This window comes from Pseudomonas sp. GP01-A4, from assembly GCF_058780865.1.
The window spans coordinates 133,025-190,695 of record NZ_JBYSWF010000003.1; the positions used below are offsets into that span (position 1 = coordinate 133,025).

Here is a 57,671-nt window from a genome sequence, read left to right on the forward strand (position 1 = left end):
GGTCCACACACCGAGCAGCACGCTGGGCACCGCTTCGATCAGGAACAGCCACTGCCAGCCGCGCAGGCCGGCCATGTTGTCGAAGTGGCCCATGATCCAGCCGGACAACGGGCCGCCGATCACGCTGGACAGCGGCAGGCCTATCATGAACAGGGCGATGATCCGCCCCCGGCGATGGGTGGGAAACCAGGTGGTCAGGTAATACAGCACGCCCGGCAGAAACCCGGCTTCGGCCGCACCCAGCAGGAACCGCAGGATGTAGAACTGGGTGGTGGAGGTGACCAGCATGGTGCAGGCCGAAAGCAGGCCCCAGGTGATCATGATGCGGGCGATCCAGATCTTCGCCCCGACCTTTTCCAGGATCAGGTTGCTGGGGACTTCGAAGATGATATAGCCGACAAAAAACAGCCCGGCACCGAGGCCGAACGCGGTTTCGCTGAAGTGCAGCTGGTCGAGCATCTGCAGTTTGGCGAAGCCGATATTGATGCGGTCCAGGTAGGCCGCGAGGTAGCAGAAACACAGGAACGGAATCAGCTTCCAGGTGATCTTGTGGTAGAGCGTGTGGACCGGATCGGCGACCGTAGTCGCGGGCGCTGCATTCGCAATGGGCATTGGGGTGTCTCCTGGCGGTGACTTATGGTTTTTATACGGCCGCTTTTTCAGCACTTCGGAGTGCTGTGAAAGCGACTTCCAAAGGCAGTGACAGAAGACTGAGGTGCCCTGTTGGAGGTGATCAAGTGTGGGAGCGGGCTTGCTCCCACATTCGACTGCATTCCAGCGTGGGCGCTCAGTTTTTTCCGGACCACGCTCTTTGTCGTGGTTCCTGTTGACGCGTTATTGCTCCTTGAACTTGCTCATCGCCTCCTGCTTGCTCACCACGTCGCCGTACTTGCTGTCGATATCAAACAAGTTGGCTTCATGGGGCGCCGGGTGGCGGTCGCCGACGCATTCGCGCACGACGATGGTACGAAACCCGTGTTGCACCGCATCCACTGCGGTGGCCCGGATGCAGCCGCTGGTGGAACAGCCGGCGAGCACCACGGTGTCGATGCCCTGGGCGTGCAGCATCGGGGCCAGGCTGCTGCCGAAAAACGCGCTGGCGTATTGTTTGGTGATGACTACTTCATTGGCCAGGGGCAGCACTTCGGTGCAGAAGGCGGCGAGGGGGTTGCCCTCGACCATGTCTTTCATCACCGGGGCCTTTTTTACCCAGATACCGCCGTCGGCGAAATGGCCCGGATGGTAGCGGATATTGGTGTGCACCACGCTGATTCCGTGACGCCTGGCGCAGGCCAGCAGCTCGACGCTTTCGGCCACGGCGATGCGCACTTCGGGGGCAAACAGTGGCGCGCCTTCGGTGGTATAGCCTTGCATGAAGTCGATCATCAGCAGGGCGGATTTTTTGCCGAAGCCGATTCGGTTACCCCAGACGCCCTGGTAGTTGGCGTCGGCGGATTGTTCGCTCATCTTTCAGTCCTCGGTAATGGACAGTGCACATAACCTTGTGGCGAGGGAGCTTGCTCCCGTTGGGCTGCGTAGCAGGCCTGTTTTTTTGGGGGCGCTTCGCACCCCAGCGGGAGCAAGCTCCCTCGCCACAAAAGCGTTTTTAGTAGGCTCCCGACAGGAGGGCGCCGGCGCCGGGGACGATGGGTTCCAGGTCCAGGGCCTTGAGCATGGCGTAGGTGGTGGCGATGGCGGCGGTGAGTACCGGCAGGCCGGTCTGGGCTTCGACCTTCGCGACCACGGGCAGGGACTGCATTTGTACGCAGGCCGACAGCACGATTACGTCGACACCTTCCAGGTTCATCCCGGCAACAATCGCCGGCAGGTTGGCCGGGTCGTGGCGGGCCACTGCAAGGTTGTCGGGGATTTCCAGGGCGCGCCAGTCCACCACTTCAAAGCCTTCTTCGCGGATGTAGTTCACCACCAGTTCGGTCAGCGGTTTCATGTACGGCGCAACAATGGCGATGCGTTTGGCGCCCATGACTTTCAAGCCTTCGATCAGGGCGCCGGCGCTGGTGATCACCGGGGCGTTGGCGTCGTTGTCGGCGGTGGCCTTGCGCAGGCGTTGCTCGGACTTGCGGTGGTAACCCAGCCCCATGGCCATGATCGCTACCAGGCAGGCGTAGCCCAGTACGTCGACCTTGGCATCGGACAGCTCGATGGCACAACGGTCGGACTCACCGTCCATGGCCGCCAGTTCTTCCTTGCGCACTTGCTTCATGCGCATGCGGCTGGAGTGAAAGGTGAAACGTTCCGGGCGGATCGCCTGGCGCGCGTTAAGCATCGCCGGGATCTCGGTTTCCATGGTGGTGTTGGAGCTCGGCACAATCTGGCCGATGCGATAAGGCTTGAGCATGATGGTCTCCGTTATGCAATCAGGGGCTGGCCGAGGAACTCGCCGAAGGCAGCGAAAAAGCCTTCAAGGTCGTCCCAGGGGATCATGTGTCCTGCATTTGGCACATGGGCGACCTGTAGGGTCGGCTGTAACTGTCGGACTTCCGCGACATCTTCGGCCTGAATTACACCGCCGCGTCCGGCAACAATCAGCAGGGCAGGAGCCTCCAGGTGGGGCAGGTCCTGATGAAAGTCGACGGTATGGAAGTCATTGAACGCACGCACGATCGCCGGCTCGTAGCAGGTGTGCAGCCATTCGGCGCGCAGTTGCAGTTGTTCCTCGGTCCAGGTGGCGCAGAAGGCGCGCATCGCCTCCGCATCCATGCCGACCTGGGATTGACGAATCGAATCGACGTACCACGGCAGTTTGCTTGGGTATTCGCGGCGACCCGGGCCGGACATCGGCGGGTCGATCAACACCACGCGGTTGACACCTTGTGGATGGCGCACCGCACTGCGTACGGCAAACCGCGCGCCCATGGAATGGCCGACCAGGTGATAGCTGTCGAGCTTCAGGGCGTCGGCAAGCGCGCCAATGTCATCGGCGCAGGTGTCGGCGCTGTAGTCCAGCTCCGGTCCGGTGGACGACAGGCCGCGACCGCGCACGTCCAGCACGTAGGTGTCGAAGTGCAAACCCAGGCGTTCGGCGACAAAACCCCAGGTAATCGCCGGGCTGGTGATACCGGGAATCAGGATCAGTGCCGGGCCCTTGCCGCCGTAACGCAGGTAATGCTGGCGGATACCATTGGCCTGGACGTTGCCGCCATAGAGAAAGCTGCTCACGCCGCCACCCCCGATTTCAGTTGCTGGGCGTAGAGGTCATAGCCGTAGACCCAGTCCGGATCTTCCTGGGTGCGCAGCCAGGTGTTGGCGTTGGACACGGCCTGCACCCGGGACGCGCGTTCCTTGCGGTTGGCTTCATACAGCTCGAACGCGGTGCGGTAGTCGCCGATCCCTGTTTCCTGCAGGCAGCGCGTCAGCATCGCGGCGTCTTCGATGGCCATGCCGGCGCCCTGAGCCATATGGGGTTTCATCGGGTGGCAGGCATCGCCCAGCAATACCAGGCGACCACGGCTCCACAACGGCAGCGGGTTGCGGTTGCGCAACGGCCATTTGGTCACGCTTTCGGTGGATTCGATCAGGGCCTGGACGGTCGGGTGGTAGCCCTTGAAGGCGTCGAACATCTCCTCCCGGCTGCTGTCGACGAAGGCGCCCTGGAAGTCCCATTCCGGGTGCGGCACGCCGGTGACGTAGTAGTACTCGTCGCGCTTGCCGGTGGTGTAGTAGACCATCATGTGCCGGTCCTCGGTCCACCACTTGATGCAGTCTTCGAACTTCAGGTCGTACTTGGCCAACTGGTCGCCACGGATCAGCGCACGGTGCGCGACCCAGCCGCTGTACAACGGTTTTTCGGCACCCAGCAGCTCTTCACGAATGCGCGAGTTGATGCCGTCGGCACCGATCACGATGTCGGCGTAGGTTACCTCGCCGTCGGCGAAAGTCAGGCGCACCTGGGTATCGGTTTCTTCAAGGGTTTCCAGGCGCTTGTTGAAGTGCAGGGTGCCGGGCTTGAGGGTGGACATCTGCAGCGCGTGCAGATCGCCGCGATGCACGGTGATGTAGGACGCGCCGTAGCCAGTCAGGGGAATGCGTGACAGGTAGTCGCCGGTTTCACCATCGCGGCTGAACCAGTGCTCGGGGTGCGACCCCATCAGGTCCAGCTGTTTTTCGATGCCCATGCGGCGGAAGATTTTCATGATGTTGGGGCCCATGTGGATCCCGGCACCCAGGCGGGAAAACTCCGGCGCCTGCTCGTAGATGTCCACGTCGAACCCTGCCTGTTGCAGCAGGGTGGCAGCGGCGGCACCGCCAAGGCCGGCGCCGACGATTGCGATTTTTTGTGTGCTTCCCATGGGGCGTGGTCCTCTTTTTCGAATAATGGCCGGCGGCGTCTGTCCGCAAGGTTTTTAAAGTGTATACGCTCATTTTTTCAAATGAAAAGCCCACGCCTGAAAAATTGTTTTTTTGGCCATATCGATCCCCTGTAACCGGTTATCTCCCTATATCACTGGGTTTGTGTGGATTCGTAACGTTTTGGCGTGGTGCTTGCAGTCCATGATGAAATCAGTTCTTATCGTGATTAATTGGTGTATACGCTATAAAAACGCACTAGAGTGAAGCGCCCTGCAAGATCTTGGTGCAGCAGCTGAGGAGACAGGAAATGCCGGTAAGTGATTGCGAACTGACCCAGATGTTTGAGCACGTGTTGAAGCTCTCGAAGGTCGACCCGACCCAGAGCGTCGCCGTGCTCAAGAGCCATTACTCCGACCCGCGCACCGTGCGCGCCGCGATGGACGCTGCGCAGCGCCTGGGGGCCAAGGTGTATGCGGTGGAGTTGCCGTCGTTCAACCATCCCCGGGCGATGGGCAATGACATGACCGCCTACTGTGGCGACACTGCCCTGACCGGCAATATCGCGGCGCAGCGGGCGCTGGAAGCGGCAGACCTGATCGTCGACACCATGATGCTGTTGCACTCGCCGGAGCAGGAACAGATCCTCAAGACCGGCACGCGCATCCTGCTGGCGGTTGAACCCCCGGAAGTGCTGGCGCGCATGCTGCCGACCGAAGAGGACAAAGTGCGCGTGCTGGCCGCTGAAGAACTGCTGAAAAAAGCCCGCTCGATCCACGTCAAATCCCGCGCCGGCAGTGATTTCCGGGCGGCGCTGGGGCAATACCCGTCCGTCACCGAATACGGCTTTGCCGACGAACCGGGACGCTGGGACCACTGGCCGAGCGGCTTCCTGTTCTCCTGGCCCAATGAGGAAACTGCAGAGGGCGTGCTGGTGCTGGATATCGGCGACATCCTGCTGCCGTTCAAGACCTACACCCGGGAGAAAATCACCCTGGAGATCGAGAAGGGCTTCATCACCAGAATCCACGGTGGTTTCGAGGCCGAATACCTGCGCGACTACATGAAATACTTCGACGACCCCGAGGTATATGGCATCTCCCACATCGGCTGGGGCCTGCAGCCACGGGCGCAATGGACGGCCATGGGCCTGCACGACAAGAACGACGGCATGTGCATGGACGCCCGCGCGTTCTACGGCAACTTCCTGTTCTCCACCGGCCCCAACACCGAAGTCGGCGGCACCCGCAAGACCCCGTGCCACATGGACATCCCGCTGCGCAATTGCGACGTCTACCTCGATGATGAGGCCGTAGTCATCGCCGGCGACGTTGTAGCCCCTCAAGCCTCCCTGGCCCACTAAAAATCCAATGTGGGAGCGGGCTTGCTCGCGAATGCGGTACGTCAGTCACACATGCGCCACCTGACACACCGCATTCGCGAGCAAGCCCGCTCCCACATTTCAACCGCGTTCCGGCAATGAGATCCTTGAGTCATTTCCACAACCCCGCCATCATGCCACCCCATCGACCACCGCCTTCCCGAGCCCGCCGTGCCTGATTCCTACGTTTTCTCCGAACAAGTCGGCCACCTGCTGCGCAAGGCCTACCAGCGACACCTGGCAATCTTCCAGCAGAACGTCGGCGACTCCCAGCTCACCGCCGTGCAGTTCGTCACTCTGTGCGCCCTGCGCGATCACGGTGCAAGTTCGCTCACCGAACTGGTCAAGGCCACCGCCGTCGACCAGGCGACCATCCGTGGCATCGTCGAACGCCTCAAGGCCCGCGAACTGATCACCCTCGAACCCGACCCGCAGGACAAACGCAAAGTCGTGGTCAACCTATCCGACTCCGGCGCCGCCCTGGTGCAGCAAACCGTGCCCTGCGCCGCCACCATCACCGAACTGACCCTGAGCAACCTCAACCCCGCCGAACGCGTCGCCGTACTCTTCCTGCTACGCAAAATGATCGAAGACCCCCAGGCCTGACCCCAATCCCCTGTGGTGAGGAAGCTTGCTCCCGCTGGACTGCGCAGCAGGCCCATCTTTTGAGGTCGCTTCGCAACCCAGCGGGAGCAAGCTCCCTCGCCACAGCTATTCATCCATCTTCTGGCACCGTTTTTGCTCTACGTTGATGTAGTAACCACTTCACCCGTCAAGTGTGTCGCGAGACCCCAGGTACGCGACGCTTTTTTTTGACTGTTTGATGTAGTGGACACTTCACCAAATCCAACGGGCGAAGCGAATGACCAGCCAGAACATCACGGTAACGCTTGAGGTCAACGGCCACACCAGCGAAGTCAGCGCAATGGCCGACACCCCGCTGTTGTTGATTCTGCGCAATGACCTGCAACTCAACGGCCCCAAATACGGCTGCGGCCTGGGGGAGTGCGGCGCCTGCACGGTGATCATCGACGGCGTGGCTGCACGCTCCTGCGTCTTCCCCCTGTCGGGTGCCGTGGGCCGCAACATCGTCACCCTCGAAGGCCTCGGCACCCGCCAGACCCCGCACCCGGTGCAGCAGGCCTTCATCGATGAACAGGCCGCCCAGTGCGGCTACTGCCTCAACGGCATGATCATGACCGCCAAGGCCTTGCTCGACCGCAATCCCAACCCCAGCGAAGCCGAGGTGCGCAGCGAACTGTCTGGCAACCTCTGCCGCTGTGGCACCCATATCGAAATCCTCCGCGCGGTGCTGCGTGCCGCCCGCCAAACGCCTTGAACGTGGATCGATGACCATGACTGACGCAATCCCTTCCCGCGACCAATGGCTGGCCAAGGCCGGCGTCCTGCTGATCGTCGACGATGTGCTGCCACCTTCGGGGCCGGTGGCCAAAGGCGGCACACCGACGGTCAAGCCCAAGGAACTGGGGCTGTTTATCGCAGTGAACGATGACGGGCTGGTGTACGCCTTCAACGGGCATGTGGACCTGGGCACCGGCATTCGCACCTCCCTGGCGCAGATCGTCGCTGAAGAACTGGACCTGACCATGGACCAGGTGCGCATGGTGCTGGGCGACACCGAGCGTGCGCCGAACCAGGGCGCGACCATTGCCAGCGCAACCTTGCAGATCTCCGCGATTCCGCTGCGCAATGCCGCCGCCGAAGCCCGGCGTTTCCTGCTGGCGCGGGCGGCGCAACGCTGGTCCGTAAATGCTCAAAGTCTCAAGGTCGACGCAGGCGTTATCCGCGGCGAAGACGGGCGCACCATCACTTATGGCGAACTGGTGACGGGCGAGCATGACCAACTGCGCATCAGCGGCGATGCACCGCTCAAGGCCACCGCTGATTACCGCCTGGTGGGCAAGGGCGCAGCCCGGGTGGATATCCCGGGCAAGGCCACCGGCGAACTGACGTACGTGCACGACATGCGCGTGCCGGACATGCTCCACGGTCGGGTGATCCGCCCACCGTATGCGGGCCTGGATTGCGGTGACTTTGTCGGCAACAGCCTGCTGAAGGTCGACGAGTCTTCCATCGCCCATATCCCGGGCATTGTTGCGGTGGTGGTGATCCGTGATTTTGTCGGCGTGGTGGCCTTGCGCGAAGAGCAGGCAATCAAGGCCGCCCAGGAACTGCAGGTGCACTGGAAACCCTGGAACCACCCACTGCCGGACATGAGCGATGTGGAGCAGGCAATCCGCGACAACCCGCGGGTACGCCGCACCGTGCTCGACCAGGGCAACGTCGACGCAGCCCTGGCCGCCGCCAGCCAGCGCATGCCGCGCACCTACCTGTGGCCATACCAGATGCACGGCTCCATCGGCCCGTCCTGTGGCGTGGCGGATTATCAGCCCGGTGGCAGCCGCATCTGGTCGGGCAGCCAGAACCCGCACCTGCTGCGGGCCGACCTGGCCTGGTTGCTGGAATGCCCGGAAGCGTCCATCGACGTGATTCGCATGGAGGCCGCCGGCTGCTACGGCCGCAACTGCGCCGATGATGTATGCGCCGACGCCTTGCTGCTGTCGCGTGCGGTGGGCAAGCCGGTGCGGGTGCAACTGACCCGCGAACAGGAGCACCTGTGGGAGCCCAAGGGCACCGCGCAATTGATGGATGTCGACGGCGGCCTGAACGCCGACGGCAGCATCGCCGCCTATGACTTTGAAACCAGCTACCCGTCCAACGGCGCGCCCACCCTGGCGCTGCTGTTGACCGGCCGGGTCGAGCCGGTGGCGGCGATGTTCGAGATGGGCGACCGCACCTCGATCCCGCCCTACGACATCGCGAACATGCGCGTCACCATCAACGACATGGCGCCGATCGTTCGCGCCTCGTGGATGCGCGGTGTGTCGGCGTTGCCCAACACCTTCGCCCATGAATCCTATATCGACGAACTGGCGTTTGCCGCCGGGGTCGACCCGGTGGAGTACCGCCTGCGTTACCTGAAGGACGAGCGCGCCATCGACCTGGTGAAATCCACCGCCGAACGCGCCAACTGGGCACCGCGTACCGCGCCGATGCAAACCGCGAATGAGGACCACCTGCTGCGTGGTCGGGGCTTTGCCTACGCGCGCTACATCCACAGCAAGTTTCCCGGCTTCGGCGCGGCGTGGGCGGCGTGGGTCGCGGACGTGGCCATCGACAAGCAGACCGGCGATGTCTCGGTGACGCGCGTGGTGATCGGGCATGACTCGGGGATGATGATCAACCCCGCAGGGGTGCAGCATCAGATCCACGGCAATGTGATCCAGTCCACCAGCCGTGTGCTCAAGGAACGCGTGACCTTTGAAGAGTCGACCGTGGCGAGCAAGGAGTGGGGCGGTTATCCGATCCTGACCTTCCCGGAAGTGCCGCAGATCGACGTACTGATGATGCCGCGCCAGGACCAGCCCCCGATGGGCGCCGGTGAGTCGGCCTCGGTGCCCAGCGCGGCGGCGATTGCCAACGCGATCTATGACGCCACCGGCATCCGTTTTCGCGAGCTGCCGATTACCCCCGAGCGGGTATTGGCGGCGCTGAATGCAGGCACCCTGGGCGAGCCGGCGAAGTCCCCGGAAAAGCGCCGCAAATGGTTGTTCGGCTCATTGTTCGCCGCCTTTGGCGCGGTGCTGGGCATGGCTGCTACCGCGTGGCCGTTTCACAGCGAAATTGCCCCGATTGCACCGCCCAGTGCAGGCACCTGGTCCAAGGCCACCCTGGAGCGCGGGCGCTTGCTGGCCGCCGTGGGGGATTGCGCGGTGTGCCACACGGCACCGGGCGGTGCCACCAATGCCGGCGGGCTGGCGATGCATACGCCGTTCGGCACCCTTTACAGCAGCAACATCACCCCGGATGAGAAAACCGGGATTGGCAACTGGTCCTACCCGGCGTTCGAGCGGGCGATGCGCGACGGCATTGGCCGCGACGGGCGCAACCTGTACCCGGCGTTTCCCTATACGGCGTTTCGCAATATCAACGATGCCGACATGCAGGCGCTGTATGCCTACCTGATGTCCCAGGCGCCGGTGAGCCAGGCACCGGTGCCGAATGCGATGAAGTTTCCGTTCAATATCCGGCCGTTGATGGCCGGCTGGAATGCGCTGTTCCTGCGCCGCGGAGAAATCAGCGTGCAGCCACAGCGCAGCGAGCAATGGAATCGTGGCGCTTACCTGGTCAACGGTTTGGGGCACTGCGCGGCGTGCCATTCGCCGCGCAACCTGATGGGGGCGGAGAAGGGCGGCAAGGCGTTCCTCGCGGGCGGCAGGGTGGACGGTTGGGAAGCGCCGGCCTTGAATGGCTTGTCCAAGGCGCCGACGCCGTGGACCGAAGACCAATTGTTCAGCTACCTGAGCACTGGTTATTCCGATGCCCATGGCGTGGCAACGGGGCCGATGGGACCGGTCGTGACTGAACTGGCGAAACTGCCCAAGACCGACATCCGCGCGATGGCGGTGTACCTGGCTTCGCTGAACGACAGCGGCGCCGCCGAAGCGCAGGTGGTGGCAGCTGCGACGGTGCCCAATGCCAATGGGCGACGGGTATTCGAAGGTTCATGCAAGGCCTGCCATGCCGACGGACAGGGCCCGAAGCTGTTCGGCGTCAGCCCATCACTGGCGACCAATACCAATGTGCACAGCGATCAACCGGACAACCTGATCAAGGTGATTTTGCAAGGGATCAGCACTCCGGCGACCAAGGATCTGGGTTACATGCCGGCGTTCAAGGACAGTTTGTCGAACACCCAAGTGGCGGAGTTGGCCGCCTACCTGCGCGGGCGCTTCGCACCCCATGCACCGCAGTGGGAAGGCCTGGAGCAAACCGTGGCACACCTGCGAGCCAATCCCGGTACCCATTGATTCACACGGTCAAAAAATGTGGGAGCGGGCTTGCTCGCGAAAGCGGTTCGTCAGTCGCCAAATATATTGACTGATACACCGCATTCGCGAGCAAGCCCGCTCCCACATTTAGATCCAGGTTCTACCGTTGGATGGGCGGTGTCACGCATACCCCGCGCAACACCAGATCACTGATAAACCCCAGCCAATCCCGCTGCTGGGTCTTATCCGCCAAATCCTCCCCCAAAAACGAACTCAGCGTGTGCTGGTTGGAGTTATAGAAGTAGCACAACGAAGCAATCATCAAGTACACATGCTTGATGTCCACATCTTCACGAAACAGCCCCTGGGCCTGGCCCGCCTCAATGATCGGCCGCAACACCCCAACCGCCTCCCCGGACAACCGCCGCAGTTCACCCGACTGCTTCGCATGCTTGCCCTGGTGCAGGTTCTCGATGCTCAGGATCGCCACAAACTCGGGATGCTTGACGTAGTAATTCCAGATAAACCCCACCAGCGCCTGCAACGCTTGCACCGGTGCAGTCAGGTCGAGCTTGAGCTTGCTTTCGGCCTTGTTGAACTGTTCATAGGTGTGCTCCAGCACACACACAAACAGGTGTTCCTTGCTGCCGAAGTAGTAATACAACATGCGGTCGTTGGAGTCGGCCTCGCGGGAAATGCTTTCCACACGCCCGCCGGAATAGCCGTCGCGGGTGAAGACCTTGACTGCCGCCTGGAGAATCCGCGCGCGGGTCTGGTCGGCTTGCTGGGCGCGGATACCGGTCTTCTTGATCACCATCGAAAAGCCTCTGCTGCGCGGCGTAAAGGCCCGGAATATAGCATGGGCATTATTCCGTTACCGACAGGCTCTGTCACAAACGCGGCATAACGCTGGGGCTTGGATCGGAAAAGTATTACTTTCGAGTTCTTCTAATAAACAGAGTAGCCAGGGATGAAATACCAACCGTTTACCCGAACTTTGATTGCCACCGCGCTGGTGCTGACTGTCAGCGGCGTGCAGGCGGCCTCCCAGGCCCCGGTGGCTGGCGAAAATGGCATGGTGGTCACCGCCCAGCATCTGGCGACCCATGTGGGCGTGGATGTGCTCAAGGCCGGCGGCAATGCGGTGGATGCGGCGGTGGCGGTGGGCTACGCCCTGGCCGTGGTGTACCCGGCAGCCGGCAACCTCGGCGGCGGTGGGTTCATGACCGTGCAACTGGCCGACGGCCGCAAGACCTTCCTCGATTTCCGCGAAAAAGCTCCGCTGGCCGCGACTGCCGACATGTACCTGGACAAGGACGGCAACGTGGTCCCGGACCTCAGCTCCAAGGGCCACCTGGCGGTCGGCGTTCCCGGCACTGTGTCGGGCATGGAACTGGCGCTGAGCAAATACGGCACCCTCAAGCGCGCCCAGGTCATCGCCCCGGCGATCAAGCTGGCCGAAGACGGTTTTGCCCTGGAGCAGGGCGATATTGACCTGCTGCACACCGCCACCGACGAATTCAAGAAAGACAAAGACCTGCGCGGCATCTTCCTGCACGGTGGCGAGCCGATGCTGGTGGGCCAGAAGCTGGTGCAGAAAGACCTGGCGAAAACCCTGCGGGAAATCTCCGCCAAGGGCACCGATGGCTTCTACAAAGGCTGGGTAGCCAAGGCGATTGTGGATTCCAGCCAATCGGGCAAAGGCATCATCACCCAAGCCGACCTGGACAAATACAAGACCCGCGAACTGGCGCCCATCGAGTGTGACTACCGTGGCTACCACGTGGTGTCCGCGCCACCACCGAGCTCGGGCGGGGTGGTCATCTGCGAAATCATGAACATCCTCGAAGGCTACCCGATGGCCGACCTCGGCTATCACTCGGCCCAGGGCCTGCACTACCAGATCGAAGCGATGCGCCACGCGTACGTCGACCGCAACAGCTACCTCGGCGACCCGGACTTCGTGCAGAACCCGGTCGAGCACCTGCTGGACAAGGATTACGCCGCCAAACTGCGCGCTGCCATCGACCCGCAGAAAGCCGGGATCTCCCAGGACATCAAGCCGGGCGTTTCGCCCCACGAAGGCAATAACACCACCCACTACTCCATCGTCGACAAGTGGGGCAACGCGGTCTCGGTGACCTACACCCTCAACGACTGGTTCGGCGCGGGCGTGATGGCGAGCAAGACCGGGGTGATCCTCAACGACGAAATGGACGACTTCACCTCCAAGATCGGCGTGCCGAACATGTACGGCCTGGTGCAGGGCGAAGCCAACGCCATTGCTCCGGGCAAGACGCCGCTGTCGTCCATGAGCCCGACCATCGTCACCAAGGATGGCAAGGCGGTGATGGTGGTGGGTACGCCGGGTGGCAGCCGTATCATCACGGCCACGTTGCTGACCATCCTCAATGTGATCGACTACAAGATGAACATCCAGGAAGCCGTGGACGCCCCGCGTTTCCACCAGCAATGGCTGCCTGAGGCGACCAATATCGAACGCTTTGCCCTGAGCCCCGACACCCAGAAAATCCTCGAAGGCTGGGGCCACAAGTTTGCCGGCCCGCAGGACGCCAACCACCTGGCGGCGATCCTGGTAGGCGCGCCGTCCCTGGACGGCAAGCCGGTCGGCAATAACCGTTTCTATGGGGCCAACGACCCTCGGCGCAATACCGGGTTGTCCCTGGGCTACTAAAGCCCGCGGATCAGCTCCAGCACCTCGGCCTTCTTCAGCGGGTGCTTCAGGCGTTGCGAGAGCAGCGCCATGGCCCGCTGATGTTCACAGGCAACTACCGCTTCCACTTCGTCGCCCTGGCAGAGCAGGGCGATGAAGTCGTGGCGCTGCAGGTCGCCTTCCACGTGGAGCTGATTCCAGTGGCGGGGGTGGCCCAGCAGTTCAAAGGTCTTGCCGAAGTGATACGTCCAGAAGAACGGCACATCGGCAAACACCTGTTGTGCGCCCAGCATATTGCGCGCCGCCAGCACCCCGAGTTGCTGCGCCACACGCCAGTGTTCGATGCGCACGGGTTGGCCGTTCCATGGAAAGGTCACCATATCGCCCGCCGCCCATAGTCCGGGCGCGAGGGACAAACCGGCATCGGCTTTCAGCGACTGGTCCTCGGCTTTTTCCAGCCCCTCGACAAACCCCGTGGCAGGCGTGACGCCGACGCCTATCAGTACCAGGTCTGCGGCCAATCTGTGGCCGTTTTTCAGCACCACCGTCGTCACGTCCATGTGGCCTTCCAGGCGTGCAGGCTCGCTGGCGGTGTGGAATATCACGCCGTTGGCTTCATGCAATTGGCGCAGTGAGGCACCGATGCGCTTGCCCAGTTGGGCCGCCAGCGGAATCTCGTGACGGCCCACCACCTGCACCGTCAACCCGCGCTTGCGTAAGGCGGACGCGGCTTCCAGGCCGATAAAACTGTCGCCGATGATCACTGCACATGTGCCCGGTTGAGCCGCCTTGACGATACGCGCCGCATCGTCCCGGGAGCGCAACACGAACACGTTGTTGAGTACGGTGCCTGGAACATCCAGCGGCCTGGCTTCGCCGCCGGTGGCCAGCAGTGCGGCGTCGTAGTCGAAGTGGCGACCGTCCGCAAGCTCGAGGCGCTTGGCTTGAGGGTCGAGGTGGCGCACTTCGCCGTGGATCCGCGACGCGTGGCAGGTGGCCTCGTCCAGCAAGGGCGGTGTTTCCTGCGGCGGCATCTCGCCGCAGATGACGAATTTGCTCAGGGCGGTGCGGTCGTAGGCGGGGTCCTGTTCCTGGTCGATCCACAACAACCGGCCGCTGAAACCCTTGCGGCGCAGCGTGGCCACGGCCGCCGAACCGGCTGCACCGGCGCCAATCACGATAAAGCAGCGCGAATCGTTGGTGTGCGGGGCAACGGGCGAGGGCAGTGCCTCGTCGCCCACACTGACCACGCCGTCGTGAATCTCCACCGGGTACTGCTTGAGCTGCACCAGCGCGGGCGGCTCGCAGACCTGGCCGTCATCCACCCGGAAGGCCGCCTTGTGCCACGGGCAAATGATCCTCCCGTCACAGACCACGCCTTGCTCCAGGGGCGCCCCGGCGTGGGGGCAATCCGCCTGATAGGCACGAACCTCGCTACCCGAACGCACCAGCAGGATGTGATGGGCGGCGGTTTCAACACGAACGCCACGGTCTTCGGGCAAGTTGATCAAGCGGGCAACGATGCGCATGTTCATAGGCCAATCTCCTTTTAAGGATTGACCGGTGCCCCGGGTAGAGGACTGCGTTGACCCGATAACCGGTCTTCAGCCCTGCGCGCCAGAGCGTTGAAAGTGGGCCATGCGTAACGAGCGGTGCATGAAAACCGTCCCCGCCGGTCAATCCAGCAGTTGTTCCACAGCTGAAAAGGCCTGGTCCTGGCGTGCTTGCCAATCCCCACGGATGACCCGTAGCGGTAGATGATGTTGCTCCAGCCAGTCACGACTGGCCTGGAAAAACGCCAGGCGATCGGCAAACTCCGGCTGGCAGCGCTGGCCATCGGCGGTCCACTCCACGTCTTTCGGCGACAGCAGCAGGTGCAGGTCGTAGTGGCGGGCGAGCAGTTCGCTGTCGAGCCACGCCGGGTAGTCGCCAAACAGGGTCTGGCTCCACAGCTTGTTGGTCAGCAGGTTGGTGTCGAGGATCAGCAATGCCGGCTGCGCGGCGCGGGCGGCATCTTCCCAGGCCAACTGGCCCCGGGCGATCTCCGGGATATCCGCCAGGGTGGTATCGCGCTGGTGGTGGTCGATGAAATCGCGCACGTATTCGCCCACCATCACCCCGCCAAAATGTGCCTGCAACTGGGCGGCCAGCCAGCTTTTACCGCTGGATTCCGGGCCGGCCAGTACCACCACCTTCATGCGTGCAGCGCCGGGTCGGCGCGCCATTCACGCCAGCCCTGCACGGCGATCACGGTGAACAAGGCGTAGAGCGCGGCGGTGAGGTACAGGCCTTTGTAGAGGAACAGCCCGACGAAGATCACATCCACTGTGATCCACAACGGCCAGCACTGCACGCGTTTTTGCGCCATCCACATCTGCGCCACCAGGCTGAAGCCGGTCAGGGCCGCGTCCAGCCAGGGTTGGGCGGCGTCGGTCCAGTGGGCCATGGCTGCGCCCAGCAACAGGCTGCCCAGGGCACCCAAGGCCAGGCCTTGCAGGATCGGTTGCAGGCCCAGGCTGGTGACTTGCCGGCCCTGCTTGACCTCACCGGCGCGGGTCCACTGCCACCAGCCGTAGAGTTGCAGGGCGGCGTAGATCACTTGCAGGAGCATGTCGGAGTAGAGCTTCACATCGAAGAAGATCCAGGTGTACAGCAGCACCATCACCAGGCCGATGGGCCAGCACCACGGGTTCTGTTTAACCGTCAACCAGACAGCGATCACCCCCAGGGCGGCGGCAAACAGTTCAAGCCCGGACATGGCGGTTCCTTGGGGGAGTCGAAGAGGGCGCTGATTGTAACCAATGTGGGAGCGGCGGTGCGACGATAGATCGTTCCCACGCTCTGCGTGGGAATGCAGTTCCGGACGCTCCGCGTCCCGGCTCTGCGCAACGGTGACGCAGAGCGTCACAGAATGCGTTCCCACGCAGAGCGTGGGAACGATCATCGGCGTCAGACCTTGAATTGGCGCAGAAGGCTGTCGAGTTGTTCGCTCAGGCCTTTCAAGTGCGCACTCGCGACGCTGGACTGCTGCGCCGCCAGCGCGGTGCTGTGGGACAAGCCGGCTGCCTGGGTGACATTCTGGTTGATGTCTTCCACCACATGCGCCTGCTGCAACGTGGCACTGGCAATCGAGGCGTTCAGCCCGTTGAGATTACGCAGCGCCTGGCCGATGGCAGTCAGGCTCGCGCCCGCCTGGCCTGCTTGTTCGATGGTCAGTTGCGAGGCCTGGTGGCTGTCACTGATGACCTTGACCGCTGCCTCCGAATGGCCTTGCAGGCGCTCGATCATCGCCTGGATCTCTGCCGTGGATTTTTGCGTGCGCTGGGCCAGCAGCCGTACTTCGTCGGCCACCACCGCAAAACCACGGCCTTGCTCCCCGGCGCGGGCCGCTTCGATGGCGGCGTTGAGGGCCAGCAAGTTGGTCTGGTCGGCAATCGAGCGGATCACTTCCAGCACGCCGCCAATCTGCGTGCTTTCAGTCGACAGCGTCCGGATCACCTCCACGGCCTGGCTGATGGTGCCGGAGAGCTGGTCGATCCGTTGCAGGCTGCCATCGATATTGAGCTGGCCCTGTTCGGCCTGCACCTGGGCATCGCGCATTTCGCTGGCGGCATGCTCGGCATTTTTGGCCACGTCCTGTACGCCATAGGTGACTTCATTGATCGCCGTCGCCACCAGTTCCATCTGCTGCGATTGCTGCTGGCTGCGGTCATGGGCATCGCTGGCGTTGCTGCCCAGCTCGGTGGACGACTGGCCCAAGGCGTTGGCGCAGGTCTGCAACTGGCCCACCACCTGCCGCAGCTTGGCGGTAAAGCTGTTGAAGTGCCGCGACAATTGAGTGACTTCATCCTGGCCATGGGTGTCGAGGGTGCGGGTCAGGTCGCTTTCGCCACTGGCGATATTGGCCATCGCATTCACTGCCTGCTGCAACGGGCGCACGATGCTGCGGGCGATCAGCACCACCAGCAGGCCCATGATCAGCGCGATCACCAGGCCAACCACCGAGGCTTTCCACACCTGGCCGCGGAACTCGCCTTGCACGTCATCGACATACACGCCGGAACCGATGATCCAGCCCCAGGGTTCAAACAGCTGTATATAGGAGGTCTTGGCCACCGGCGCATCGGCGCCGGGCTTGGGCCAGCGGTAATTCACCATCCCCGCGCCCTTGGCCTTGGCCAGGATCACGAACTCGTTGAACACCGCAAAGCCGTCCGGATCACGGATGGCCGACAGGTTCTGGCCGTCGAGCTTGGGGTTGGCCGCGTGCATGATCATCACGGGGGTGAGGTCGTTGATCCAGAAGTAGTCGTCCTTTCCGTAACGCAGGCCACGTACCGCGCTCAAGGCTTGCTTCTGCGCCGCTTCACGGCTCAGGACGCCGCTGGTTTCGAGGCTGTGATAATAAGTCAGGATCCCGCTGGCGGTTTGCACCACGCGCTGGGTCTGCTCACTCTTGGCCTGGTACAGGTCGCCATGAATCTGCTTGAGCATAAGCAGGCCGAGGGTTAGCAGCATCAGCACGGCGACGATCAGGATCAGCCAGAGGCGCCGGCTGATAGACATATTGCGCAAACTGTTCATGGTCCTGTCACTCCGTGTTCTTATAATTTTGGGTGCTGCATCGACATTTCCGGCTTGTCTGATAGGCTTTCGGCCCAGAATCAAAAAACCTGAGTCCTGCCTGATTTTTCACGGAATTTTCGCAGTTCGGCCTTGATTATTTGCGCTGTGCTTGCAGCGCACTCTTCGTTAGTGAACGTCTAAAAAATATCAACGAGGCATGCCGTGGGCATGACCTTTGGGGGAATCGATGGATCTTTGGACCGCCGTACAGGCACTGATACTCGGCGTTGTAGAGGGGCTGACGGAGTTTTTGCCGATCTCCAGTACCGGGCACCAGATTATCGTGGCCGACTTGATCAACTTCGGTGGCGAACGCTTTGAAGCGTTCAATATCATCATCCAGCTGGGCGCGATCCTGGCGGTGGTGTGGGAGTTTCGACGCAAGATCCTCGACGTGGTCATTGGCTTGCCGACCCAGCGCAATGCCCAGCGTTTCACCGTCAACCTGATCATTGCCGTATTGCCGGCGGTGGTGCTGGGGGTGATTTTCGCCGACCTGATCAAACACTACCTGTTCAACCCGATCACCGTTGCGGCGGCGTTGGTGGTGGGCGGCGTCATCATGTTGTGGGCCGAGCGCCGCCAGCATGAAGTGCACGCCGAAACCGTCGACGACATCACCTGGAAGGACGCGATCAAAGTCGGCTTTGCCCAGTGCCTGGCGATGATCCCGGGCACCTCGCGCTCGGGCGCTACCATCATTGGCGGCCTGTTGTTCGGCCTGTCACGCAAGACCGCCACCGAGTTTTCGTTCTTCCTGGCGATGCCGACCATGGTCGGCGCAGCGGTGTATTCGGGCTACAAGTACCGTCACCTGTTCCAGCCGGATGACCTGCCGGTGTTTGCCATCGGCTTTGTCACCTCGTTCATCTTCGCGATGATCGCGGTCAAGGCGCTGCTCAAGTTCATCGCCAGCCACAGCTACGCGGCGTTCGCCTGGTACCGGATCGCCTTCGGCCTGGTGATCCTGGCCACCTGGCAGTTCGGCTGGATCGACTGGTCGGCCGTCAAGCCATGATCATCCAGCATCCACGCTTCAAGGCGTTGGTGTTTGCACTGTTGTGCGCCGCGCCGCTGTTTGGTGCGGCGCTGCTGGGGTACCGCGGGGTTTCGCTGATCCCGCTGGTGGCCTATGGCGTGGTCAGCGTGGTGGCGTTCCTGCTGTACTGGAGCGACAAGCGCAAGGCTCGCGAAGACAGCTGGCGCACCCCGGAAAACGTCCTGCACGCGGTGGAGCTGGCAGGCGGTTGGCCGGGGGCGTTGATTGCCCAGCAGGTGTTCCGCCACAAGACGCGCAAGGTGTCTTATCAGGTGGTGTTCTGGCTGATCGTGTTGCTGCACCAGGTGTTCTGGATTGATCAGCTGTTCCTGGGTGGCACGCTACTCTCGATCTTCTAGCAACAAGCCGACCTGCGTGCGCTTGGGCAGCTTGCTCACCACCAACTGGTGGGAACGCTGCAACAGGCCACGCAGTTCCTCGGCGCCCAGCGGGTAGGGCGTTTCCATGATGATCCACTGCGCCCGCGCCAGGTACGGCGCCGGGTGGAGGCCGGGGCGATCCACATGGCCCAGGAACAGCTCCTTGTCGACCTTGAACGCCAGCGAGTCGCCCCGCAGGTTCTGCAAGGCAAACATCTTGTTGCCGGCAATCGAAAACACCCGCACGCCGCCCCATTTGTAATCTTCCCGCGCGCCGGGCAAGCCCAGGCAAAACGTGGCGACTTGTTCTTCGGTCATTCTCATAGCAAACGGTCTCCGCAACCTTTGAAGGCGTTATCCAGGTGGTCGATCCAGGCCCGCACGGCCGGCAACACGCCGCGCCGATGTGGGTACACCGCCTGCAACCAGCCGCCCGGCAATGACCATTGCGGCAAGAGCTGCACCAACTGGCCGTTGGCCAATTCCTCCTCGCAATACATCATCGGCAGCACGGTAAACCCCAGGCCGGCGAGGGCGCACGCCTTGCGTACCAGGAAATCATCGATCCCCAGCCGCGCTTCCATCACCAGGTCGTGGCTGCTGCCCTCCGGGCTGAGCATGCGGAAGTGCACCATGCGGTCTGCTTCCAGGGCGCCCAGCACCGGCAGTTGCTTGAGGTCTTCCAGGGTGTCGATCTGCCGCTCATGCACAAAGTCGGGGCTGGCGACAATCGCGGTCTGGGCCTGGCGCAGGCGCTTGGTCACCAGCAGCGGGTCTTCATCCCCAAGCTCGCGCACGCGCAAGGCCACATCAATGCCTTCGGCCACCAGGTCGACGCGGCGGTTGACCAGGTTCATCTCCAACTGCACCAGCGGGTTGGCGGTGAGAAACTCCGCCACCACGGTCTGCAGGAATTGGTGAGCCAGGCCCACGGGGCTGCTGACCCGCAGCCGACCGCGGGGTTCGCTGGACATGCTGGCCACTGCCTCATCGGCCATTTCCGCCTCCAGCAGCATTGCCTGGCAGTGGCGCAGGTAGCGTTCACCCACGGCAGTGAGGGTCAGTTGGCGGGTGGTACGTTGCAGCAAGCGGGCGCCGAGGCGTTCTTCCAGCTCGGCAATGCGCCGCGACAGCCGCGACTTGGGAATCCCCAGCAGCCGCCCGGCAGCGGCGAAACCGCCGGCTTCCACCACCTTGGCGAAGTAGTAGAGGTCATTCAGATCTTGCATGGTGGGCCTATTGTCCTGTCAGTGGGACGAATAATCGCATATTGCCTGACTAATCGCTGATTGGTTTCATCTGTAGGCTTATTTCCATTCCGTCGCCCTTGGCGATGCTTACTTGGAGATTAACCATGAAACTGTTGCATATCGATTCCAGCATCCTCGGCGACAACTCGGTTTCCCGTCAGTTGAGCGCAGGTGTCGTCAAGACCTGGCAGGCGGCCGAGCCAGGCGTTGAAGTGACCTACCGTGACCTGGCCAGCGAAGGCATCAACCACTTTTCCGGCGTGACCCTGGGTGCACTGGGCACCGCTGCCGAGCTGCGTGATGCCGTACAGAAACATGAAGCCGAGCTGGCCGCCAACACCCTCGCCGAATTCCTCGCGGCCGACGCCATCGTCCTGGCTGCGCCGATGTACAACTTCACCATCCCGACCCAACTCAAGGCCTGGATCGACCGTATCGCCGTCGCCGGCCAGACATTCCGCTACACCGAAAACGGTCCTGAAGGCCTGGCCGGTGGCAAGAAAGTCATCATCGTGTCGACCTCCGGCGGCCTGCACGTTGGCCAGCCTACCGGTGTGGCTCACGAAGACTACCTGAAAGTACTGCTGGGCTTCCTCGGCATCACCGACATCGAAATCGTCCGCGCTCACGGCCTGGGCTATGGCGATGAAGTGCGCAGCAAGGCGATCAGCGACGCCAACGCAGTGATCAACGAACAATTGTTCGCCGCAGCGTAAGACTTGTGTAAATTTTGCTGTTCCTCGATATCAATCTGATTCGAGGCGCCTAAACTCTGTATTCTGCTCGCCTGAAAAGCGATCGGAGTACGGAGTTTTTTCGTTTACCCGCTGTCACTACTTTGGCCCAGGTTATGCACGCATGGGTAAACCCTGCCAGTCCGAGCGCCTGAACCATGGATACTTCAACAGCTACGCGGGCTTACGCAACAAAGGTGGACATCCCCATGATGCGTCTTTGTGCAGTCTTGGTTCTCTCCCTGCTCGGCGGCCTGATTTCAGTGCAAGCCGCGCCCGCGCCGCACCCCCATTGGAGTGTGGGCTTTCACCGCATGACCTTTCTCGACCCGCTGGATCTGCAGCCGATGAAAGCCGTCGCGTTCTACCCGTCCACCGGCCTGGAACACACCACCCAGGTGGGCGCTTATCACATCGCCGCCACTGAAGACTCGAAAATCGCGATCGGCCGCTTTCCGATGCTGATGCTGTCCCACGGCAATACCGGCACGCCCCTGGCCCTGCACGACCTCGCCACCTCCCTGGCGCGCAAGGGGTTTGTGGTGGTGGCGGTGCTGCACCCTGGCGACAACTACAAGGATCACAGCCGGCTGGGCACCTTGAGCAACCTGTACGGGCGCCCGATCCAGATTTCCGAAGCGATCACCGCCACCCTCGGCGACCCGATGCTGTCGCCATTCGTCAACGTCGACCAGGTAGGCGTCATCGGTTATTCGGCCGGTGGCGAAACCGCGCTGATCCTCGCCGGCGCCAAGCCGGACCTCGACCGCCTGCGCCGCTACTGCCAGCAACGCCCGGAAGATCGCGACGCCTGCACCACCAAGGGCGAGTTGATCGTCGACCGCGACGACCTGCAACCGCAGGCCGACCCGCGTATCCATGCCTTGATGTTGATGGCGCCGTTGAGCCTGATGTTTGGCCGCCACACCCTGGCGGACGTGCATGTACCGGTGCTGCTCTACAGCGGCGACGGCGACAAGCTGGTGGCCGTGGACAAGAACGCCGAGGCCCTGGCGCGCAAACTGCCGGAGCCGCCGGACTTCAAGCTGCTGGCCGGGGCAGGGCACTTTGTGTTCATGGCGCCTTGCGACGAGAGCCAACTGGCCGCGATGCCCGCCATGTGCACCGATGCCGACGGAGTTGACCGTGAAAGCATCCACCGCGACCTGATTTCCGAGGCCGGGCGGTTCTTTAATCACACCCTCGGGCAATCCACCCGGGCGGGCTTGCAGACGGCTGATCAGTAAGCGCGGCGCTTGAGCAGTAACGTCAGGCCCAGGCCGCTGATGGAAAGCAGGGCGGCGCAGAAGAAGATCCACGAGTAGCCCAGGTTCAGCGCCACCGCACCCATCACCGGCCCGGCAATGGCCAGCGCCAGGTCAAAAAACACCGCATATGCACTCAACCCGGCGCCCCGGCTGCTGTTGGGCACCTGCTTGATCGCCTCCACGCCCAGCGCCGGGTACACCAGCGACAAACCAAAGCCGGTCAGCCCGGCGCCGATCAAGGCCACGCCGGTGGACGGTGCCAGCCACAGCAGCGTCAGGCCCAGGGTTTCGATGGTCATGCAGGCAATCGCCGCGGTGAAGCCGCCGAAGCGGTTGATGGCAGAGATAAACACCAGCCGTGACAGGATGAAACACACGCCAAATACCGTCAGGCACCAGGCTGCGCCCGTCCAGCCACGGCTCAAGTAGTAGAGGGTGATAAACGTGGTGAGGGTGCCGTAGCCAATCGATGCCAGGCACAGGCTGGCGCCGAACGGCGCGATACGCCCGAATACCGCCCAGAAGGGCAGCCGCTCGCCGCGCACCACGGGCACCGAAGGTTTGTTGCGAATCAGCAGCAGGCCCAGGGCGGAAAGTGCCGTGAGGGCGATTCCGAGGCTGGTGTAGCCGTAGTCGGCAACCATCACCACCCCAAGCGGTGCACCAATGGCAATCGCGCCGTAGGAGGCGATGCCGTTCCACGAGATCGATCGTGCCGTATGTTCGGCACCGACCGCGCCCATGCACCAACTGATGGTGCCGACGCCGATCAGGCCCTGCGCGACGCCGAGTAACAGCCGGCCGACAATCAATATGCCGAGGCTCAGCAACGGCAGGCTTTGCACCAGCGTGGCGATGAACGTCAGCACCCCGCTCAGCAGAATCCCGCTCAGGCCCAGCACGATAGCGCGCTTGGTGCCCACGTTGTCCGACATGCGCCCCGCCATGGGGCGGCTGAGCAGCGTGGCCAGGTATTGCGAGCCGATGGTTATCCCGGCGACCACCGCGCTGAAACCCAGCTCACCGTGGACATAGCCGGGGATGACGGCAATCGGCAGGCCGATACAGATAAACGCGATAAACGTGTAGAAAACGATGGAAACGATCTGCAGGGTGATCGACAAGGAGCTGGGGGTGGCAGGCTGTGTGGCAGGCATGGGGACTCGTTCGCGTGCGGGCGGTGAGGGCATCATGGCAAGGGCTTGGGGTAAAAGGAAGCAGGCTAACTATATTTGATGATATTGCGGCCCGTGCCTATCCGGCTTTGGATCCATGGGGCCTCCCTGGCCCGGGACAACTAAAGCGGACGCGGTAAAGTGTGGGAGCTGTCGAGCTGTAGCAAGGCTGCGAAGGCGGCGGCATGGTCAATAAAGATGTTGCCTGGCACACCGCTATCGCGGCCTCGCTAAAGCTCGACGGCTCCCACAGAAAAGCAGAGCCATATCCCAAAAAAAAGCCCCATCACACTGGACGGGGCTTTCGCATTTCAAACTACCGGCGGCTCTTAGAAAACCACACCCTGACTACGCAGGTAATCGTCATAAGTCCCGCTGAAGTCGATCACCCCACTCGGGCTCAGCTCGATGATGCGGGTGGCCAGGGACGACACAAACTCCCGGTCATGGCTGACAAAGATCAGCGTACCCGGGTAGTTCTCCAACGCCAGGTTCAGCGCCTCGATGGACTCCATGTCCAAGTGGTTGGTCGGCTCGTCCATGATCAGCACGTTCGGCTTTTGCAGGATCAGCTTGCCGAACAGCATGCGACCTTGCTCGCCACCGGAAATCACCTTCACCGACTTCAGGATCTCGTCGTTGGAGAACAGCATGCGGCCCAGGGTACCGCGAACCACTTGCTCGCCTTCCTTGGTCCAGCGGCCCATCCAGTCGAACAGGTTGGACTCGTCTTCGAAGTCCGAAGCATGGTCCTGGGCGTAATAGCCCAGTTCAGCCGCGTCGGTCCACTTGACCGTACCGGCATCCGGGGTCAGTTCGTTGACCAGGGTACGCAGCAGGGTGGTCTTGCCGATACCGTTCGGGCCGATGATCGCCACGCGCTCGCCGGCTTCAACCTGGAAGCTGAAGTCCTTGAACAGCGTCTTGCCGTCAAAGCCCTTGGCCATGCGATCGACGATGACCGCCTGGCGGTGCAGCTTCTTGGTCTGGTCGAAGCGGATGAACGGGCTGACGCGGCTCGATGGCTTGACTTCGGCCAGCTGGATCTTGTCGATCGCCTTGGCACGGGAAGTGGCCTGCTTGGCTTTCGAGGCGTTGGCCGAGAAGCGGCTGACGAAGGATTGCAGCTCGGAGATCTGCGCTTTCTTCTTGGCGTTGTCCGACAGCAACTGCTCGCGGGACTGGGTCGCCACGGTCATGTATTCGTCGTAGTTGCCCGGGAACAGGCGCAGCTCGCCGTAGTCCAGGTCGGCCATGTGGGTGCAGACGCTGTTCAGGAAGTGACGGTCGTGAGAGATGATGATCATCAGGCTGTTACGCTGGGTCAGGATGTTTTCCAGCCAGCGGATGGTGTTGATGTCCAGGTGGTTGGTCGGCTCGTCGAGCAGCAACACTTCCGGATCGGAAAACAGCGCCTGGGCCAGCAATACACGCAGCTTCCAGCCTGGTGACACTTCACTCATCGGGCCGTTGTGCTGCTCGATGCCGATACCCAGGCCCAGCAGCAACTCACCGGCGCGGGATTCGGCGGTGTAGCCGTCCATCTCGGCGAAGTCGGTTTCCAGCTCGGCCACGGCCATGCCGTCGTCTTCGGTCATCTCCGGCAGCGAGTAGATGCGGTCGCGCTCGGCCTTGACCTTCCACAGCTCTTCGTGACCCATGATCACGGTGTCGAGTACGGTGAATTCTTCGTAGGCGAACTGGTCCTGGCGCAGTTTACCCAGGCGCACGTTCGGCTCCAGCATGACCTGGCCGCCCGACGGGTCGAGGTCGCCACCGAGGATTTTCATGAAAGTCGACTTGCCGCAACCGTTGGCACCGATCAGGCCATAACGGTTGCCTGCGCCGAACTTGACCGAAACGTTCTCAAATAGCGGCTTGGCGCCGAACTGCATGGTGATGTTAGCTGTGGAGATCAATTACTTTACCTATCAATAGCTTGGAGTGCGCTAATTTGAGCCGGGCCCATTTTGTGGCCCAGGCCAACGGGCATACGTCGGCAGCGACATCAAGGCTTGGGGCCCAGTCGCTGAGCAGAAAAATGGGTGCATGTTGGAATTTGGCGCGCATTGTGGCATATGTCAGGCGGGAGTTGTATGGCGCTGCACGGATGGATTCGCCCGAGTCTCCGGCATTGCCACCCACACCAGCCCCAATGCGACGGCCGCCACGCCGGCCAGGGTCAGGAACGCGGCGTTGTAACCCGCCCACTGCACGACAAAACCTGCCAGGCTGCTGCTCAAGGCCGCGCCGAGGCCGAATGCCGTGGACAGCGCGCCCAGGCTGACATTGAAGCGTCCGGTGCCCTGGGTGAGGTCTTTGACGATCACCGGAAACAGCGCGCCGAACACCCCGGCGCCGACCCCGTCAAGCATCTGCACCGCCACCAGCCAATAAGGATCACTGGACAGCGTATACAACACGCCCCGCAGAGGCAGGATCATGAAACCGGCGAGCAGCAACGGCTTGCGCCCCCACACGTCGGCCTTCACGCCCACCAGCCAGGCCACCGGCACCATCACCAACTGGGCCGCGACGATGCAGGCCGAGGTCAGCGGCGTGGCCATCTGCAGGTTGATCTGCGACAGCTTCTGGCTGACCAGCGGCAGCATGGCCGCATTGGCCAGGTGAAACAGCGCGCAGCAGATGGCAAACAGCATCAAGGGCCTGTTCGCCAGAAGCACGGCCAATCCCGACGGTTGTTCATGGCCGGTGCCATGCGCAGGGTCGAAACCCCGTGCGACTTCGTGGTCGATTGCCTGGGCTGACACGCAGCTGACCGCGATGACACTCGCCGCAGCCATGACTGCCATCAGATAGAACACCGCCACCGGGCCGAACAGGTAGGCGAACCCACCAGCGAGCAGGGCCGCCACCGCGTTGCCGGCGTGGTTGAAGGTTTCATTGCGGCCGGTGCGCCGGGTAAAAGCGCGCGGCCCGGTGATCCCGAGGGAAATCGCCGAGATGGCCGGCGCAAACACCGAGGCCGCCGCTGCACTGGCCGCCTGGGTCAGCGCCACCAGGCTGAAGGAGCTGACGAAGGGCAGGAGCAGGCAACTGGCAGTCACCAGCAGCGCGGCGATCACGATCACTGCCCGTTTGCTGCGGGTTCGGTCAATCAATGCGCCGGCCGGGGTCTGGGTGAGCAGGGCCGCGATGCCGGCCAGGGTCATGACCACGCCGATGCTGGCGGGGTCCCAGTGGTGCACGGCCAGCAGATAAATCGCCAGGTACGGCCCCAGTCCGTCACGCACGTCCGCCAGGAAGAAGTTCAGGCTGTCCAGGGACAGGGTGTTGCGCAGGTCAGAGCGAGTGGCCATGGCACGGTCTTCAGGCAAGAGGTCGGTAGCAGTAGTGACCCATGGCATGAAGGTATAGTTTCTGAAGGCGGCGTTGCACTCGTATGGCAATACAAGCAAAAACATTTACAAAGTGGAGCCATTTGCATCGAAAAATAGCGCTGATCGAGGCTTTTTCAGGGCTTTTTATTGTTAACAGTTGAACATCCAATAAGCCTGGCTTATTTTCCGTCCGTTCGCCCTACAGTGAAGGCTCTTTACCGGTTCAAGGATGGCGAGGCTTTCGGTGTAGGGCGGACTTCTTTTGTCGCAATGACCGGAACATATTGGAGACGCAATGGACATGCTGTCAGCCCAGGTATCAAAACCAGCCCGCTCAACTGCCCCGTGCTACACCCTCACCGCCATCAAGCGCCCGTGCTGATTGGCTGCCGTGCAGGCAAAAAAAGGCCCGTGGGGTAGACGGGCCAAGGTGTTCACTGGAGTAGGTAGCCTTCACCCTATAGGTCAACACGTGAAGGCCATGTGAAAACCATGTCGCAGGAACGGATGTATCTCCGTGTCAGGGTTTGCGCACGAACGTGCGCATGGTTTGCCCTGGGCCGGTACTGAAGCGGGTAGGGCGGGGCATGCCTTCATCTGCCGCAATAAACACGAAGTGATCACCTTCCAGCCGGTAACTCGCGGGTAACTGCTTGCCGGCATCCTCTCCCATCGAGTCAACCCAGGTAATGCTTTTGGGTGCCGTGCTGGCATCGAGCGTGAAGCTGCCTGCCAGTAAAACCTCGCCGTCGACCGTCACCACCTGGAATTGATCGCCCGAGATTGTCGTGATCGCGCCTGGCGCGCTGTGTTCATCCGTGGGATTGGGCACGCCATTGTCTTCCAGTGCCGTTTGCTCCCATGCGCCCTGGAGCGCCTCAAAGTCATCAATTGAAACAGAGGTCATACAAATTCCTTTTTTTGGTTGAAAAATGATCAGTCAATGCCCTGGGGTGTAGGCGCCTGACGGATGAGCTGAATCGATTTTGTGAGAATTGTCTGTTTTCTCAAGGTTGCGTACGAATTTTCCCAATATTCACGGGTATTTAGCGCCATTTTATGCGTTGATTCGGAAACGGTTCTTTACAAGTTCGTCTACGCTCAGCACCAGGGTAGGGACTCCTGGGTATCTGAACGAAAACAATCTACGGTGATGTGGGATTTTTCCGTGACCGAGGTGGTCGGATGACCATCGGTAGATCGTGTGTGTCTTGTGTACAGGGCGTTGTCCCTGATTTTCAAGCGGTCATTCAGTATTTGATGAATATGTATGACCGCTGACTGTCGATTTTTTAAGGTGCATCAGTTTTGAATAAAACTCCTCGGCTCCACGCTCATGCGGCATCGGACGAAATTGATCTGTTTGAACTGTGTCATGGTATCTGGCGACAAAAGAAGTTAGTGCTGGGTTGTACAATTCTCGCGGGAGTCCTGGGCGCTGGCTACGCATTTCTGGCACCGCGGGAGTATGAGGTCAGCAGTGTGCTGCGCCCTGCAGCCATCAATGAACTGGATGCACTGAACCGCTCCGAAGTCTATAAGTTGCCCCCGGCGGACGCGCTGAATAAAGTCGGCGCACAACTGGACTCCTACGAAGCCCGCCTGGGGTTCTTCAAGTCGCATGAGGACCTTTTCAAGGCGTTCCAGAAAACCGGGCAAAGCCTGGAGCAGAGTTTTGAAGCATTCAATCGAAACTCGATCAACCTTATTCTGCCGGATCCAAAAAAAGCCGACTCCCTGAGCAGTTATATCCGGCTTGAGTTGCAATACCCCAAAGACATCGACGGCGTTGCCATTCTCAACGGCTTTGTGGACTACGCCATCGCGTCGGAACGCGCCCAAGTGGGTGCAGACCTGAAAGTGATCGTCAATAACCGCCTGAACGAACTCAAGGGCAAGATTGACGCAGCGCGCTCCAACTACGAAACCGATAAGGAGTCGAAAATTGCCAAGCTGCTTGAGGCCGACCGGCTCAAGCGCGCTCAATTGGAAGACGAATTGGTTGCCCTGCGCTTGCAGATGAAAATGGAGCGAACGAACCGACTGGCGGAGTTGGCCGAGGCCATCTCCATCGCCAAGTCGATGGGCATCAAGACGCCGACTACCCCGTCATCCATGGCGGATGCCTCTCGTGGCGGCTCCAATCAAATGATGCGCACCGAGGTCAATAATCAGAAAATCCCGCTGTACTTCCTCGGGACAGAAGCGCTTGAGGCGGAACGTACGGCCTTGCTGGCGCGCACCAGCGACGACTTCACTAACGGTCGCGTTGCGCAGATTGGCAAAGAGTTGCAGATGCTGGAGGTCAACCGAGAAGTCGAGGTCCTGAAAAAACGCGGGAATGAAGACATTTTCTTGCAGGATGTTGAACCGTTACGCGCGGAAGTCGCGCGGTTGCGGAGCCTCAATATCGACATGAGTGACCTCAAACTGGTCACCATTGACCGTCGTGCCCAGGAGCCACTCAGCCCGATCAAGCCTAAAAAAGGCCTTGTGATAATGCTGAGCGTGGTTGCGGGGTTGATTCTGGGTATGCTGATTGCACTGGTCCGCCATTTCATCCTGGCACGACGCGAAGCCGTACCCTACTCGGAGTTGGATGAGTATCGGCTTTCTCTGCGTACGCGCAAGGATGACGAACCGAAAAACTGACGCCTTCAGCAGCGGGCAGGCCGCCCGGCAAGCCCGCTGCTGCTCTTCCTGGCACACTCACTGGACACCTTTTCACAAATCTTGATTAACCTTTGGTTACAAAGTGTGGCTAAAATAGCTGCCAATGGCCACGACCGGATTGTCACCCAGCCGTTCGTGTTGCCGGTTTTGTGAATTGTGATTTCAGGTGCTGCATCTTCAATCCTCGGCCGTTGTGGGCACGCGGGAGCAGCCTGTTCTCTTCTGACTTGTGACGAATACCTTGAAACTCATCATTGTTGCTCTCTACGTTGCCTCTATTGCGTATGTCCACCTGCGTGGCCGGGTGCGCCACAAGCTGGGGCGCCAGCTCAGTGATCACTCGACCTTCCTGGCTCCGGTGAACTGCTTTCTCTACCTCTTTTCCAAACTGCCCAGCCGACCGTACCTGTCCCCCAGCGACTTTCCCGACCTGAGCCCGCTTCAGGAGCATTGGCAAGAGATCCGCGAGGAAGGCCAGAACCTGCTGCGCGCAGGCGAGATCAAGCGCTCCGACCAGTACAATGACGTGGGTTTCAATTCGTTCTTCAAGTCGGGCTGGAAGCGTTTCTATTTGAAGTGGTACGGCGACAGCCATCCTTCGGCGATGAAGCTGTGCCCGCGCACCACCGAGCTGGTGCAAAGCATCGGCTCGATCAAGGCCGCGATGTTTGCCGAGCTGCCACCGGGCTCAAAGCTGGTACGCCATCGTGACCCGTATGCCGGTTCCTACCGTTACCACCTGGGCCTGGACACGCCCAACTCTCCGGGCTGCTACATCAACGTGGACGGTGAAAACTACTACTGGCGCGATGGTGAGCCGGTGATGTTTGACGAGACCTTCATCCACTACGCCGAAAACACCACCGAGCAGAACCGGATCATTCTGTTCTGCGATATCGAACGCCCGATGAAGTACCGCTGGGCGGCCGCGTTCAACCGTTGGTTCAGCCGCAACGTGATGGCTGCGGCCGGTTCGCCCAACGATGCCGGTGACAAGACCGGCGGCCTGAACCGTGCGTTTACCCGCCTGTACAAGATTCGCCTGCGGGGCAAGGAGTTGAAGAAACGCAACCGCACCCGTTACTACCTGGAAAAATGGGCGATCTTTGCCGGCCTGGCCGCGATCTTCATCCTCATCTGAACCGGGCAGCGGAGCGCATCAGCCTGGCGGATGCGCCCCCAGCTTCTCCCACATCTTCTTGCTGATCTTCTGCCGATTGGCATAACCCGCCCACGGGTCCTTCTTCAAACCCTGCAAACGCTCGTGCAGGTTAGCCACCGTCCATTGTTGGGCGCTGTGCAAACTCTTCAACTCATCACGACTCACCGGTACCGATACCGGCAGGCCGGGCCGCGCCCGCACCGAGTAGGCGGCTACCGTGCTGGCGCCCCGGGCGTTGCGCAGGTAGTCGATGAAGATCTTGCCCACGCGATTCTTCGGGCCCGAAGTCGCGGTAAAGCGTTCAGGCAACTGCAGCGTCATGAACTGGGCGATGGCCTTGGCGAAGGCTTTTACCGAGTCCCAGCCGTCGCGGCGCGCCAGCGGCACCACCAGGTGCAGGCCTTTGCCGCCGCTGGTCTTGACGAACGCTTCAAGCCCCAGTTCATCGAGTACCGACAAGGTCAGTTGCGCCGCTTCAAGCATGCTTTTCCACGGCAGTGCCGGGTCCGGGTCGAGGTCGAGCACAAACAGGTCCGGGGTTTCAATCTTGTCAGCGGTAGCGCCCCAGGTATGCAACTCGACGGTACCCATCTGCACGGCACCGATGAGCGCGGCCGGGCTGTCGATTTCCATCAGCCGCGCATGGCCCGGGTCCAGGGCCTGGTCCAGTTGCTTGATATTCGGGATCGCCAGGCGCTCGGAGTGCTTCTGGAAAAACTGTTCGCCGGCAATGCCTTCCGGTGCCCTGAGCAAGGACACCGGCCGGTTGCGCAGAAAGGGCAGGAGCCATTCGCTGATGCCCTCATAGAACTGTGCCAGTTGCAGTTTCTGTGTAGCGCTCTGGGCATCGATGACTCGGTCCGGATGGGTAATCCTGACCCCAGCCACGGCGCCGGTGCCCGCCGTCTTTTTGCGGGGTTTTTCCTTCAGCGATTTGGCCGTCCGCGGCTGCTCATGCACAATCTGCTCCGCCGGCTTGTCGGTGCGCAGCCCGACAAACGCCGCCTGGCGCACCACACCTTCCCGGGTCCATTCGGCAAATTGCACTTCGCCCACCAGCTGCGGCTCGACCCAGTGCACGCCGCGTGCCTGGGCACTGGTCAGGGGCTTGGCCAGCGGTGAAGTCTGGCGTTCCAGCGCCTTCAACTGTGCACTGATCTTTTTCAGCGCGGCCTGATCGAATCCGGTACCTACGCGCCCGGCATACACCAGGTCGCTGTCATCATTGACCGCCAGCAACAGCGCGCCAAACCCGCTGCGCGAACCTTGCGGGCGGGTGAACCCTACGATCACGAATTCCTGGCGCAGCCGGCACTTGAGCTTGATCCAGTCGGGGCTGCGCCTGGAAGCGTACGGGCTGCCGGCACGTTTGCCGATCACGCCCTCCAGCGCCAGGTCGCAGGCACTCTCGAAGATATCCCGCTGGTTGGCAGCAAAGGACTCGGAGAAGCGCAGCAGCTTGCTCTTGCTGCGGCTAACCGCGTCCTTCAGCGCGGCGCGGCGCGCCTCGACAGCGGCTTCGCGCTGGTCGCGGCCGTCCAGGAACGGCGCATCGAACAGGTAATAGACAATGTCCAGGCTGCGGCCGATATCAAAGGCGTTCTGCAGCGCCTGGAAATCCGGCAGCCCGTCGGCGTTCAGGCTGACCACCTCACCGTCGAGCCAACTGTCCTTGAGCTTCAGGGCTTCCAGGGCCTTGGCCTGGCGTGGCAGGCGATCGGTCCAGTCATGGCCATTGCGGGTGAACAGCCGAACTTCGCCATCGCGAATCCGTGCGAGGATGCGATAGCCGTCGAATTTGATCTCGTACACCCAATCGCCTTCCGGTGCACGGTCCACCAGTGTCGCCAGCTGTGGCGCGAGTTGATCGGGCAGGTCGGTTGAGGGCTTGCGCCCGGCTTTCTTCGGCGCTGCGGGCTTTTTCGCAGCCCCCACCGTTGCGTCGCTCAGCACGCTTTTCGGTTCAGCCTGGACCACATCGTAGTCAGCCACCGGGCGTGCCTGCTGATCGTTCTCCTTGATCAACAACCACTGCTCCTTGTCGCCGCTGCCCTTGAGTCGGGTGCGCACCAGCGTCCAGTCGCCTGCCAGTTTTTCGCCGATCAGGCTGAACTTCAGCTTGCCGGCCGCGTAGGCCTTGTGCGGGTCATCGTGGGGCTGCCATACACCGCGATCCCACACGATCACATCGCCAGCGCCGTATTGGCCTGCCGGAATGCTGCCCTCGAAACTGCCGTAGCCCAATGGATGATCTTCCACATGCACCGCGAGGCGCTTCTGGCTCGGGTCGAGGCTTGGGCCCTTGGGCACCGCCCAGCTTTTGAGGACGCCGTCGAGCTCCAGGCGAAAATCATAATGCAGGTTGCGCGCATCGTGCTTTTGAATCACGAACGACAGGGCATGCGCCCGGTTCCTCGCGCGAGGCGCACTGCCGGCGGGTTCGGCGGTCACGTCGAAGTCGCGCTTGGCGTTGTATTCACTCAGGGGCTTGGCCATGGCGGTCTACCTCATGAAGCCTTGCTGGTCTTTTTCGCGGCAGGTTTCTTGGCTGCAGCCTTGGTCGCGGGCTTGCCGGCCAGGCTGCGCTTGAGCAACTCCGTCAGGTCTATCACGTCCGCAGATTTGCGCTCGTCGACACCTTCGCTGGATTCCACGTCTTCGATCTTGCCGGCCTTGGCCTTCTTCGCCACCAGCGCCATGATCTTTTCCTGGAAGCTGTCGCGGTATTCGTCCGGCTGCCAGTCGGCACTCATGTCTTCCACCAGACGCTTGGCCATGTCGAGTTCGCCCTTGGCCAATGTCGGTTTGGTCACGTCGCTGCCCAATTCCAACTCGTCCAGGCCACGCACTTCGGCAGGCCAGCGCAGCATCACCAGCACCAGCGCCGACTCCAGCGGCATCAGTGCCGCCAGGTGCTGCTTGGTGTGCAGCACCACGTTGGCCAGGGCGACCTTGCGGGTTTTCTTCAGGGTTTCGCGCAGCAGGGCATACACCTTGCCGCCGCGCTTGTCGGGGGCCAGGAAGTAGGGCGTGTCGATGTTCTGCAACGGGATCTGGTCGCTGGCCACAAACGCGATGATTTCGATGGTCTGGGTGGACTTGGGGTGGGCCGAGCGGATTTCGTCTTCGCTGAGGATCACGTAGCGACCTTTCTCGTAGGCCACGCCCTTGACGATATTCTCCTTGGTGACTTCCTTGCCGGTGGTCTTGTTGATGCGCTTGTAACCCACCGGGTCCATGCTGCGTTTGTCCAGCCAGTCGAAGTCGACGCCCTGGGAGGACGTGGCCGAGACCAGTGACACGGGGATGTGCACCAAGCCAAAACTGATTGCGCCTTTCCAGATAGCCCGTGGCATGTCGGTATTCCTGAAGTGTGTGGTCTTCAGGTGACAGGGCGGATTCGGCAAAAGTTTCCCTGGCCAGCCGGCTGGCACCAGGGTTTCAGACAGATCGTGTTACACCTGATGAGAAACTATTTAGTTACCAAAGCCGAACCCAAGGCGTAGCGTGTTATCGAAAGCACGTATTACTTGCGCCCAGAGAGGCTTTGTCATGAACACCCGTTTGCGTAACCTTGCCGTATTGGCGTTGGGCCTGGCCTTGAGTTCGTTGGCACAGGCGCAAAACCTGCCCGGCACCAGCAACAACCCCTACAACGGCCCCATCCACCAGGCCAATCCCAACAGCATGCAGGGCACCCAGCCCAACGCGCCGGCAGCGCGAGGCACCTATATTCCGCCGGCACAGCGGCCGCCGACCCTGCAAAACGGTGGTATCGGCAACAGCGTCCAGCGCCGTGACGGCGCGCAGACCCCGCCGGCTATCCAGCCCAAGACTCCCACCCGTGACGCCAATGGCAATCGCGGCGATTGAGTGTGTAAAGACGACAAGGAAACCCACCGTATGCTGTTACGCAAAACCCTTCTAGCGACCTTCTGCGCCGCTGCCTTGCTGCCCCTGGCGCTGCCTGTCTCGGCGGCCGCCACCCAACAGTTTCCCAGCGAGCAAGGGAGTATCACCGTCACCCCGATTGCCAAGGGCCTCGATCACCCGTGGGCGGTGGCGTTCCTGCCGGACAAGCAAGGCTTCCTGGTCACCGAACGTCCCGGCAACCTGCGGTTTGTCAGCCCGGACGGCAAACTGTCCGCGCCCCTGAGTGGCGTGCCGAAGGTGTTTGCCAAAGGGCAGGGCGGCCTGCTGGACGTGGTGCTGTCACCGGACTTCAAGGAGGACCGCCTGGTGTACCTGTCCTACGCCGAGGGCGGCGGCACGAATGGCACTGCAGGCACCGCAGTCGGGCGTGGGCGCTTGAGCGATGACCTGAGCGGCCTGCAAGACTTCAAGGTGATCCTGCGTCAGGAGCCCAAGCTGTCCACGGGCAACCACTTCGGCTCGCGGCTGGTGTTTGACCGCGATGGTTACCTGTTCGTGACCCTCGGGGAAAACAACGACCGCCCCACCGCCCAGGACCTCGACAAGCTGCAAGGCAAAGTGGTGCGGATCTTCCCGGATGGTCGTATACCGGAAGACAACCCCTTTGTCGGCCAGGAAGGCGTGAGGCCGGAAATCTGGTCCTACGGCCAGCGTAACCCCCAGGGTGCGGCACTGAACCCGTGGAGCGGCACACTCTGGGAAAACGAACATGGCCCGCGTGGCGGGGATGAGATCAATATCATTGAACGAGGGAAAAACTACGGCTGGCCCCTGGCAACCCATGGCATCAACTATTCCCTGACGCCGATTCCCGAGGCTAAGGGCAAGACCGCCGAAGGCACAGTGCCGCCGCACCATGTCTGGGAGAAATCCCCCGGCGTGAGTGGCATGGCGTTCTACGACGCCGACCGGTTCAAGGCCTGGCAGCACAACGTGTTTATCGGGGCATTAGTCAGCCAGGAGTTGATTCGCTTGCAGTTCGACGGTGACAAGGTCATCCACGAAGAGCGACTGCTGGGTGGCCTGAAAGCGCGGATCCGCGATGTGCGCCAGGGCCCGGATGGTTACCTGTATGTGCTCACGGATGAAGATAACGGCGTGTTGTATCGGGTGGGCCTTAACCAGGACTGACGGATACGGCAAATACCAATGTGGGAGCGGGCTTGCTCGCGAAAGCGGTGGGTCAGTCGCTGGAGATGTTGGCTGAGCCATTGCCTTCGCGAGCAAGCCCGCTCCCACAGTTGTGTAGCGTCGAGCCTACAACCCAAGCTCCGACAACCCCGGATGCTCATCCGGACGCCGCCCCAGCGGCCAGTGGAACTTGCGCTCGCTTTCCTTGATCGGCATGTCGTTGATGCAGGCAAACCGGTTCGCCATCAAGCCGTTCTCGTCAAACTCCCAGTTCTCGTTGCCGTAGGAGCGGAACCAGTTGCCGGAGTCGTCATGCCATTCATAGGCATAGCGCACCGCAATGCGGTTGCCGGTAAACGCCCACAACTCCTTGATCAACCGATAATCCAGCTCTCTGGCCCATTTGCGGGTCAGGAAGGCCTTGGCCTCTTCGCGGTTGTGGGCGAACTCGGCACGGTTGCGCCATTGGGTATCCAGGGTATAGGCCAGGGACACCCGTTGCGGGTCCCGGGAGTTCCAGCCGTCTTCGGCCAGGCGAACTTTCTCAATCGCCGACTCACGGGTAAACGGCGGCAACGGCGGGCGTATTTCAGCAGTGGATGACATGGGACGGCTCCTTCACAGGTTTAAAGGTCAGGTCAAAGTTGCAATAGGGTTCGCGCGATGGATTGCGCATTATCGGCAGCGGTGGTGTCGCCCATCACCAGGGCAACGGTAATGGCGCCATCAATCAGGATCAGCAGGTGCGCGGCCTGGCGTTCCGGGTCGGGGGTGCCATGTGCTTGACACAGTTCGAGGGCGTACTCGAACAGTTTCTGTTTATGGGCCTTGGCCAGTTGGCGCACCGGGTTGTGCGGGTCGCCGGTCTCGCCGCTGGTGTTGATGAAGGCGCAGCCGCGAAAGTCATCGGAGCCGAACCAGGTTTTCAACGCGCTGAACACACCCAGCAGGCGCTCGCCCGTGGTGGAGTGGTGTTCAACTTCGTTGCGCAGCCACTGCATCCAGCGCTCGTCGCGGCGTTGCAGGGCGGCAATCACCAGTTCGTCCTTGTTGGCGAAGTAGCGGTAGACGCTCTTTCTGGAGACGCCGGCGGTTTTCACCAGAAGATCCATGCCGGTGGCAGCGATGCCATTTCGGTAGATCAACTTTTCGGTGACGTCGAGGATAATGTCGCGAGTGATATCGTTCATGGAGATTACAGTAGAACGATCGTTCTCCTTGGTCAATTAATTATTTTTAACCCTGGGCGGGAAGACCTGAGCCAGCCCATGGTGTAAGCTCTGGAGTCCTTCGGATTCGACCCATTGCGAGCCCTATGCCGTCGTTATTCAAACGCTCCCTGTTGCCCAAGCTGCGCGGTTTTCCCCTCACGCCCGACGCGATCGAGGTGCTGTCCGGCGCCGCCGAGTACCGCCGTTGCCTGCTGGAGAAAATTTCCCAGGCCACCCAGCGCATCTACATCGTAGCGTTGTACCTGCAGCAGGATGAGGCGGGGCAAGAGATCTACGACGCGTTGCACGCTGCCAAGGCCGCCCGGCCCGGTCTGGATATCGTGGTGGTGGTCGACTCGCTACGGGCCCAGCGCGGTTTGATCGGTGCCGGCAAGCAACCGGGCAACAGCGCCTGGTACCAGGCCATGACCCAGTCCCACAGCACCGAAGTGCCGGTGTACGGCGTGCCGGTGCAAACCCGCGAACTGTTCGGCGTGCTGCACCTCAAGGGCTTTGTGATCGATGACAGCGTGCTGTACAGCGGCGCCAGCCTGAATAACGTGTACCTGCACAAGTTCGACAAATACCGCTACGACCGTTATCACCTGATCCACAACAAGGCGCTGGCCGACTCGATGCAGCACCTGGTGGAGCACGGCCTGGTGGCCGCCAAGGCGGTGCATCGCCTGGACCTGCCCAACCCGCCGACCACCCGCAGCCTGCGCAACGACATCGGCGACCTGCGCAGCCGCCTGAAACACGCGGTGTATGACACCTCGGCGGGGCAGTTGCCCAACGGCAACCTGACGGTCAGTCCGTTGTTGGGCGTGTGCAAGAACAACCCCCTGAGCAGGGTGATCTGCGAGCTGATTGCCAGCGCCCAGCATCAGCTGACCATCTGCACGCCGTACTTCAACCTGCCGCTGCCAGTGACCCGGGAAATCAACCGCGCCCTGGCGCGCGGGGTGAAGATCGACATCATTGTCGGCGACAAGACCGCCAACGATTTCTACATCCCGCCGAGCGAGCCGTTCAAGGTCATCGCCGCGCTGCCGTATCTCTACGAAATCAGCCTGCGTCGCTTCGCCAAGCGCCACCAGCGCATGATCGACAGCGGCCAGCTGAACCTGCACCTGTGGCGCGACGGCGACAACACCTACCACCTCAAGGGCATGTGGGTCGACCAGCGCTACACCTTGCTGACCGGCAACAACATCAACCCACGAGCGTTTCGCCTCGACCTGGAAAACGCCTTGCTGATCGATGATCCCAAGGGTGAGTGGGTAGGGCCACGGCGCACCGAGCTTGCCGAGATTTTCCAGCACACCTCGCGTATTGAACGCTACCAGCAGCTGGAAACCCTGGTGGAGTACCCGGCGGCCGTCGGCAAGTTCTTGCGCCGGGTCAGCCGGGTGCGGATCGAGCGTTTGCTGTATCGGATTTTGTAGGGCCCGTGACCTTGCAGGTTAATCCGGAATCGACCTGACAAGAATGTTGTCCAAGTCGTAGCGATGGGGTTCGCTGCCTGCACTTCTTGACCAGAGTCTGATTGAGATTGGGTGAGTGCCTCCGTCCTCTTTCACGTACGGAAGAGGGACAGTCAGGCGCGTCCAGCCGGGAGACGGTGGATGTGGCCCGTATGCTTGCTCCAAGCCTCCCGCCAACACGATGATGTCCGTTTCCGATAGGGTCCGGTATTCAAAGATCACTGTGTATTCAGTGCCCTTTATGAATGAGTAGGACTTGGAGATACCCATCTCATGAACCGCATCGGATGCATTGGTGAGGTAGAACTCGTGATCGTTCCCAGGCGTCCGTGGCTCAAGCTTTGCGGTGTCTGGGCGGTCCGGGTGCCAGCCATTCCAATTTCTGTCAGTAAATGTCGTCAAGTCATTCAGGTCGTCGCTCATGGTGCTTGTCTCCAGAAAAGGTAGGTGGCCTCAGCTAATGCTGTGGCCACGCGCTTTATCAGAGGCTTTTCAGGGATGGACGTCTACTGTCAGAAATAACAGGTAGCTCAACCTGGGGTGTTACCTGGTTGCCGTGCCGCCGGCCAGCACGCGATCAATAGCAGCAGCGCCGCCGCCACCAAGTAGGGCAGGCGAGGTTCGATCGCGTAGATCAAGGTCCCGGCCAACGGCCCGACCACCACGCCCAGGCCTTGGGCCGCACCCACCGAACCTGCCGTGGCGCCTTGCTCCGACGCATCCACCGCATTCGCCGCCAGCGCCGCGAAAGACGGGAAGATCCAGCCCATGCCGGCCGCGGACACAAAAAAGCACAGCCACAGGATCCAGGCCGTATCAGCGAACATGCTGCCGGCAAATCCCAGGGCTGACACCACCGCACCGATGCGAATCATCCGCAGCGGCGGCCACTCCAGTTTGCGCACTACCAGTTGCGAACAGATCAACGCCAGCCCGACCATGGTCAGGGCGATACCGGCAGTTTGTGCCGCATCGGCCGGGTTCATCTTCAAGCGATCCAACGCGAAAAAACCCACGGTTATCTGCGCGATCGACACACACAGCATCGCGACAAACGCCACCACCAACGGTCGACGCAGGCGTGGGTCCGAGAGGTTGACCGGCTTGGGCGGCTGCTTGAGGTGCAGCTCCTGGCGCGGCAATTTGGCCAGCAGCAACAAGAATCCCAACAGCGGTAACACCGCCATCGCATAAAACGGCAGGCTCAGGCTGTGACGCGCCAACAGCGCAGCAATCGCCGGGCCCAGCACCAGGCCGCAGGCGTTGGCGGCGCCCAGGGAAGCCATGGCCTTGGCGCGGTGCTCAGGCTCAATGTTGTCGGCCACCAGCGCATAGCCGCCCACCGGTATCGCAGCGTAGAACACGCCGATCAGGCCACGACCCAGAATCAGCCCGATAAACGCCAACATGGCCGATGGCAGCAGTTGCAGGGACGCATCGATAAACACGCACAGCGCCCAGTAGGCCAGGGTGAAACCACCGGTGCCCAGCAGCAGCACACGGCGCCGGCCCAGTCGGTCACTGGCCTGGCCCCATGGACGAGCCAGAAGCATCCAGATCACCCCGGACACGGTGACCGCCGCACCTGCCTGCCAGGTGGCCAGGCCAAGCACCCGAGCGATCGGGCCAATCAGCGAGACAAATGCCATCATCGCCATGGTGCAGGCCATGTTGGCCAACAGCAGCGGCCTCAGGTTGAATGGGCGGTCAGTGTGCAAAGTCGCGAGTGCAGCGTCTTGGGAGCTGTTCATCGGTTATCCAAGGGCAGGAGAAAAGGGCAGTCGTGCATCCACCATCACCAGCGGGCGGCCATGCACCTGTTCCAGGCGGCCACTCACACCATAGACGTTTTTCAGCAACGCCTGATTGATCACCACTTGCGGTGGCCCGGCAGCGGCCAACTGACCGTTGTGCAACACCACCACCTGATCACTGAAGCCCAGGGCGAGGTTGATGTCGTGCACCACCACCAGGGTGATCAGGTTGTGTTCGCGGGTGGCCTGGGTGATGGCTTCCACCACCTGGCACTGGTGATACAGGTCCAGGGCGCTGGTGGGTTCGTCCAGCAGCAACACCCGAGGCTGGCGCACCAGGGCCTGGGCCAGGCCCACCAGTTGGCGCTGGCCACCGGAAAGTGCATCGATCGGGCGGTCGGCGAGGGCGGTCAGGTCGAGGTCGGCGAGGATTTTTTCCACGCCCTTGAGCACCGTCGGGCTCGGCCGCCCAGGCGCAAAACCCGCGCCGCGATGGCCGGCCATGGCCGCACTCAGTACCGCTTCGAAGGCGCACAGGCGCGTACGCTCCGGCAGGCTCTGAGGCAGGTACACCACTTGTTGCGCGCGCTCGACTTGCGGCAGGCGATTGAGATCGACACCCTCCAGCCAGATCTGGCCGTGCGCCTTGTGCAGTCCGGCGATGCCACGCAACAAGGTCGACTTGCCGGCAGCGTTGGGGCCGATCAGCGCGGTGATGGTGCCGGGCAGCAACGCCGGCAGATGAATGTCCTGCAGCACGCTGCGACTGCCGTAGTGCATGCTCAATGCTTGTGTGCTTAATCCGGTCACAGAGCACCTCGGCGGTTACGCATCACAATCGCCATGAAAAACGGAATTCCCACCAGTGCGGTGACAATCCCCACCGGAATCAACACGCCGGGCATCAATGCCTTGCTGGCAATCGACGCCATCGACAGGATCAAGGCACCGCTGAGCACGCTCGCTGGCAGGAACAAGCGGTGATCTTCACCCACCAACAGCCGCGCGATATGCGGAGCAATCAGCCCGATAAAACCGATAGTGCCGACAAACGAAACCGCCAGCGCCGACAGCAGGCTGATGCGCAGCAACGACAGCACCCGCAGGCGGCCGACATCAATCCCGAAACTGCGGGCGCGTTCCTCGCCCAGGGTCAGGGCAGTCAACGCCCAACTCTGACGCAGGGAAAACGGCAGGCACAGCAGCAACGCCGCAGCGAGGATCGCGAGCTTTTCCCAGGACGCCCGGGCCAGGCTGCCCAGGGTCCAGAACACCAGTTGCTGAAGGCTGTCCTGGCTCGCCACAAACTGCAGCAGTGCCACCAGCGCATTGAACGCAAACACCAGGGCAATCCCGAACAGCACCAGGCTCTCCACACCAAACCCACGCCAGCGTGCCAACAGATACAGCAATGCCACCGATGCCAGTGCGAACAGAAAGGCGTTGGCCGAAATCAGGTACTGCGCCGGCACGCCAGGAATGCCCATCCCGAGCACAATGGCCAGGGCTGCACCGAAGGCGGCGGCGGCGGAAACGCCGAGGGTGAACGGGCTGGCCAGCGGGTTATCCAGCACCGTCTGCATTTCGGCGCCGGCCAGGGCCAGTGCCGCGCCCACCAGTACCGCCATCAACGCGTAAGGCAGGCGCACATTCCATACGATCACCGCCTCCACCCGCGGCATCGAAGCCGGGTCCCACAGCACTTGCAACAGGCGCGTCAGGCTCATGCCGGAAGGCCCGGTGGTGATGTCCACCGCCAGGGAAACCACCAATGCCAACGCCAACGCCGACAACAGCAATACCCGTCGTCCATGGCGGTGGCGATAGCGCTCACCTGCGCCATCGGCGCTCGCACAGGCTTGCACCTGCGTCACGGCACAAGGCTCGTGGTGAATACGCCGCTGGCCGGAATTGGCATAAAGCGCCGGTACAATTCGGCTCGGGTCTGTTCCGGATCCAGGTCGGCGAACAACTCAGGATGCAGCCACTTGGCCAGGGCCTGCACTGCGATCAAGTGTTCCGGCGAGTCATAGAAAATATGCCAGAGGCCATGCACGTTGCCTTCACGTACCGCCCGCAGTTCATTCAGCGGCGCGCGCTGGGACACTTGCTTGAGGCTGTCGTTGGCCTGCTGCGGCGTGGCCGAATAGCCGAGGGTCACACCGCCCTGGCCGTGGCCGAATACGCCGGTGGCGACGTACACATCCGGATCGCTGGACAGAATGTATTCGACGTTCAATGTGCCGATCGGGCCGGGAATGAGCCCGTCGGCGATGTTCCGGCCACCCGCGAGCTTGATCATTTCCCCGAAGTTGCCGGTGCCCGGCGAACCACAGCAATCCTGCAGGCCGGCGAGCATGTCGATGAAGATCTTCGGCCGTTTTACCGTCCCGGCCTTGGCCAGGGTATCGGTGACCTTGGCCAGCGAGGCCTGGTAAAACGCGATGTAGTCCTCGGCTTGTTGATTACGGTCCAGAGCCTTGCCCAGCAGGCGCATGCTCGGCACCGTGTTGCTCAGCGGATGGTCGCTGAAGTCGACGAAAATCACCGCCACGCCGGCCGCTTCCAGCTGCTTGACCGCCTCGCTGTCGGGGCTCGGGCCATGGCCGCCGCTCAAGGCCATGATCGCCAGGTCCGGGTGTACCGCCAGGGCCTTTTCCACACTGAAGGTTTCGGCGGAGGTGCCGCCTACCAACGGTACGTTGTCGGCTTCGGGAAAGTGCTTCTGGAACGCGGCGTAACCCTGCACGTCCAGGCCGCGAAAATCCCCTTGCCAGCCGGCGATGCGGGTAAACGGGTTCTTGCCTTCAAGGAGCGACAGCGAGTAGATCATCCGGCCTTCACCCAGCAGGATATGCGAGACCTTGTCCGGTACGTCGACCTTGCGCCCCGCCAGGTCGGTGACGGTGTGGGCGCAGGCCAGGCCGCTCATTAACAGGCCAAGACCGAGCAGCAGGCCGCGTTGCAACAACAGAGGGTGTTTCATGAACAATTTCCTTGAACAGTTGGGCGCACGTGGCGGACGCGTTTGCGCCACCACAACAACAGCCCGGTGAGATAGAGCAGCGGCAATGCCAGGCCGCAAAGAAAGGCCAGGGCCGCGCCGGGCAACCCGAGCAACAGGTGGCCGTGGGCGGCGGAGAACAGCGGTTTGATCGCGGCGGGGTTGGCGAAGAACCAGTCGGGCCGGGCCAGCCAGGCGCCGCTGCCGGCAATCACCGCCAACGGCAGGCACAGCCAGGCGGCTGCGACGTTGTGCCATTCCCGCAGGCGGCGCAGGCCCTGGCTGCCCGGGCGCAAGCTGGCGGCTTTCCACCAGCTGCGCCGCCCCGGCCACCACAGGTACAGGCCGCTGCCCACCGAGCCCAGCAGCACCAGGCCACAGGCAAACAGGGCGACGGCGCCAATGGGCGGCGGCAACAGCAGTGCCCGGTGCAGCGCCACCAGCTTCGCCAGCCACAGGTCATCGAACACAAAAAATGCCCGTGGCTCGGCACTGTAGGGATCGATCATCGCAATGCCGATGCCGGGCCGATCCTCCAGGGCTCCGAAGACGATCGCGTTGTCCGATTCCAGGAAACCCTGGCGCGGTTTTGCGGCGCCAAAGACTTTCTGAAATTGCGGGTAGGCACCCAGTGCCGCGCTGATCCACTGCGCGTCATCCAGCAGTGCGCCGTGTTCAACCGGAGCCAGGTCCAAGGCCTGGCTGCCGACCTCCCAGCGCAGGATCGGCCCCTTGAGTTCCAGCAGCGCACCGCTCAAGCCAATCAGCGCCAGCAGCAGGCCGACGCTCAGCGCCAGCCATCGATGCACACGAAGCCACCACCCACGCATGGCAGTTACCAGCGATAGCGCAGGCTGGCGATGACACTGCGGTCATACCCGGCACTGCAGCTGGAGAGGGAGCAGCCTTCGTAATAGTGCTTGTCGGTCAGGTTGGTGGCATTCACCGCCAGGCGTAGGCCCTTGGCCGTCGGGATCAGCTTGTCGAAATCGTAGTGCACCGCCGCGTCGAGCAAGGTGTAGGAGGGCACGCTCACAGTGTTGGCAGCATCGGCCTCGGTGGAACCGATATAGCGTACGCCGACGCCAAATCCGAGCCCGGTGAGCGGGCCAAAGGGCAGGGTGTAGTCAGCCCACAACGACGCCATTTTTTCCGGGGTGTCGGTGGGGCGGTTGCCTTTTTCCAGCGGGTTGTTGCTCTTGCTGACTTCGGCGTCGTTGTAGGTCAGGGTTGCCAGCAGGTCCAGGCCCTTGGCGAGGCTGGCCTTGCCTTCCAGCTCCACGCCGCGCACGTTGACCTCACCGGTCTGCACGCTGTTCAGCGGGTTGCTCGGGTCGGTGGTCTTGACGTTCTGCTGGGTCAGGTCGAACAGCGACAGGGTGATGTAGCTGTCGATCCCGGGCGGCTGGTACTTGATGCCGACTTCCGACTGCTTGGCGGTGCTCGGTTTGAAGCTGGTGCCGTAGAAATCAGTGCCGAGCACCGGGTCGAACGAGGTGGCGTAGCTGATGTACGGCGACAGGCCGTTGTCGGCCAGGTAAACGAGGCCTGCACGGTAGGTGAACTTGTTGTCGTCCTGCTTCTGCCCGGTGTCGGTCAGGCGGTTGTCGGTGCGCGCACTCGAATGATCCTGGCGACCGCCGACGGTCAGTACCCAACGGTCGTTGAACGTCATCTGCTGCTGGGCGTAGAGCCCGGTCTGGTCGGCGCGCTGCAAGGTGCTGGCGAACGGGGTGTTCGGCGCGAACACACCCCCGTGCACCGGGTTGTAGATGTCGATCGACGATGCCGCGCCGCCGTTGAGGTAATAGTCTTCACGGGTGCGCCGGTAATCGACCCCCAGCAGCGACACCATCTGCACCTCGCCAAGGTTCCAGCGGGCCTGGGCATTGTTGTCCAGGGAGTACACGTCGCCGACGATGCGGAAGCGGTAGGCCGACCGGTTCAAGGTGCGCAGGTCCGGCGCCAGGGACATGCCGCTGGCGGTGTTGGTCAGCAGGTTGACGTGGCCATAACGTGCGCTGGAATTCAGGCTCCACACATCGTTGATCCGGTGCTCCAACAGGTAGCCCAGCGAGTATTGCGTGCGGCCGTTGTCCAGGCCGGGTTCGTCGAGAAAGACGTTGTGTTTGACCTTGCCATTCGGGTTCGGCTTGAGCGTGCCCACCGTCGGCAGGAACACCCGGGGCGCGCCGAATTCATCCTCCGAGTAATCGGCCAGTACGGTCAGGCTGGTGTCGTCGTTCGGCCGCCAGGTAAACGACGGCGCGATGAAGGTTTTGTCGTCCTTGATGTGATCGAACTGGGTGCCGCTGCTGCGCTCCAGGCCCACCAGCCGATAGAGGAATTGCCTCTGGTCATCCAGTGGCCCGCTGAAGTCGAACTGGCCCTGGGCGCGGTCGAAACTGCCGCCCTGGAGCTGCACTTCATGGAACGACTGGTCCAGTGGCCGCTTGCTGATCTGGTTGACCACACCGCCCGGTGCGTTCTGGCCGAACAACACCGAGGCCGGGCCCTTGAGCACGTCGATGCGTTCCAGGCCATAGGCTTCGGCTTTTGGCCAGGCCTGGGTGGTGGTGCCACGTAAGCCGTCGCGCAACATGCCGGTGCTGGTCACGTCGAAGCCGCGAATCGAGAGGTTGTCGAAGCGCTGGCTGGCGGCGGTAGTGTTGGCCTGCACGCCGGCCGTGTAGCGCAACGCTTCGCTCACCGATTGCACTTGCTGCGCGTCCATCTGGTCGCGGGTCACTACGGAGATCGACTGGGGGATTTCATTGAGCGCGGTGTCGGTCTTGGTCCCGCTGAGGCTGCGCTTGGCCACGTAGCCGGCCTGTTGTCCGGTGGGGCTGTCGGCTTGGGTCCCGGTGACCACGCTGCTGTCGAGCACCAGGGCGTGATCGGTGTCCGCCTCGGCGGCCTGCACAAGGTTCATCTGGGTCAGCGACAGGCCCAGGGCAACGCCATGGATCAGGGTTGCCAAGGGCTTGCGACTGGTTTTCAAGTGCGGGACTGCGGTATCGATTGGCAAACCTGGGGTGTCTCGGTACAGAACGCGGGTGCCCATGCTTCACTCCATGATGAGGTGTTCAATGCGAATGCAAACGTATCTCATCCAGGCGTTGTGACGCAGGGCTATTGCTTTGGGTCGAGCGATCATTTCTTTCGTTTGCGGGGCAGGGCGGAACTTTCACAACCCGTCAGCGCAACGCCTTGGGCGAAACCCCGAAACGCTTGCGAAACGCCGTGGAGAAATGCGCCGGGCTGTAACCCACGCGGTACGCGGCGCTGGACACATTGGTCTCACCGCTGGCGAGCAGGCGATAGGCTTCGGCCAGGCGCTGTTCCTGCAAGTACACATAGACACTGGTGCCGAATACCTGACGAAAGCCCGCGGTCAATTTGCGCGGGTTGAGGCCGACTGCGCGAGACAGCTCGGCCAATGACGGCGAAGCCTGCAACGAACCGAGCAACAGGTCGCGGGCGGCATGAATGCGTTCGATGTCCGCTGAGTTGCAATGGGCGTCCTGCACCGGGCGCGACTCGGTTTGCGCGAGAATTCCCTCCACCCCCAGCGCTGTCAGCTCCAGGGCCTTGCCGCCCAGATAGAAGGAGCGGGCAGGGCCCTGCAACGGGCAGGTGAAAATCTGTTGGGCAAGGGCGAGCAACGGTTTGCTCGCGGGCTGGCAGAACATCATCGGCCCGCCGCCGCGTTTATCCAGCAGGCGCTCAGGCTCAAGGCCGACGCTGCGGATCGACGGGAAATCCAGCTGCACGGTGGTGTAGCGCACCGGCACACCACTGGCGAACAGGTGATCGCCACAATGTTCACCCTGGTTGGCCACGGCGCACAGGGTCGGCCCGCGAATCTCCACTTCCTGCTGGCCTTCGACCCGGCAATTGAGCTGGCCGCTGAGCACCAGGATGATCTTCAAACCTTGCCACAGCGGCTCTTGCATCCACATCTGGCTGTCCATCAACACAGTCCCGGCGGACAGGGTGATTTCCGGCACGACGGTGGCGGCACCCGTGTTCAAAGTGTTGGGAAAATTGAGGGTGAAATCCCTTTGGGTCGGTAGCGGCGCAGCGTGTGGGCTGAGCATGGCGGACTCCCTGTGAACCGGAAAAGAGGGGCATACGCTAGCAGGAAATTTCTTACCTGTAATTAAGAATGATTATCCTTTAGCCGAAAGCCCGGACCACGCCTCATCGCTGCAGGCCGCAGAAACTCACGCTGTAGCGCAATCAAAAGAAAAAGCCGCGCAAACGAATGTCCTGCCGGTTGCCGTGCTGCGGCTTTTGCCTATTAATAATCACTCTCATTTCCGCAGCCCTTGGCGACTCATGGATGAACCGCTCAATGACCCATTCTCCCTAGCCCTTTTCACCCTTGCCCCGCAGGCCTTTTGTTCACGGCATCGGCCCCTTATTGCCGAAAAAAACTCTGGAGACCCCATGACTATCATTGACGACTGCCCCGATTGGCCCGAAGCGTTTGCCCAACGCTATCGCGACGCAGGCTATTGGCGCGACGAGACCTTTGGCGACCTGCTGCGCAACGCCGCCCGCACCTTTGGCGAGCGTGAAGCGATCACCGATGGAACGCTGCGGGTGAGCTATCGCCAACTGGATCAACGGGTCGATCAACTGGCCGGCGGGTTCTCCCGGCTGGGGTTGGTGGCAGGGGACAACGTGGTGGTGCAACTGCCGAACTGCGTGGGTTTTGTCGAAGTGTGCTTCGCCCTGTATCGCCTCGGCGTACGGCCAATCTTTGCGTTACCGGCCCATCGTCATCTGGAAATCGGCCGCTTCTGCGAGTTTGCCCAGGCCAGGGCATACCTCTGCGCTGACGTCACGGCAGGTTTTGATTATCGGGGCATGGCCCGTGGCTTGAAGGCGGCCCATGGCGACCTTGCGTGGGTGATCGTGGCCGGTGAGGCTGAAGAATTCATCGCGCTCGAAGACCTTTATCTGGACGACCCGCAGCCAACCTTTTCTGCGCCGCCCGCGGATGCCGTCGCGTGTTTCCAGTTGTCCGGTGGCTCCACCGGCGTGCCGAAACTGATCCCGCGTCGCCACAATGAATACCTCTACAACGTGCGGACCAGCGCCGAACGTTGCGGCCTGACCGACGCCACGGTGTACCTCGCCGCGCTGCCCATGGCCCATAACTTTCCCATGTGCTGCCCGGGGTTCATGGGCACCTTGCTGATGGGCGGCCGTGTGGTGCTGAGCGGCTCGCCAAGCGCCGAAACCTGCTTCGCCCTGATCGAGCATGAACGCGTGACCCATACCGCGCTGGTGCCGCCACTGGTGCTGGTCTGGCTGGATGCCGCCCAGGCGCGCGGGCAGGGCCTGCCAGGATTGCAACTGCTGCAAGTCGGCGGCGCCAAACTGAGCTTCGAGGCTGCCCGCCGCGTGGAACCCACCCTCGGCTGCCGCTTGCAGCAAGTGTTCGGCATGGCCGAGGGGCTGATTTGCTATACCGACCCCAACGACCCACCGCAACGAGTCCTGCACACCCAGGGCAAACCCATGTCCCCGGGCGACGAAATCCGGGTGGTGGACGACAACGAACAGGACGTGATACAGGGCCAGGTCGGCCAATTGCTGACCCGTGGTCCGTACACGATTCGCGGTTACTACCGCCACCCTGCGCACAACGCCCAGGCGTTTACCACTGACGGTTTCTACCGCACCGGCGACCGGGTAATGCTCACCGACGACGGCTACCTGATGGTCGAAGGTCGCGACAAGGACGTGATCAACCGTGGCGGCGAAAAGATCGCCGCCGAAGAAGTCGAAAACCTCCTGCTCAGCCATCCTGCCGTCGCCGATGTGGCCTTGGTGGCGATGCCGGACGCCTACCTCGGCGAACGCACCTGCGCCTTCGTGATTCCCCGTGGCACGGCACCGCGCCCGCCGGAACTGCTGCGCCATCTGCGTGAGCAAGGGTTGGCGGCCTTCAAGCTGCCGGACCGCTTCGAATTTATCCCCGGTTTCCCGCAAACCGGCGTGGGCAAGGTCAGCCGCAAGCACCTGCGGGAGGCTATCCAGCAGCTGTATTTCGGGGCAAAACAACCTGAGGGAAGCGCCGCCCGTGGCTGATCAAGACTCGCTGCGTGAACTGCTCGCGCCTGTACGTGGCCGGTTGATCTGCGCCATGCTGCTGCAAGCCCTGGCGACCCTGATCGGCCTGCTGCCGTTGATCGCGGTGGCGGAGTTGGCGCCGTCGTTGCTGGACGGAAAACTCGATCTGCACGATGGGTTCTGGTGGTTGTTGGCCGGTGCGGGCGCTTTGCTGTTGCGCATGCTCGGGCTGGCTGCCGCCTTGCAGATGACCCACCTGGCCGACAGCGACCTGCAACGCCAGGTTCGCCAACGGCTGGCCGCGCATTTGGCGCGGGTTCCGCTGGCTTGGTTCAGCGCCCGTGGTGGGCAAAAAGTCGACCGTGTTTTGCTCGACGACGTAGGTGCGCTGCATCAACTGGTGGCGCACTTGCCAAACAACCTCGCCGCCGCATTGGTGGCGCCCCTGGCGTGCCTGTTGTACCTGCTGACGGTAAGTGTGCCGATGACCGTTGTGGTGCTGCTGCCTCCAGCGCTGGCGCTGTGGCGACTGCGAGCCTTGCGCTCCCAGGCTTATCGGGATGACCAGAAGGCACTGGGCGCCGCGCTGGGCAACCTGTCCCTGGCCACCCAGCAGTTTGTGCAGAGCATCGCCATGGTCAAGTCATTCGGCCGGGCCGATCGGGTGCAGTCAAAGTTCTTCGGTGCGGTGGAACGTTTCGCCAGTTTTTTTTCCTGCTGGGCCCAACGCTGGGCCGGGCTTGGGGCGAGTGTCGAGGTGCTGCTTTCGCCGTTGCTGGTGCTGGCCCTGGTGCTGTTGGGCGGTGCGTCGCTGGTGGCTGGCGGTTGGCTGATGCCGGTGCAACTGCTGCCGTTCCTGCTGCTGGGGCCAGCCCTGGCAGCGCCGGTTGCGGCCATCGGGCATGGCGCGGATGCGCTGGTGCAGGGCCGCATGGCCGCCAGCCGTATCGCCACCGTGCTCAACAGCGCGACGTTGACGCAACCTCGCGAATCCCGCGAGCCCAAGGGCCGCCAGGTGAGCTTTGAAGGCGTGGACTTTCGCTACCCCGACGGCACGCAGGTGCTGCATGACATTGACCTGGATCTACCGCCCGGCACGCTGACCGCATTGGTGGGCGACTCGGGCGCCGGCAAATCCACCCTGGCCACTTTGCTTGCGCGCTTTGCCGATGTGAGTGCCGGGGCGATCCGCATCGGCGACGTCGACCTGCGGGACATGCACAGCGCCACCTTGTATCGCCAGGTCGCCTTTGTGTTCCAGGATGTGCGCCTGCTGCGCACCAGCGTCCTCGACAACCTGCGCCTGGCGCGCCCCGACGCCACGCAAATCGAGGTGGAAGCCGCCGCCCGGGCCGCGCAGATTCACCAGCGCATCCTCGCGCTGCCCCAGGGGTATCACACCGTCCTCGGAGCCGGCGTGCAACTGTCCGGCGGTGAAGTGCAACGCCTGGGCATTGCCCGGGCGATGCTCAGTGAAGCGCCGATCCTGATTCTCGATGAAGCCACCGCCGCCAGTGATCCTGAATCCGAAGCCGCGATCCAGCAGGCGCTGTCTCGCCTGGCCCGTGCCCGCACGGTGCTGGTAATCGCCCACCGCTTGAGCAGCATCCAGGACGTCGACCAGATCGTCGTGCTGCAAGGCGGGCGGATTGTCGAGCGCGGTACGCATCACGGCTTGCTGGACCAGCAGGGCACTTACGCCGGGCTGTGGGCCGCTGAGCAGTTTTCGGCGGCCGCACTGAAGAGGGCACGGGCATGATTCGCGCGCTGTTACGCAGCCTGCAACCCCGTGAAGCCGGCTTGTTGCGGCGTGCGCTGATGGCGATGGCGTTGAGTGCGTTGGCCCAGGGCGCAGCGTTGGCGTTGTTGCCGATGGCCTTTGCCCAGTGGTTCGGCAACACCACGCCTTGGGCCTGGGCCATCGGTTTCACCGGCATGGCCTTGTTGTGCCTCTGGCTGCGCCGGTATGCCCAGCTGGCGGGCTATCGCGCCGGTGCCGAAGCAGCCCAGGCGTTGAACCGACGCATTGGTGACAAGCTGGTGCAACTGCCGCTGGAATGGTTTGTGGAGCGGCGCAGCGCTGAACTGAATCGCCTGGTGACTCACACCGTGCTGCAAATCATGAGCACCCCGGCGCACCTTTTGCAGCCAATGGCCAATGCGCTGTTGACGCCTTTGGCACTCCTGCTGGCGCTGTTTTTCTACGACCGCTCCATGGCGTTGGCGGCACTGGCCGCGTTGCCGTTGCTGGTGCTGGTGTACCACTGGGGCGTGCGCTGGGGCGGGCAAGCTGAAGCACTGAGCGAAGCCGCAGCCAATGAAGCGGCGGCCCGGGTGATGGAGTTTCTGCGCCAGCAACCGTTGCTGCGCTCCAGCGGGCGCACCGAGCAAGGTTTCGACCTGCTCACCGAGGCCCTGGCCCAGCAGCAACAGGCACAGCGTCACGCCCACTGGCGCACTTTTCCCGCCGCGCTGGGTTTGGCGGTGGTGTTGCAGGCCGGCTACAGCGCCATCCTGTTATGCGGCCTGTATGCCGTGTTGGGTGGCACCCTCGATGCGGCGAAGTTCCTGGCGCTGGCGATTCTCGCCACCTGCCTGGTGGAGCCAATGGGCGCGCTGGTCAACCTCGGTACCACGTTGCGCCAGACCCGCCACGGCTTGAATCGCCTGCGCCACCTGCTGCAGATGCCGGGGTTGCCTGAGCCTCTCGAACCCCAACCTGCCCTGGGTTACGACGTGCAAGTGCGGGACGTAGGACTGGTCCGCCAGGGCCAGGCGATCTTGCAAGGCATCGACTTCACGTTGCAGGAGCGTTCGCTGAACCTGGTGGTGGGGGCGTCCGGCTCCGGCAAGTCCAGCCTTTTGCGCCTGCTGGCGCGCTTCAGCGATGTAAGCAGTGGCGCGATTCACCTCGGCGGTGTCGACCTGCGGCAACTGTCGGCCCTGGCCCGAGATACCCAGGTCGCCTTGATGTTCCAGGACAGCCCGCTGTTGCCGGGCAGCCTGCTGGACAACCTGCTGCTGGGCCGCCCCGACGCCAGCGAAGAGCAATGGCAGCACGCCGCCCGCGCCACCGGCCTCGACCGCCTCGCCGAGCGCCTGCCCCAGGGCTGGCACACCGTGCTGGGCGAGCAGGGCGTCAGCCTGTCCGGCGGCGAGCGCCAATGCCTGGCGTTGTCGCGGGTGTTGCTCAAGGACGCGTCGCTGATCCTGCTGGACGAGCCGACCGCCGCCCTCGATGCCATCAGCGAGGCGCGGGTCAATCGGACCCTGTTGCAACTGGCCCGCCGGCACACGGTGGTGCTGGTCACCCACAAACCGACCTTGGCGCCCCATGCCGACCAGATTCTGCTGCTCGACCACGGCCAGTTGGCCCAGGTCGGCCGCCATGACGCGTTGATGGCCACGCCCGGCCGTTACCGCGAGTTGTTCCACGAGCGCGAAGCGATCAATCGCTGGCGCTTGCGCCCAGACCCTACCGTTCCCCAAAGGACCGTCCCCCATGACCGATAACCCATCACTGGCATGCGTTCATCCTGCACCCGGCGGCCTCGCACACAGCCCCGAGGCGCTGTGCGCCGGTGTCGCGCAGTTGCTCGACTATGCCCCCCAGGACCTGGAGCCCGATGCCTCGCTGATCGAGCAGGGCCTGGACTCGGTGAGCATGATGCGCCTGCCGGCCTTGCTCGCCCGCGAAGGTGTGCAGGTGAGCTTTGCCGAACTGATTGAGCAGCCGACCCTTGAGGCCTGGTGGTTGCTGATCGACCGCCGTCGCGGGCAGGCGACGCACCTCAAGCCCGTCGCCGCCGACAACGATTTCGCCCTCACACCGTTGCAGCAGGCTTATTGGTTTGGTCGCGACCCGGCCATGCCGCTGGGGGGCGTTGGCTGTCACCTGTATCAGGAGCTGGACGGGTATCAGGTCGACGCTCAACGCCTGGAAAGCGCGGTGATGCGCCTGACTCACCGCCATCCCATGCTGCGCGCCTGTTTCCCGAACGCCACTTGCCAGCGCGTGCTGCCGACCAGCCCGTGGCCTGGGTTGACCGTGCATGAACGGCCGGATGAGTTGGCCTTGCGTGAGCGCCTGGCCCACCGCTGCCTGGATGTGCGCCAGGGCGAGGTGTTTGATGTGCAACTCAGCCGCTTGCCCGACGGCCGCAGCCGGGTGCACCTGAACATCGATTTGCTGGTGGCGGACGTCCTGAGTATCAGCGTACTGCTGCGGGATCTGGCGCTGATCTACAGCGGGCAAGAGGCGCAGCTGCCACGTCTGGAATGGGATTTTGCCCACTACCTGGGCGCCACCCGAACCAGCGATGCCGGCGCGCGGGACTACTGGCTGCAACGTCTGGATGACCTGCCCGACGGCCCGCAACTCCCCTTGGCACACGAGCCGCAATCCCTCGGCCCGCCGCGTTTTCGTCGCCTGGCGATGCGCCTCGGCCGCGCGCAGTTGCGAGCCCTGGAAGACCAGGCCCGCCAACACGGCCTGACCCTGGCCAGCGTGCTGTGCTGCGCCTATACCCAAGTGCTGGGCCGCTGGAGCGCCAGCCAGCATTTCCTGTTGAACGTGCCGCTGTTCAACCGCCAGGAGCTGCACCCCTGCGTCCCGCATCTGCTGGCGGATTTTTCCAACCTGGTGCTGCTGGAGATCGACCAGCGCCAGGCGGGTTCTTTCGCGCAGCAGGCGCAAGCCCTGCAACGCCAACTGCACCGCGACATCGCCCACAGCGCCTGGCCTGGTGTGGAAGTGCTGCGTGAGTTGTCCCGCACCCGGCAAGGCGGCGCCCCCGTAGTGTTTGCCTGCAACCTTGGCGAAGCGTTTGTCGACGCCACTTGCCGGCAGCACCTGGGCGAACCGGGCTGGGCCTTGTCGCAAACGCCCCAAGTGTGGCTTGACCACCAGAGCTATCCGCTGCCCGATGGCCTGTTGCTCAACTGGGACGGGGTAGATGCGCTGTTCCCCGAAGGCCTGCTGGACGAAATGTTCACCGCCTATGGCGACCTGCTGGCGTGGCTGTGTACCGGTGACTGGCGCCAACCCGCGCCGCTGCCGTTGCCCCAAGGCCAGCAAGAGGTCCGTGCAGCGGTCAACCACACGCCCTGGGCCTATGACAAAGGCTTGCTGCACGATGGCTTTTTCCAACAGGCGCAGGTGCACCCGCAGCGGGTGGCATTGATCACCGAGGACGCTGAGTTGAGTTACGCCGAGCTGGCGGCCCAGGCCCTGCAAGTGGCAGGTGCCCTGCGCCAGTGGGGGATTGAACCGGGTGATACGGTGGCGATCACCTTGCCCAAAGGCCAGGCGCAAATCGTTGCGGTGCTCGGCATATTGGCGGCGGGCGCGGTGTATGTGCCGGTGGGTATCGAACAGCCGGCAGCCCGTCGCGACATGATCTATCAACGCGCCGGAGCCAAGGTGGTGATCACCGATACGGCCCACCGTGATCGCGGTGTATGGCTGGCGGACTTGCAAGTGGTGGACCTGGCCCAGGCGCGTTCGGCCAGGGCCCTGAAACAACCGATCGAGGTGGCGCCGGACGCACTGGCCTATGTGATTTTTACCTCTGGCACTACCGGCGAACCCAAGGGCGTCGAGGTTTCCCACCAGGCGGCGCTGAACACCGTCGCCGCGATCAACCGGCGTTATCAGGTGGGCGCGGATGACCGTGTGCTCGGGGTTTCCGCCCTCGATTTCGACCTGTCGGTGTACGACCTGTTTGGCCTGCTGAGTGTCGGTGGCGCCGTGGTGCTGCCAGCGGATGCGCGGCGCAAGGAGCCGTCCGAATGGTTGCGGCTGATCCGCCAGCAGCGCGTGACCCTGTGGAACTCGGTACCGGCGTTGCTCGACATGCTGACCCTCAAGGCCCGCGAGCCGAATGCCCTGAGCGGATTACGCCTGGCGATGGTCTCGGGTGACTGGGTCGGGCTGGACCTGCCACGCCGCCTGCGATTGGCAGCCGGCGAAAGCGCCCGGTTCGCCGCTCTCGGCGGCGCCACTGAAGCGGCCATCTGGTCCAACGTCCAGGACGTCGACGAAGTGCCGGTTCACTGGCTCTCGATTCCCTACGGCAAACCCCTGGATAACCAAAGCTTTCGAGTCGTCGACAGCCAGGGCCGCGATTGCCCGGACTGGGTGGCGGGTGAGTTGTGGATCGGCGGCGCCGGGGTTGCCCAGGGCTATCGTGGCCTGCCGCATCTCAGCGCCCAACGCTTCGTCGAGCACGCCGGGCAACGCTGGTACCGCACCGGCGATCAGGGCCGTTATTGGCCCGACGGCAGCCTCGAATTTCTCGGGCGTATGGACCAGCAGGTCAAGGTCCGTGGCTTCCGCATCGAACTCAGTGAGATCGACGTGGCCCTGGAACGCCATCCGGCCGTCAGTCGTGCCGTCACCCTGGTGTTGCCCGGGGCCAACCCGCAGTTGGCAGCAACCCTGATGGGCGACGCGCTGCCGGATGCCGAAGCCATGCGCCAGTGGCTCTGCCAATGGTTGCCGGAACACATGTTGCCGGACCACTGGCTGAACCTCACCGAACTGCCCCTGAGCGCCAACGGCAAGGTCGACCGCGCCGCACTGCTGTGGCTGGTGCAGGAGCAACGCCAGGGCGCCAGACCCGAGCATGAAGACGCGCCTCAAGGCGAAGCCGAACAACTGTTGGCCGGGCTCTGGCGCGAATTGCTCGACATTCCCCTGGTGGGACGCAACCAGGGCTTTTTCGCCCTCGGCGGCAACAGTCTGTTGGCCGCTCGCCTGATCGAACGTATCGCCCGACAGTTCGACGTCGAACTGTCGCTGAAGGACTTTTTCAACGCGGCCACCGTCGCCCGCCAGGCCCAATGGCTTGTCGCCCGACGAGAACAGGACCACGTCAACCGGAACGCAATGGTGGAGGGTGCGCTATGACACTGCAGCAACTGCAACAGGACCTCGAAGCACTGGGTGTGGAACTCTGGGAAGAGCAGGGTCGCCTGCGCTACCGGGCGCCCGCCGGGGTGATGGATGAAGGCCGCCTGCAACAATTGCGCGAACACAAGGACGCGTTGTTGCAGCAATTGATGGAACCGGTGATGCCCACCGTCTCGGCCGACCTGGCTGCCCGCAGCGAACCGTTTCCGCTGACCGACGTGCAGGCCGCTTACCTGATGGGCCGCACCCAGGCATTCAGCTACGGCGGGGTGGCGTGCCACGGTTACCTGGAATTTGAACTCAGGGAACTGGACCCGGCGCGCCTGGAGCAGGCATGGAACCATCTGATTGCGCGTCACGACATGCTGCGGGCGGTGGTGCTGGAAGACGGCTACCAACAAATCCTGCCCCAGGTGCCGCATTACCTGATCGCCCGGCATGACCTGCGCGAAGACGACGGCCGTGCACTGGCCGCTCTGCGCGAACGCATGGAAATTCGCCTGGCGTCGCCCCAGCAGTGGCCGCTGATCGAGTTGTGCGTCAGCCAGGGCCGTGAACATGCGCGCCTGCATCTCTCAGTGGATCTGCTGGTGTGCGACTACCAGAGCGTGCGCATGCTGTTGGCCGAGTTGCAGCAGGTCTATCGTGGCGAAGCCTTGCCGCCGGCGGCGCCCATCAGTTTTCGCGACTACGTACTGGGCGAGCGCCGGTTGCGGGAACAGCCGCGTTACCAGCGTGACCGCCAGTACTGGTGGGCGCGGGTCGACAGCCTGCCCGGTGCTCCGGAATTGCCCATGCAGGGCGCTCCCAGCGGACCGCGTTTCGAGCGCCGCGCCCTGAACCTGGAGGCCCGGGATTTCAACGCCCTGCGCCTGAATGCAGCGGCGGCCGGCGTGGGTGCGTCGGCGGCGATTCTTTCCTGCTATGCCGAAACCCTGGGGCGCTGGAGCCGCAAGGGGCATTTCTGCTTGAGCCTGACCTTGCTCAATCGCCTGTCGCTGCACCCGCAGGTCGATCGGCTGGTGGGGGATTTCAGCTCGGTGGAATTGCTGGAAGTCCAGACCCTGCAAGGCGGCAGCTTTGGTGAACGCAGCCAGCAGTTGCAGGAGCGACTGTGGCAAGACATGGACCACCGCCTGTGTTCCGGCATTGAAGTACTGCGCGAACTGGCGCGGCGCAAAGGCCGTGATGCGGCCTTGATGCCCTATGCCTTCACCAGCACCCTGGGCGCCGGTGGCGAAAGTGGCGGCGGGGCATTTATGCCCGGCGCAGAACTGGTGCACGGCA

Annotated in this window: 47 protein-coding genes (2 of these 47 running past the window's edge); 19 read left to right on the forward strand and 28 right to left on the reverse strand. The window is 62.5% G+C overall.

The annotated features are described in order from the left end of the window. From AC3WKX_RS03715 to AC3WKX_RS03735, 5 genes are all read right to left on the reverse strand, one after another. On the reverse strand, window positions 1–612 hold the start of the coding sequence (locus tag AC3WKX_RS03715; RefSeq protein WP_102606104.1) for an MFS transporter. It extends 699 nt beyond the left edge of the window; only the first 612 of its 1,311 coding nucleotides appear in the window; its start codon is at window positions 610–612; the stop codon falls past the left edge of the window. A 222-nt stretch (window positions 613–834) separates the two neighbouring features. Beyond that, window positions 835–1,467 (reverse strand): N-carbamoylsarcosine amidohydrolase, encoded by a 633-nt coding sequence (locus AC3WKX_RS03720; protein WP_003215327.1) that lies wholly within the window; start codon window positions 1,465–1,467, stop codon window positions 835–837. Between the two features lie 139 nt (window positions 1,468–1,606). Then, window positions 1,607–2,359 (reverse strand): maleate cis-trans isomerase family protein, encoded by a 753-nt coding sequence (locus tag AC3WKX_RS03725; protein ID WP_102606103.1) that lies wholly within the window; start codon window positions 2,357–2,359, stop codon window positions 1,607–1,609. Window positions 2,360–2,370: 11 nt separating this feature from the next. Beyond that, on the reverse strand, window positions 2,371–3,180 hold the full coding sequence (locus tag AC3WKX_RS03730) for an alpha/beta fold hydrolase (protein ID WP_102606102.1): 810 nt from the start codon (window positions 3,178–3,180) through the stop codon (window positions 2,371–2,373). After that, window positions 3,177–4,310 carry an FAD-dependent monooxygenase gene (locus AC3WKX_RS03735; RefSeq protein WP_003215332.1) on the reverse strand — a complete coding sequence of 378 codons (1,134 nt, stop codon included), beginning with the start codon at window positions 4,308–4,310 and terminating at the stop codon, window positions 3,177–3,179. The genes AC3WKX_RS03730 and AC3WKX_RS03735 overlap by 4 nt, the downstream gene beginning before the upstream one ends. Window positions 4,311–4,618: 308 nt before the next feature. On the opposite strand from AC3WKX_RS03735, the gene AC3WKX_RS03740 reads away from it, so the two are divergent. The 4 genes from AC3WKX_RS03740 to AC3WKX_RS03755 all read left to right on the forward strand — a co-directional run bounded on the left by AC3WKX_RS03740 (window position 4,619) and on the right by AC3WKX_RS03755 (window position 10,581). Beyond that, entirely contained in the window at window positions 4,619–5,671 is a 1,053-nt protein-coding gene (locus AC3WKX_RS03740) for a 2,5-dihydroxypyridine 5,6-dioxygenase (RefSeq protein ID WP_102606101.1), read from the forward strand. 189 nt (window positions 5,672–5,860) lie between these two features. Continuing rightward, window positions 5,861–6,295, forward strand: a complete 435-nt coding sequence (locus tag AC3WKX_RS03745; RefSeq protein ID WP_102605005.1) for a MarR family winged helix-turn-helix transcriptional regulator — start codon at window positions 5,861–5,863, stop codon at window positions 6,293–6,295. A 256-nt stretch (window positions 6,296–6,551) separates the two neighbouring features. Next, a complete protein-coding gene (locus tag AC3WKX_RS03750; RefSeq protein ID WP_008436149.1) occupies window positions 6,552–7,028 on the forward strand; it encodes a (2Fe-2S)-binding protein in 477 nt (158 codons plus the stop codon). A 16-nt stretch (window positions 7,029–7,044) separates the two neighbouring features. After that, complete coding sequence (locus AC3WKX_RS03755) at window positions 7,045–10,581, forward strand: molybdopterin cofactor-binding domain-containing protein (protein WP_173883031.1); 3,537 nt, start codon at window positions 7,045–7,047, stop codon at window positions 10,579–10,581. A gap of 121 nt (window positions 10,582–10,702) precedes the next feature. Here the strand turns inward: AC3WKX_RS03755 and AC3WKX_RS03760 are convergent, their stop codons facing one another. Beyond that, window positions 10,703–11,359, reverse strand: a complete 657-nt coding sequence (locus AC3WKX_RS03760) for a TetR/AcrR family transcriptional regulator (RefSeq protein ID WP_003215344.1) — start codon at window positions 11,357–11,359, stop codon at window positions 10,703–10,705. A 153-nt stretch (window positions 11,360–11,512) separates the two neighbouring features. Here AC3WKX_RS03760 and ggt point away from each other — a divergent pair, with 153 nt between their 5' ends. Beyond that, window positions 11,513–13,237, forward strand: coding sequence for a gamma-glutamyltransferase (gene ggt / locus AC3WKX_RS03765; RefSeq protein WP_102605003.1), 1,725 nt, complete (start codon window positions 11,513–11,515; stop codon window positions 13,235–13,237). Here ggt and AC3WKX_RS03770 read toward each other — a convergent pair. The 4 genes from AC3WKX_RS03770 to AC3WKX_RS03785 all read right to left on the reverse strand — a co-directional run bounded on the left by AC3WKX_RS03770 (window position 13,234) and on the right by AC3WKX_RS03785 (window position 17,800). After that, on the reverse strand, window positions 13,234–14,751 hold the full coding sequence (locus AC3WKX_RS03770) for an FAD-dependent oxidoreductase (RefSeq protein ID WP_102605002.1): 1,518 nt from the start codon (window positions 14,749–14,751) through the stop codon (window positions 13,234–13,236). The two genes, ggt and AC3WKX_RS03770, sit on opposite strands and share 4 nt — an antisense overlap. Window positions 14,752–14,892: 141 nt before the next feature. Further along, entirely contained in the window at window positions 14,893–15,414 is a 522-nt protein-coding gene (locus AC3WKX_RS03775) for an AAA family ATPase (RefSeq protein ID WP_102605001.1), read from the reverse strand. Further along, entirely contained in the window at window positions 15,411–15,974 is a 564-nt protein-coding gene (pnuC, locus tag AC3WKX_RS03780) for a nicotinamide riboside transporter PnuC (RefSeq protein ID WP_102605000.1), read from the reverse strand. The genes AC3WKX_RS03775 and pnuC overlap by 4 nt, the downstream gene beginning before the upstream one ends. A 191-nt stretch (window positions 15,975–16,165) precedes the next feature. After that, window positions 16,166–17,800: a methyl-accepting chemotaxis protein gene (locus tag AC3WKX_RS03785; protein ID WP_008436160.1), complete on the reverse strand. Its 1,635-nt coding sequence runs from the start codon at window positions 17,798–17,800 to the stop codon at window positions 16,166–16,168. Between the two features lie 229 nt (window positions 17,801–18,029). On the opposite strand from AC3WKX_RS03785, the gene AC3WKX_RS03790 reads away from it, so the two are divergent. Then, window positions 18,030–18,860 carry an undecaprenyl-diphosphate phosphatase gene (locus AC3WKX_RS03790; RefSeq protein ID WP_003215357.1) on the forward strand — a complete coding sequence of 277 codons (831 nt, stop codon included), beginning with the start codon at window positions 18,030–18,032 and terminating at the stop codon, window positions 18,858–18,860. Next, entirely contained in the window at window positions 18,857–19,240 is a 384-nt protein-coding gene (locus tag AC3WKX_RS03795; RefSeq protein WP_003215359.1) for a DUF1294 domain-containing protein, read from the forward strand. The genes AC3WKX_RS03790 and AC3WKX_RS03795 overlap by 4 nt, the downstream gene beginning before the upstream one ends. Here AC3WKX_RS03795 and AC3WKX_RS03800 read toward each other — a convergent pair. Together AC3WKX_RS03800 and AC3WKX_RS03805 are read right to left on the reverse strand one after the other, a co-directional pair. Then, window positions 19,223–19,585, reverse strand: a complete 363-nt coding sequence (locus AC3WKX_RS03800; RefSeq protein ID WP_102604999.1) for an MmcQ/YjbR family DNA-binding protein — start codon at window positions 19,583–19,585, stop codon at window positions 19,223–19,225. The two genes, AC3WKX_RS03795 and AC3WKX_RS03800, sit on opposite strands and share 18 nt — an antisense overlap. Continuing rightward, window positions 19,582–20,490: a LysR substrate-binding domain-containing protein gene (locus AC3WKX_RS03805; protein ID WP_102604998.1), complete on the reverse strand. Its 909-nt coding sequence runs from the start codon at window positions 20,488–20,490 to the stop codon at window positions 19,582–19,584. The genes AC3WKX_RS03800 and AC3WKX_RS03805 overlap by 4 nt, the downstream gene beginning before the upstream one ends. 125 nt (window positions 20,491–20,615) lie before the next feature. Between AC3WKX_RS03805 and AC3WKX_RS03810 the strand changes: the two genes are divergently transcribed. Both AC3WKX_RS03810 and AC3WKX_RS03815 read left to right on the forward strand, forming a co-directional pair. Next, window positions 20,616–21,227 (forward strand): FMN-dependent NADH-azoreductase, encoded by a 612-nt coding sequence (locus AC3WKX_RS03810; protein ID WP_102604997.1) that lies wholly within the window; start codon window positions 20,616–20,618, stop codon window positions 21,225–21,227. A gap of 227 nt (window positions 21,228–21,454) precedes the next feature. After that, on the forward strand, window positions 21,455–22,492 hold the full coding sequence (locus tag AC3WKX_RS03815; protein WP_008436172.1) for an alpha/beta hydrolase family protein: 1,038 nt from the start codon (window positions 21,455–21,457) through the stop codon (window positions 22,490–22,492). Here AC3WKX_RS03815 and AC3WKX_RS03820 read toward each other — a convergent pair. From AC3WKX_RS03820 to AC3WKX_RS03835, 4 genes are all read right to left on the reverse strand, one after another. Further along, on the reverse strand, window positions 22,486–23,670 hold the full coding sequence (locus tag AC3WKX_RS03820) for an MFS transporter (RefSeq protein ID WP_102369155.1): 1,185 nt from the start codon (window positions 23,668–23,670) through the stop codon (window positions 22,486–22,488). The two genes, AC3WKX_RS03815 and AC3WKX_RS03820, sit on opposite strands and share 7 nt — an antisense overlap. 347 nt (window positions 23,671–24,017) lie before the next feature. Then, complete coding sequence (locus AC3WKX_RS03825) at window positions 24,018–25,607, reverse strand: ABC-F family ATPase (protein WP_008436174.1); 1,590 nt, start codon at window positions 25,605–25,607, stop codon at window positions 24,018–24,020. A 162-nt stretch (window positions 25,608–25,769) separates the two neighbouring features. Next, window positions 25,770–27,008, reverse strand: a complete 1,239-nt coding sequence (locus AC3WKX_RS03830) for an MFS transporter (RefSeq protein WP_087692676.1) — start codon at window positions 27,006–27,008, stop codon at window positions 25,770–25,772. A 541-nt stretch (window positions 27,009–27,549) separates the two neighbouring features. Next, the gene (locus AC3WKX_RS03835; RefSeq protein WP_102604996.1) at window positions 27,550–27,936 is read right to left on the reverse strand and encodes a TIGR03067 domain-containing protein; all 387 of its coding nucleotides are present in this window, start codon (window positions 27,934–27,936) and stop codon (window positions 27,550–27,552) included. 401 nt (window positions 27,937–28,337) lie between these two features. On the opposite strand from AC3WKX_RS03835, the gene AC3WKX_RS03840 reads away from it, so the two are divergent. Then, window positions 28,338–29,681: an LPS O-antigen chain length determinant protein WzzB gene (locus AC3WKX_RS03840; RefSeq protein ID WP_102604995.1), complete on the forward strand. Its 1,344-nt coding sequence runs from the start codon at window positions 28,338–28,340 to the stop codon at window positions 29,679–29,681. Window positions 29,682–29,943: 262 nt separating this feature from the next. Further along, window positions 29,944–30,843 (forward strand): lipid A hydroxylase LpxO, encoded by a 900-nt coding sequence (lpxO, locus tag AC3WKX_RS03845; protein WP_008436177.1) that lies wholly within the window; start codon window positions 29,944–29,946, stop codon window positions 30,841–30,843. A gap of 18 nt (window positions 30,844–30,861) precedes the next feature. Here lpxO and ligD read toward each other — a convergent pair whose 3' ends face one another. Next, window positions 30,862–33,360: a DNA ligase D gene (gene ligD, locus AC3WKX_RS03850; protein ID WP_102604994.1), complete on the reverse strand. Its 2,499-nt coding sequence runs from the start codon at window positions 33,358–33,360 to the stop codon at window positions 30,862–30,864. A gap of 11 nt (window positions 33,361–33,371) precedes the next feature. Continuing rightward, window positions 33,372–34,220 (reverse strand): non-homologous end joining protein Ku, encoded by an 849-nt coding sequence (gene ku, locus AC3WKX_RS03855; protein WP_003218456.1) that lies wholly within the window; start codon window positions 34,218–34,220, stop codon window positions 33,372–33,374. A 196-nt stretch (window positions 34,221–34,416) separates the two neighbouring features. Here ku and AC3WKX_RS03860 point away from each other — a divergent pair, with 196 nt between their 5' ends. Together AC3WKX_RS03860 and AC3WKX_RS03865 are read left to right on the forward strand one after the other, a co-directional pair. Next, window positions 34,417–34,737 (forward strand): hypothetical protein, encoded by a 321-nt coding sequence (locus AC3WKX_RS03860; protein WP_003218454.1) that lies wholly within the window; start codon window positions 34,417–34,419, stop codon window positions 34,735–34,737. Window positions 34,738–34,767: 30 nt separating this feature from the next. Beyond that, on the forward strand, window positions 34,768–35,928 hold the full coding sequence (locus AC3WKX_RS03865) for a PQQ-dependent sugar dehydrogenase (RefSeq protein ID WP_008436189.1): 1,161 nt from the start codon (window positions 34,768–34,770) through the stop codon (window positions 35,926–35,928). A 126-nt stretch (window positions 35,929–36,054) separates the two neighbouring features. Here AC3WKX_RS03865 and AC3WKX_RS03870 read toward each other — a convergent pair whose 3' ends face one another. Then, complete coding sequence (locus tag AC3WKX_RS03870; RefSeq protein ID WP_102604993.1) at window positions 36,055–36,534, reverse strand: nuclear transport factor 2 family protein; 480 nt, start codon at window positions 36,532–36,534, stop codon at window positions 36,055–36,057. 32 nt (window positions 36,535–36,566) lie between these two features. Next, the gene (locus AC3WKX_RS03875; RefSeq protein WP_102604992.1) at window positions 36,567–37,118 is read right to left on the reverse strand and encodes a TetR/AcrR family transcriptional regulator; all 552 of its coding nucleotides are present in this window, start codon (window positions 37,116–37,118) and stop codon (window positions 36,567–36,569) included. A gap of 125 nt (window positions 37,119–37,243) precedes the next feature. Between AC3WKX_RS03875 and pssA the strand changes: the two genes are divergently transcribed. Continuing rightward, window positions 37,244–38,587 (forward strand): CDP-diacylglycerol--serine O-phosphatidyltransferase, encoded by a 1,344-nt coding sequence (gene pssA, locus AC3WKX_RS03880; RefSeq protein WP_102604991.1) that lies wholly within the window; start codon window positions 37,244–37,246, stop codon window positions 38,585–38,587. Window positions 38,588–38,605: 18 nt separating this feature from the next. Here the strand turns inward: pssA and AC3WKX_RS03885 are convergent, their stop codons facing one another. From AC3WKX_RS03885 to AC3WKX_RS03920, 8 genes are all read right to left on the reverse strand, one after another. Further along, window positions 38,606–39,049: a hypothetical protein gene (locus AC3WKX_RS03885; protein ID WP_008436193.1), complete on the reverse strand. Its 444-nt coding sequence runs from the start codon at window positions 39,047–39,049 to the stop codon at window positions 38,606–38,608. Window positions 39,050–39,156: 107 nt separating this feature from the next. Further along, entirely contained in the window at window positions 39,157–40,377 is a 1,221-nt protein-coding gene (locus AC3WKX_RS03890) for an MFS transporter (RefSeq protein ID WP_003218442.1), read from the reverse strand. Between the two features lie 3 nt (window positions 40,378–40,380). Beyond that, entirely contained in the window at window positions 40,381–41,160 is a 780-nt protein-coding gene (locus AC3WKX_RS03895; protein ID WP_102604990.1) for an ABC transporter ATP-binding protein, read from the reverse strand. A gap of 26 nt (window positions 41,161–41,186) precedes the next feature. After that, complete coding sequence (locus tag AC3WKX_RS03900; protein ID WP_102604989.1) at window positions 41,187–42,254, reverse strand: FecCD family ABC transporter permease; 1,068 nt, start codon at window positions 42,252–42,254, stop codon at window positions 41,187–41,189. Further along, window positions 42,251–43,366, reverse strand: coding sequence for an ABC transporter substrate-binding protein (locus tag AC3WKX_RS03905; RefSeq protein WP_102604988.1), 1,116 nt, complete (start codon window positions 43,364–43,366; stop codon window positions 42,251–42,253). The genes AC3WKX_RS03900 and AC3WKX_RS03905 overlap by 4 nt, the downstream gene beginning before the upstream one ends. Then, on the reverse strand, window positions 43,363–44,193 hold the full coding sequence (locus AC3WKX_RS03910; RefSeq protein ID WP_008436204.1) for a PepSY-associated TM helix domain-containing protein: 831 nt from the start codon (window positions 44,191–44,193) through the stop codon (window positions 43,363–43,365). Before AC3WKX_RS03910 ends, AC3WKX_RS03905 begins: the two co-directional genes overlap by 4 nt. A gap of 26 nt (window positions 44,194–44,219) precedes the next feature. Then, window positions 44,220–46,448 carry a TonB-dependent siderophore receptor gene (locus AC3WKX_RS03915; protein WP_102604987.1) on the reverse strand — a complete coding sequence of 743 codons (2,229 nt, stop codon included), beginning with the start codon at window positions 46,446–46,448 and terminating at the stop codon, window positions 44,220–44,222. 133 nt (window positions 46,449–46,581) lie between these two features. Next, window positions 46,582–47,484 (reverse strand): AraC family transcriptional regulator, encoded by a 903-nt coding sequence (locus tag AC3WKX_RS03920; protein ID WP_003218429.1) that lies wholly within the window; start codon window positions 47,482–47,484, stop codon window positions 46,582–46,584. A 352-nt stretch (window positions 47,485–47,836) separates the two neighbouring features. Between AC3WKX_RS03920 and AC3WKX_RS03925 the strand changes: the two genes are divergently transcribed. The 5 genes in view from AC3WKX_RS03925 to AC3WKX_RS03945 are tightly spaced (each overlapping or abutting the next) and all read left to right on the forward strand, a layout consistent with a single transcriptional unit that may run on beyond the window. Beyond that, entirely contained in the window at window positions 47,837–49,489 is a 1,653-nt protein-coding gene (locus AC3WKX_RS03925) for a (2,3-dihydroxybenzoyl)adenylate synthase (RefSeq protein WP_003218428.1), read from the forward strand. Beyond that, the gene (locus AC3WKX_RS03930) at window positions 49,482–51,230 is read left to right on the forward strand and encodes an ABC transporter ATP-binding protein (RefSeq protein ID WP_102604986.1); all 1,749 of its coding nucleotides are present in this window, start codon (window positions 49,482–49,484) and stop codon (window positions 51,228–51,230) included. Before AC3WKX_RS03925 ends, AC3WKX_RS03930 begins: the two co-directional genes overlap by 8 nt. Continuing rightward, a complete protein-coding gene (locus tag AC3WKX_RS03935; RefSeq protein WP_003218423.1) occupies window positions 51,227–52,984 on the forward strand; it encodes an ABC transporter ATP-binding protein in 1,758 nt (585 codons plus the stop codon). Before AC3WKX_RS03930 ends, AC3WKX_RS03935 begins: the two co-directional genes overlap by 4 nt. Continuing rightward, on the forward strand, window positions 52,974–56,381 hold the full coding sequence (locus tag AC3WKX_RS03940; protein ID WP_102604985.1) for a non-ribosomal peptide synthetase: 3,408 nt from the start codon (window positions 52,974–52,976) through the stop codon (window positions 56,379–56,381). Before AC3WKX_RS03935 ends, AC3WKX_RS03940 begins: the two co-directional genes overlap by 11 nt. Beyond that, window positions 56,378–57,671: the 5' end (the start) of a non-ribosomal peptide synthetase gene (locus tag AC3WKX_RS03945; protein ID WP_003218420.1), read on the forward strand. The gene runs 4,130 nt beyond the window's last position; the window shows 1,294 of its 5,424 coding nt (coding positions 1–1,294); the start codon lies at window positions 56,378–56,380; the stop codon falls past the right edge of the window. The genes AC3WKX_RS03940 and AC3WKX_RS03945 overlap by 4 nt, the downstream gene beginning before the upstream one ends.

Bases quoted from the DNA above. Each gene is read 5' to 3' on its own strand.
- AC3WKX_RS03720 (WP_003215327.1), bottom strand. From the start codon at position 1,467: ATGAGCGAACAATCCGCCGACGCCAACTACCAGGGCGTCTGGGGTAAC.
- AC3WKX_RS03725 (WP_102606103.1), bottom strand. From the start codon at position 2,359: ATGCTCAAGCCTTATCGCATCGGCCAGATTGTGCCGAGCTCCAACACC.
- AC3WKX_RS03735 (WP_003215332.1), bottom strand. From the start codon at position 4,310: ATGGGAAGCACACAAAAAATCGCAATCGTCGGCGCCGGCCTTGGCGGT.
- AC3WKX_RS03740 (WP_102606101.1), top strand. From the start codon at position 4,619: ATGCCGGTAAGTGATTGCGAACTGACCCAGATGTTTGAGCACGTGTTG.
- AC3WKX_RS03750 (WP_008436149.1), top strand. From the start codon at position 6,552: ATGACCAGCCAGAACATCACGGTAACGCTTGAGGTCAACGGCCACACC.
- AC3WKX_RS03755 (WP_173883031.1), top strand. From the start codon at position 7,045: ATGACTGACGCAATCCCTTCCCGCGACCAATGGCTGGCCAAGGCCGGC.
- AC3WKX_RS03760 (WP_003215344.1), bottom strand. From the start codon at position 11,359: ATGGTGATCAAGAAGACCGGTATCCGCGCCCAGCAAGCCGACCAGACC.
- ggt (WP_102605003.1), top strand. From the start codon at position 11,513: ATGAAATACCAACCGTTTACCCGAACTTTGATTGCCACCGCGCTGGTG.
- AC3WKX_RS03770 (WP_102605002.1), bottom strand. From the start codon at position 14,751: ATGAACATGCGCATCGTTGCCCGCTTGATCAACTTGCCCGAAGACCGT.
- AC3WKX_RS03775 (WP_102605001.1), bottom strand. From the start codon at position 15,414: ATGAAGGTGGTGGTACTGGCCGGCCCGGAATCCAGCGGTAAAAGCTGG.
- pnuC (WP_102605000.1), bottom strand. From the start codon at position 15,974: ATGTCCGGGCTTGAACTGTTTGCCGCCGCCCTGGGGGTGATCGCTGTC.
- AC3WKX_RS03785 (WP_008436160.1), bottom strand. From the start codon at position 17,800: ATGAACAGTTTGCGCAATATGTCTATCAGCCGGCGCCTCTGGCTGATC.
- AC3WKX_RS03790 (WP_003215357.1), top strand. From the start codon at position 18,030: ATGGATCTTTGGACCGCCGTACAGGCACTGATACTCGGCGTTGTAGAG.
- AC3WKX_RS03795 (WP_003215359.1), top strand. From the start codon at position 18,857: ATGATCATCCAGCATCCACGCTTCAAGGCGTTGGTGTTTGCACTGTTG.
- AC3WKX_RS03800 (WP_102604999.1), bottom strand. From the start codon at position 19,585: ATGAGAATGACCGAAGAACAAGTCGCCACGTTTTGCCTGGGCTTGCCC.
- AC3WKX_RS03805 (WP_102604998.1), bottom strand. From the start codon at position 20,490: ATGCAAGATCTGAATGACCTCTACTACTTCGCCAAGGTGGTGGAAGCC.
- AC3WKX_RS03810 (WP_102604997.1), top strand. From the start codon at position 20,616: ATGAAACTGTTGCATATCGATTCCAGCATCCTCGGCGACAACTCGGTT.
- AC3WKX_RS03815 (WP_008436172.1), top strand. From the start codon at position 21,455: ATGATGCGTCTTTGTGCAGTCTTGGTTCTCTCCCTGCTCGGCGGCCTG.
- AC3WKX_RS03820 (WP_102369155.1), bottom strand. From the start codon at position 23,670: ATGCCTGCCACACAGCCTGCCACCCCCAGCTCCTTGTCGATCACCCTG.
- AC3WKX_RS03830 (WP_087692676.1), bottom strand. From the start codon at position 27,008: ATGGCCACTCGCTCTGACCTGCGCAACACCCTGTCCCTGGACAGCCTG.
- AC3WKX_RS03835 (WP_102604996.1), bottom strand. From the start codon at position 27,936: ATGACCTCTGTTTCAATTGATGACTTTGAGGCGCTCCAGGGCGCATGG.
- ligD (WP_102604994.1), bottom strand. From the start codon at position 33,360: ATGGCCAAGCCCCTGAGTGAATACAACGCCAAGCGCGACTTCGACGTG.
- ku (WP_003218456.1), bottom strand. From the start codon at position 34,220: ATGCCACGGGCTATCTGGAAAGGCGCAATCAGTTTTGGCTTGGTGCAC.
- AC3WKX_RS03860 (WP_003218454.1), top strand. From the start codon at position 34,417: ATGAACACCCGTTTGCGTAACCTTGCCGTATTGGCGTTGGGCCTGGCC.
- AC3WKX_RS03865 (WP_008436189.1), top strand. From the start codon at position 34,768: ATGCTGTTACGCAAAACCCTTCTAGCGACCTTCTGCGCCGCTGCCTTG.
- AC3WKX_RS03870 (WP_102604993.1), bottom strand. From the start codon at position 36,534: ATGTCATCCACTGCTGAAATACGCCCGCCGTTGCCGCCGTTTACCCGT.
- AC3WKX_RS03875 (WP_102604992.1), bottom strand. From the start codon at position 37,118: ATGAACGATATCACTCGCGACATTATCCTCGACGTCACCGAAAAGTTG.
- pssA (WP_102604991.1), top strand. From the start codon at position 37,244: ATGCCGTCGTTATTCAAACGCTCCCTGTTGCCCAAGCTGCGCGGTTTT.
- AC3WKX_RS03885 (WP_008436193.1), bottom strand. From the start codon at position 39,049: ATGAGCGACGACCTGAATGACTTGACGACATTTACTGACAGAAATTGG.
- AC3WKX_RS03890 (WP_003218442.1), bottom strand. From the start codon at position 40,377: ATGAACAGCTCCCAAGACGCTGCACTCGCGACTTTGCACACTGACCGC.
- AC3WKX_RS03895 (WP_102604990.1), bottom strand. From the start codon at position 41,160: ATGCACTACGGCAGTCGCAGCGTGCTGCAGGACATTCATCTGCCGGCG.
- AC3WKX_RS03905 (WP_102604988.1), bottom strand. From the start codon at position 43,366: ATGAAACACCCTCTGTTGTTGCAACGCGGCCTGCTGCTCGGTCTTGGC.
- AC3WKX_RS03915 (WP_102604987.1), bottom strand. From the start codon at position 46,448: ATGGGCACCCGCGTTCTGTACCGAGACACCCCAGGTTTGCCAATCGAT.
- AC3WKX_RS03920 (WP_003218429.1), bottom strand. From the start codon at position 47,484: ATGCTCAGCCCACACGCTGCGCCGCTACCGACCCAAAGGGATTTCACC.
- AC3WKX_RS03925 (WP_003218428.1), top strand. From the start codon at position 47,837: ATGACTATCATTGACGACTGCCCCGATTGGCCCGAAGCGTTTGCCCAA.
- AC3WKX_RS03935 (WP_003218423.1), top strand. From the start codon at position 51,227: ATGATTCGCGCGCTGTTACGCAGCCTGCAACCCCGTGAAGCCGGCTTG.
- AC3WKX_RS03940 (WP_102604985.1), top strand. From the start codon at position 52,974: ATGACCGATAACCCATCACTGGCATGCGTTCATCCTGCACCCGGCGGC.